Annotated in this window: 58 protein-coding genes; 38 read left to right on the forward strand and 20 right to left on the reverse strand. The window is 44.6% G+C overall.

The window, feature by feature from the left end; all coding sequences use genetic code 11:
• Positions 1 to 50: 50 nt before the first annotated feature.
• Together L2W36_RS17775 and L2W36_RS17780 are read right to left on the reverse strand one after the other, a co-directional pair.
• Complete coding sequence (locus L2W36_RS17775) at positions 51 to 503, reverse strand: YaiI/YqxD family protein (RefSeq protein WP_038229268.1); 453 nt, start codon at positions 501 to 503, stop codon at positions 51 to 53.
• Complete coding sequence (locus tag L2W36_RS17780; protein ID WP_006069864.1) at positions 496 to 783, reverse strand: hypothetical protein; 288 nt, start codon at positions 781 to 783, stop codon at positions 496 to 498. Before L2W36_RS17780 ends, L2W36_RS17775 begins: the two co-directional genes overlap by 8 nt.
• Before the next feature lie 850 nt (positions 784 to 1633).
• Here L2W36_RS17780 and L2W36_RS17785 point away from each other — a divergent pair.
• A complete protein-coding gene (locus L2W36_RS17785) occupies positions 1634 to 2146 on the forward strand; it encodes a GNAT family N-acetyltransferase (RefSeq protein ID WP_236110861.1) in 513 nt (170 codons plus the stop codon).
• On the opposite strand, the gene L2W36_RS17790 is transcribed toward L2W36_RS17785, so the two are convergent.
• A complete protein-coding gene (locus tag L2W36_RS17790) occupies positions 2037 to 2336 on the reverse strand; it encodes a DUF3301 domain-containing protein (RefSeq protein WP_081875866.1) in 300 nt (99 codons plus the stop codon). The two genes, L2W36_RS17785 and L2W36_RS17790, sit on opposite strands and share 110 nt — an antisense overlap.
• A 12-nt stretch (positions 2337 to 2348) precedes the next feature.
• The gene (locus L2W36_RS17795) at positions 2349 to 3398 is read right to left on the reverse strand and encodes a DUF3549 family protein (RefSeq protein WP_236110862.1); all 1050 of its coding nucleotides are present in this window, start codon (positions 3396 to 3398) and stop codon (positions 2349 to 2351) included.
• A 124-nt stretch (positions 3399 to 3522) separates the two neighbouring features.
• Here L2W36_RS17795 and L2W36_RS17800 point away from each other — a divergent pair, with 124 nt between their 5' ends.
• From L2W36_RS17800 to L2W36_RS17850, 11 genes are all read left to right on the forward strand, one after another.
• Positions 3523 to 3819 (forward strand): YqcC family protein, encoded by a 297-nt coding sequence (locus L2W36_RS17800; protein ID WP_236110863.1) that lies wholly within the window; start codon positions 3523 to 3525, stop codon positions 3817 to 3819.
• Positions 3816 to 4592, forward strand: a complete 777-nt coding sequence (gene truC / locus L2W36_RS17805; protein ID WP_236110864.1) for a tRNA pseudouridine(65) synthase TruC — start codon at positions 3816 to 3818, stop codon at positions 4590 to 4592. The genes L2W36_RS17800 and truC overlap by 4 nt, the downstream gene beginning before the upstream one ends.
• Positions 4593 to 4670: 78 nt before the next feature.
• Positions 4671 to 5120 (forward strand): transcriptional regulator NrdR, encoded by a 450-nt coding sequence (gene nrdR / locus L2W36_RS17810; RefSeq protein ID WP_006069872.1) that lies wholly within the window; start codon positions 4671 to 4673, stop codon positions 5118 to 5120.
• 37 nt (positions 5121 to 5157) lie between these two features.
• The gene (gene ribD, locus L2W36_RS17815) at positions 5158 to 6267 is read left to right on the forward strand and encodes a bifunctional diaminohydroxyphosphoribosylaminopyrimidine deaminase/5-amino-6-(5-phosphoribosylamino)uracil reductase RibD (RefSeq protein ID WP_124940137.1); all 1110 of its coding nucleotides are present in this window, start codon (positions 5158 to 5160) and stop codon (positions 6265 to 6267) included.
• Between the two features lie 4 nt (positions 6268 to 6271).
• On the forward strand, positions 6272 to 6925 hold the full coding sequence (locus L2W36_RS17820) for a riboflavin synthase (protein WP_006069874.1): 654 nt from the start codon (positions 6272 to 6274) through the stop codon (positions 6923 to 6925).
• Positions 6926 to 6973: 48 nt separating this feature from the next.
• A complete protein-coding gene (gene ribBA, locus L2W36_RS17825; RefSeq protein ID WP_031493350.1) occupies positions 6974 to 8083 on the forward strand; it encodes a bifunctional 3,4-dihydroxy-2-butanone-4-phosphate synthase/GTP cyclohydrolase II in 1110 nt (369 codons plus the stop codon).
• 176 nt (positions 8084 to 8259) lie between these two features.
• Complete coding sequence (ribH, locus tag L2W36_RS17830; protein ID WP_004415274.1) at positions 8260 to 8730, forward strand: 6,7-dimethyl-8-ribityllumazine synthase; 471 nt, start codon at positions 8260 to 8262, stop codon at positions 8728 to 8730.
• Positions 8730 to 9197, forward strand: a complete 468-nt coding sequence (nusB, locus tag L2W36_RS17835) for a transcription antitermination factor NusB (protein ID WP_006069876.1) — start codon at positions 8730 to 8732, stop codon at positions 9195 to 9197. The genes ribH and nusB overlap by 1 nt, the downstream gene beginning before the upstream one ends.
• Before the next feature lie 90 nt (positions 9198 to 9287).
• Positions 9288 to 10259, forward strand: coding sequence for a thiamine-phosphate kinase (gene thiL, locus L2W36_RS17840; RefSeq protein WP_006069877.1), 972 nt, complete (start codon positions 9288 to 9290; stop codon positions 10257 to 10259).
• The gene (gene pgpA, locus L2W36_RS17845; RefSeq protein ID WP_198558157.1) at positions 10256 to 10759 is read left to right on the forward strand and encodes a phosphatidylglycerophosphatase A; all 504 of its coding nucleotides are present in this window, start codon (positions 10256 to 10258) and stop codon (positions 10757 to 10759) included. The genes thiL and pgpA overlap by 4 nt, the downstream gene beginning before the upstream one ends.
• Before the next feature lie 129 nt (positions 10760 to 10888).
• On the forward strand, positions 10889 to 11773 hold the full coding sequence (locus L2W36_RS17850; protein ID WP_038221894.1) for an acyltransferase: 885 nt from the start codon (positions 10889 to 10891) through the stop codon (positions 11771 to 11773).
• Positions 11774 to 11855: 82 nt separating this feature from the next.
• Here the strand turns inward: L2W36_RS17850 and L2W36_RS17855 are convergent, their stop codons facing one another.
• Positions 11856 to 12098, reverse strand: coding sequence for a hypothetical protein (locus L2W36_RS17855; RefSeq protein ID WP_038167169.1), 243 nt, complete (start codon positions 12096 to 12098; stop codon positions 11856 to 11858).
• A 198-nt stretch (positions 12099 to 12296) separates the two neighbouring features.
• On the reverse strand, positions 12297 to 12593 hold the full coding sequence (locus tag L2W36_RS17860; RefSeq protein WP_031494511.1) for a hypothetical protein: 297 nt from the start codon (positions 12591 to 12593) through the stop codon (positions 12297 to 12299).
• 301 nt (positions 12594 to 12894) lie between these two features.
• Between L2W36_RS17860 and L2W36_RS17865 the strand changes: the two genes are divergently transcribed.
• From L2W36_RS17865 to L2W36_RS17940, 16 genes are all read left to right on the forward strand, one after another.
• Positions 12895 to 13701, forward strand: coding sequence for a crotonase/enoyl-CoA hydratase family protein (locus tag L2W36_RS17865; protein WP_006069881.1), 807 nt, complete (start codon positions 12895 to 12897; stop codon positions 13699 to 13701).
• Between the two features lie 297 nt (positions 13702 to 13998).
• Positions 13999 to 14832 (forward strand): 5-dehydro-4-deoxy-D-glucuronate isomerase, encoded by an 834-nt coding sequence (kduI, locus tag L2W36_RS17870; protein WP_198558155.1) that lies wholly within the window; start codon positions 13999 to 14001, stop codon positions 14830 to 14832.
• A 22-nt stretch (positions 14833 to 14854) separates the two neighbouring features.
• Positions 14855 to 15838, forward strand: coding sequence for a TRAP transporter substrate-binding protein (locus L2W36_RS17875; RefSeq protein ID WP_236110865.1), 984 nt, complete (start codon positions 14855 to 14857; stop codon positions 15836 to 15838).
• A gap of 53 nt (positions 15839 to 15891) precedes the next feature.
• Complete coding sequence (locus tag L2W36_RS17880) at positions 15892 to 16401, forward strand: TRAP transporter small permease (RefSeq protein ID WP_006069884.1); 510 nt, start codon at positions 15892 to 15894, stop codon at positions 16399 to 16401.
• 4 nt (positions 16402 to 16405) lie between these two features.
• Positions 16406 to 17713 (forward strand): TRAP transporter large permease, encoded by a 1308-nt coding sequence (locus L2W36_RS17885; RefSeq protein ID WP_031496093.1) that lies wholly within the window; start codon positions 16406 to 16408, stop codon positions 17711 to 17713.
• Positions 17714 to 17724: 11 nt separating this feature from the next.
• Entirely contained in the window at positions 17725 to 18498 is a 774-nt protein-coding gene (locus L2W36_RS17890) for an IclR family transcriptional regulator (RefSeq protein WP_198558154.1), read from the forward strand.
• Positions 18499 to 18736: 238 nt separating this feature from the next.
• A complete protein-coding gene (locus L2W36_RS17895) occupies positions 18737 to 20083 on the forward strand; it encodes a magnesium transporter (RefSeq protein ID WP_038229294.1) in 1347 nt (448 codons plus the stop codon).
• A gap of 377 nt (positions 20084 to 20460) precedes the next feature.
• Positions 20461 to 20961, forward strand: coding sequence for a DUF3332 domain-containing protein (locus tag L2W36_RS17900; protein WP_096443200.1), 501 nt, complete (start codon positions 20461 to 20463; stop codon positions 20959 to 20961).
• Positions 20962 to 21123: 162 nt separating this feature from the next.
• Positions 21124 to 22344 (forward strand): DEAD/DEAH box helicase, encoded by a 1221-nt coding sequence (locus tag L2W36_RS17905; RefSeq protein ID WP_038229298.1) that lies wholly within the window; start codon positions 21124 to 21126, stop codon positions 22342 to 22344.
• 38 nt (positions 22345 to 22382) lie between these two features.
• Positions 22383 to 23387, forward strand: coding sequence for a LacI family DNA-binding transcriptional regulator (locus L2W36_RS17910; RefSeq protein ID WP_038229300.1), 1005 nt, complete (start codon positions 22383 to 22385; stop codon positions 23385 to 23387).
• Positions 23388 to 23535: 148 nt separating this feature from the next.
• The gene (gene nhaC / locus L2W36_RS17915; protein ID WP_062458056.1) at positions 23536 to 24999 is read left to right on the forward strand and encodes a Na+/H+ antiporter NhaC; all 1464 of its coding nucleotides are present in this window, start codon (positions 23536 to 23538) and stop codon (positions 24997 to 24999) included.
• Between the two features lie 12 nt (positions 25000 to 25011).
• A complete protein-coding gene (locus L2W36_RS17920) occupies positions 25012 to 26184 on the forward strand; it encodes a MalY/PatB family protein (protein WP_062458052.1) in 1173 nt (390 codons plus the stop codon).
• A gap of 245 nt (positions 26185 to 26429) precedes the next feature.
• Positions 26430 to 27821, forward strand: a complete 1392-nt coding sequence (gene uhpT / locus L2W36_RS17925) for a hexose-6-phosphate:phosphate antiporter (RefSeq protein WP_124940128.1) — start codon at positions 26430 to 26432, stop codon at positions 27819 to 27821.
• Between the two features lie 159 nt (positions 27822 to 27980).
• On the forward strand, positions 27981 to 28592 hold the full coding sequence (gene uhpA, locus L2W36_RS17930) for a transcriptional regulator UhpA (protein ID WP_006069894.1): 612 nt from the start codon (positions 27981 to 27983) through the stop codon (positions 28590 to 28592).
• Complete coding sequence (uhpB, locus tag L2W36_RS17935) at positions 28592 to 30103, forward strand: signal transduction histidine-protein kinase/phosphatase UhpB (RefSeq protein WP_198558150.1); 1512 nt, start codon at positions 28592 to 28594, stop codon at positions 30101 to 30103. Before uhpA ends, uhpB begins: the two co-directional genes overlap by 1 nt.
• An 11-nt stretch (positions 30104 to 30114) precedes the next feature.
• Positions 30115 to 31425 (forward strand): MFS transporter, encoded by a 1311-nt coding sequence (locus L2W36_RS17940; RefSeq protein ID WP_006069896.1) that lies wholly within the window; start codon positions 30115 to 30117, stop codon positions 31423 to 31425.
• A 22-nt stretch (positions 31426 to 31447) separates the two neighbouring features.
• Here L2W36_RS17940 and L2W36_RS17945 read toward each other — a convergent pair whose 3' ends face one another.
• The 5 genes from L2W36_RS17945 to L2W36_RS17965 all read right to left on the reverse strand — a co-directional run bounded on the left by L2W36_RS17945 (position 31448) and on the right by L2W36_RS17965 (position 40048).
• Entirely contained in the window at positions 31448 to 32362 is a 915-nt protein-coding gene (locus tag L2W36_RS17945) for a LysR family transcriptional regulator (protein WP_164491426.1), read from the reverse strand.
• A 75-nt stretch (positions 32363 to 32437) separates the two neighbouring features.
• On the reverse strand, positions 32438 to 32968 hold the full coding sequence (locus tag L2W36_RS17950) for a DUF3332 family protein (protein ID WP_006069898.1): 531 nt from the start codon (positions 32966 to 32968) through the stop codon (positions 32438 to 32440).
• Between the two features lie 412 nt (positions 32969 to 33380).
• Positions 33381 to 34973 (reverse strand): BCCT family transporter, encoded by a 1593-nt coding sequence (locus L2W36_RS17955; RefSeq protein WP_236110867.1) that lies wholly within the window; start codon positions 34971 to 34973, stop codon positions 33381 to 33383.
• A gap of 192 nt (positions 34974 to 35165) precedes the next feature.
• Positions 35166 to 37439 carry a putative bifunctional diguanylate cyclase/phosphodiesterase gene (locus L2W36_RS17960; protein ID WP_236110869.1) on the reverse strand — a complete coding sequence of 758 codons (2274 nt, stop codon included), beginning with the start codon at positions 37437 to 37439 and terminating at the stop codon, positions 35166 to 35168.
• Between the two features lie 59 nt (positions 37440 to 37498).
• Positions 37499 to 40048, reverse strand: a complete 2550-nt coding sequence (locus tag L2W36_RS17965) for a DUF294 nucleotidyltransferase-like domain-containing protein (protein WP_236110870.1) — start codon at positions 40046 to 40048, stop codon at positions 37499 to 37501.
• Between the two features lie 375 nt (positions 40049 to 40423).
• Here L2W36_RS17965 and L2W36_RS17970 point away from each other — a divergent pair, with 375 nt between their 5' ends.
• A complete protein-coding gene (locus tag L2W36_RS17970) occupies positions 40424 to 41884 on the forward strand; it encodes a DUF3360 family protein (protein ID WP_062458027.1) in 1461 nt (486 codons plus the stop codon).
• Positions 41885 to 42214: 330 nt separating this feature from the next.
• Here the strand turns inward: L2W36_RS17970 and mltC are convergent, their stop codons facing one another.
• The 4 genes from mltC to L2W36_RS17990 form a co-directional block, all read right to left on the reverse strand.
• Entirely contained in the window at positions 42215 to 43300 is a 1086-nt protein-coding gene (gene mltC / locus L2W36_RS17975; protein WP_236110872.1) for a membrane-bound lytic murein transglycosylase MltC, read from the reverse strand.
• 194 nt (positions 43301 to 43494) lie between these two features.
• On the reverse strand, positions 43495 to 43860 hold the full coding sequence (locus L2W36_RS17980; protein WP_006069902.1) for a hypothetical protein: 366 nt from the start codon (positions 43858 to 43860) through the stop codon (positions 43495 to 43497).
• 190 nt (positions 43861 to 44050) lie between these two features.
• Positions 44051 to 44767, reverse strand: a complete 717-nt coding sequence (locus L2W36_RS17985) for a sugar isomerase domain-containing protein (RefSeq protein ID WP_236110874.1) — start codon at positions 44765 to 44767, stop codon at positions 44051 to 44053.
• Positions 44768 to 44941: 174 nt separating this feature from the next.
• On the reverse strand, positions 44942 to 45340 hold the full coding sequence (locus tag L2W36_RS17990) for a YgiW/YdeI family stress tolerance OB fold protein (RefSeq protein ID WP_006069912.1): 399 nt from the start codon (positions 45338 to 45340) through the stop codon (positions 44942 to 44944).
• Positions 45341 to 45619: 279 nt separating this feature from the next.
• On the opposite strand from L2W36_RS17990, the gene L2W36_RS17995 reads away from it, so the two are divergent.
• From L2W36_RS17995 to L2W36_RS18015, 5 genes are all read left to right on the forward strand, one after another.
• The gene (locus L2W36_RS17995; RefSeq protein WP_006069913.1) at positions 45620 to 45994 is read left to right on the forward strand and encodes a hypothetical protein; all 375 of its coding nucleotides are present in this window, start codon (positions 45620 to 45622) and stop codon (positions 45992 to 45994) included.
• Between the two features lie 56 nt (positions 45995 to 46050).
• On the forward strand, positions 46051 to 46728 hold the full coding sequence (locus tag L2W36_RS18000) for a DedA family protein (RefSeq protein ID WP_006069914.1): 678 nt from the start codon (positions 46051 to 46053) through the stop codon (positions 46726 to 46728).
• Positions 46729 to 46811: 83 nt separating this feature from the next.
• A complete protein-coding gene (gene rodA / locus L2W36_RS18005) occupies positions 46812 to 47897 on the forward strand; it encodes a rod shape-determining protein RodA (protein WP_006069915.1) in 1086 nt (361 codons plus the stop codon).
• Positions 47898 to 47994: 97 nt separating this feature from the next.
• Complete coding sequence (gene dmeF / locus L2W36_RS18010) at positions 47995 to 48924, forward strand: CDF family Co(II)/Ni(II) efflux transporter DmeF (RefSeq protein ID WP_236110877.1); 930 nt, start codon at positions 47995 to 47997, stop codon at positions 48922 to 48924.
• Entirely contained in the window at positions 48924 to 49340 is a 417-nt protein-coding gene (locus L2W36_RS18015) for a MarR family winged helix-turn-helix transcriptional regulator (protein WP_006069917.1), read from the forward strand. The genes dmeF and L2W36_RS18015 overlap by 1 nt, the downstream gene beginning before the upstream one ends.
• 1 nt (position 49341) lies before the next feature.
• Here the strand turns inward: L2W36_RS18015 and L2W36_RS18020 are convergent, their stop codons facing one another.
• A complete protein-coding gene (locus tag L2W36_RS18020) occupies positions 49342 to 49713 on the reverse strand; it encodes a hypothetical protein (protein ID WP_006069918.1) in 372 nt (123 codons plus the stop codon).
• 596 nt (positions 49714 to 50309) lie between these two features.
• Between L2W36_RS18020 and L2W36_RS18025 the strand changes: the two genes are divergently transcribed.
• Together L2W36_RS18025 and L2W36_RS18030 are read left to right on the forward strand one after the other, a co-directional pair.
• Complete coding sequence (locus L2W36_RS18025; protein ID WP_236110878.1) at positions 50310 to 52658, forward strand: S8 family serine peptidase; 2349 nt, start codon at positions 50310 to 50312, stop codon at positions 52656 to 52658.
• 9 nt (positions 52659 to 52667) lie between these two features.
• Positions 52668 to 53018 (forward strand): ATPase, encoded by a 351-nt coding sequence (locus tag L2W36_RS18030; protein ID WP_236110879.1) that lies wholly within the window; start codon positions 52668 to 52670, stop codon positions 53016 to 53018.
• Positions 53019 to 53146: 128 nt separating this feature from the next.
• Here the strand turns inward: L2W36_RS18030 and L2W36_RS18035 are convergent, their stop codons facing one another.
• The gene (locus L2W36_RS18035) at positions 53147 to 53689 is read right to left on the reverse strand and encodes a nuclear transport factor 2 family protein (RefSeq protein WP_006069921.1); all 543 of its coding nucleotides are present in this window, start codon (positions 53687 to 53689) and stop codon (positions 53147 to 53149) included.
• Positions 53690 to 53838: 149 nt separating this feature from the next.
• Between L2W36_RS18035 and L2W36_RS18040 the strand changes: the two genes are divergently transcribed.
• The gene (locus L2W36_RS18040) at positions 53839 to 54225 is read left to right on the forward strand and encodes a winged helix-turn-helix transcriptional regulator (protein WP_236110881.1); all 387 of its coding nucleotides are present in this window, start codon (positions 53839 to 53841) and stop codon (positions 54223 to 54225) included.
• 156 nt (positions 54226 to 54381) lie between these two features.
• On the opposite strand, the gene L2W36_RS18045 is transcribed toward L2W36_RS18040, so the two are convergent.
• Together L2W36_RS18045 and L2W36_RS18050 are read right to left on the reverse strand one after the other, a co-directional pair.
• Positions 54382 to 54777: a PaaI family thioesterase gene (locus L2W36_RS18045; RefSeq protein ID WP_006069923.1), complete on the reverse strand. Its 396-nt coding sequence runs from the start codon at positions 54775 to 54777 to the stop codon at positions 54382 to 54384.
• A 122-nt stretch (positions 54778 to 54899) separates the two neighbouring features.
• Positions 54900 to 55508 carry a LysE family translocator gene (locus L2W36_RS18050; protein WP_006069924.1) on the reverse strand — a complete coding sequence of 203 codons (609 nt, stop codon included), beginning with the start codon at positions 55506 to 55508 and terminating at the stop codon, positions 54900 to 54902.
• Between the two features lie 166 nt (positions 55509 to 55674).
• Here L2W36_RS18050 and L2W36_RS18055 point away from each other — a divergent pair, with 166 nt between their 5' ends.
• Positions 55675 to 57033, forward strand: coding sequence for an aminotransferase-like domain-containing protein (locus L2W36_RS18055; protein ID WP_236110883.1), 1359 nt, complete (start codon positions 55675 to 55677; stop codon positions 57031 to 57033).
• Between the two features lie 141 nt (positions 57034 to 57174).
• Here L2W36_RS18055 and L2W36_RS18060 read toward each other — a convergent pair whose 3' ends face one another.
• Complete coding sequence (locus L2W36_RS18060) at positions 57175 to 57666, reverse strand: VOC family protein (protein ID WP_006069926.1); 492 nt, start codon at positions 57664 to 57666, stop codon at positions 57175 to 57177.
• Positions 57667 to 57671: the final 5 nt, after the last annotated feature.

Below are 57671 nucleotides of genomic sequence, written 5' to 3' on the forward strand. Positions count from 1 at the left end.
CTTTTTTGTTTGTGTGCTTCTGTTCGCACCGACGACTTACTTGAAGTGCGCTATCGCTTCGCTTTTGCCAAAAAGCGATCTAAGTTATTGGCAAATTCGCGTCGTTCAGTTTGTCCTAACGGTGCGGGCCCGCCAGTTTGAACGCCACTCGAGCGCATGGTATCCATAAAGTCACGAATGTTGAGTCGTGCTTTAATTGTATCTTTAGTGTACATCTCGCCACGTGGACTCAGCGCTAGGGCATTCTTGGTGATGACTTCATCTGCAAGCGGGATATCTGATGTGATGACTAAATCGCCCTCGCTAACACGCCTTACAATTTCATTGTCAGCGATATCAAACCCTGAAGGCACAGTGAGTGAGTGAATGTTCTCTCGTTTTGGTACAGGCACCGCGTGATTTGCCACGAATGTGCAGGTTAATCCGGTTCGCTCTGCTGCTCGACAAATGGTTTCGCGAATTACCTTTGGACACGCATCGGCATCCACCCAAATCTTAACCATTGTTCTGCTCCAGCTTGGTCAGTCTTTCCGTCAGTAGCGCGACTTGTTGTTCTAATTCCTTCACTCTGAGTTCCAATGGCTGAATCTCAGGCTCAGCAGCCACTTCAACTTTAGGAACGTGTTGGCTACTCTTCCAGGACTTAATTACAGTGATTAGTGCAGGCATAGGCACTTTGGTCTTCAAACGCGCCTTTACCAAAGCGACTGTTGGTTCCTTGCCCTCAGCATGCAATGAGTTTAAAGCCGCTTCAATTTCTGCGGAGACATCTTTCGTTAGCATGTTTTTTTCCATTCAATAAGGGATAACTAAATAGTACCTGTGATTTTGGTCGGGGTACAGAAAAGCAAAAGTCGATTCTCGTCACACTTTGGCATTGATGGCTTCATTAGTAAGCGCGCTAAAACGGAAGAGGCTTGTGCGAGATCTCTCACAGCAGTTGTGAGAGAAAGAGATAAAAGCGCGAGAAATCTGGAAGAAAATAAAATTAAGTATTTGTATTTATTGATTTTTAACTGTTATTAAACATTTTGGTGCGGAAAAAATTGAATTTTCTGCATTGCTCAAAAACGGCAATCGCGTAAATTAGAACTTGTCGGAAGGATGCTGACACGGAACAGGAAAGACATTGGAAGGTCATCTTCAGGAAGAAGATTTGGTTACCAAGGGAACCGTAACCAGCAAGGAAGTTAGGATAGCGCGGGATGCGAACAATCATCAGGAAGATGATTTAAAAGGAAAAGGATACACTCAGGAAGAGTGAAGGAACCCCATCAGGAAGATGGTCAAGGACACCGCTCAAGGAACAAGTGAAGCGAGCTGACTGGGATGGTTAGCGTCATTGGATGAGATGGACACCGCTAGGACGGCGACGAATGGATATAGCTGAAGGATTCAGCCACTATTACGGATGATGCATGGAGCATTTTTAGTAGCCGGACTGCTGCGAGTAAGACTATAGCCCCAATACGCAAGTGTTGGGGCTTTTCTTATATCTGAGATCAATAAATCTCATGGAATCACTTGTTATAGTCTGCACGCGAAATCAAAGGAATGTAATAACGTTATGACGATCGCTACGCTACGGACAGTATTAATCCCCTATACCGACCATCTCGAGTCGGATTTTCTCATGCTTAACGTCTGTGCTAAGAATAGAAAGCACATGAATGGGCCTCACACGCTGGCAAAAGCACGCACTATTTTTCAATCGATCTTAAGCGACCCTGATATTTATGCCATGGCAGTCTTGGACATTCGAACCCGGGACTATCTAGGTCATATATTTGTCGACAGGCATGCGAGTAGTGAAGGGGAACTGGGCTATATCTTTGATAAACAGTATTGGAATAAAGGTATTGCCACGGAAGTGTTGCGCGCGTTTATTCCTGACGTGGTTGCCACCTTGGGATTGAGTAAATTGACGGCGAATGTCGATACTGATCATGAACCTTCCATCAGACTACTTAAGAAGCTCGACTTTGAGCAAATAGGCCATGCGAAAGATGAACATGGCCCGTATTTGATCTTTCAATCTACATTCGGTGCGGTGGCAGATGAAAATTCAGAACATGAAAGCCTTTCATCAACAGCTTTCCTTGATAGTAATCATCGCCTAGGGCTGAAAACTCAAATTCATAAATAGTATGCCAACCCCATCTACCGTTGGCATCTCTTAGCTTGTGTGCGCCGAACGACACGCTAAGCATCTGCAGATCCAATTCCTTGCAACGCCTACTTACCGCAGCTTTAGCAATTTCACCTTGTCGTCTTTGTTGCCAAAACAAAAAGCAAAATAAGCTCAATGCTAAGATCATCAGTAAATTGTCGATCACCGTTAGGTCTCCTTAGTGCATCCGGCCCTGAGTGGCGCTTTGCTGAAGCGCAACTAAAGCCTGTGCTAGTTCAGGGGACGGACTAGAGTGCAACAGTGGCAGCAGAACCAAACGTAAACTTGGCATCATAACCAGATCGGCGAACAGCTGGTTGAACAGAGTCTGGTTTCCTGTTTGTGCCAGCCTAATCAGAAATTGCTCTGCCAGCGCTGGTGTCGTTAACGGTAACCAAGAGCGACCCGCGATTGCGATGAGAATTTCTTGATGACTGAGTGTCGCACTGGCCAAAATGGTAGTAATCAGCGACTCAAGTTGTTCCGGTTTTCCTCCAGATAAGGCACGGACATATGCGGATAGTAGGAACAGATCGGCGTACTCTGTCTCCGCCTCCTTTTGGGCCAATTCAAATAAGGTATCAGAAAGTTTTGCTGGAAGGGCAATATGCTCCAAGGCTCCAAGCAGAGCATATCTCGGCTCGTTAGCAATATGTCGTAAACTGGTTCTTACTAGTCGATTGTTATCGTCAGTACTGAGACGAGCCGCAATGTCAGTAATACCTTGTAGACCGACTGTTTGCCAATTATCCCATCCCAGTTTACCGGCAAAATATTCTTGCGCATGCGTGTAGTATTGACTGGTTGGTAGTGCTAACTCAGCACGAAGTACGCTATGAAACACGGCAAGCTTGTCGTCTTTTGGTTTGAACGTAAATGGGTTATTCGCGAGCTTTTGTTGTTGCTCTTCACTCATTTCCTTACTCAGCCGAGTCCCCATCGCTTCCATCACAAACTTAAGAAACTGACCCACATCAGCCTGACTAAGTAGACCGCGCTCATCGAGGTTAAACTTCAGAAACCATATCCAAGGTTGTTTCTCCGCGTTCCAGTAGGCAATCGCAAACTGTGCCTGTCTTTGAATCGGATAAGGGTACGGTTGGCTTGCTTGCTCAACGTTGGCAAATTGATCATTGTCGATGCGCTGAACTCGTCGAGAAATATCATAAATGTGATATTCGCAGCCACTGTTTACCAGAAGGTCCGACAAAGTATGAATGGTATCCATGGAGTAATTCCTAGTACGGTTTGGGTATAGAACAATAGATGGTATTCTATCGCGAATTTTCAAGTCATTGGTTGCCAATTTCATCGAATGATGAGACCGCAATCTAACGAACGGCCTTTTTACCATGAAGCTATTGCTCGTAGAGCTAAAAGAGTTGCTTAAAAAACATGCACTGTGGCAAATCCAAGAGCCAACAGCCAGTGCGATGAGCAGCCAACAACCTTTCTCTGTCGATACTTTGGAACCCCATGAGTGGCTACAGTGGGTTTTTATTCAGCGTATTGAATCTATGATAGAGATGGGACAGCCATTACCGAAGGGCTTTGAGATCGCTCCTTACTTTGAAGAGGTATGGAAGCTGCGCCCTGAGTATCAAGAAATAATCCTTGTATTGAAAAAACTGGATGATAACGCCAAATGACCGAAACCATGACTCTACCTGCCGTGGAACCACTAGAGATCGTTTATCAAGACCAATATTTAGTCGCGGTAAATAAACCTGCGGGTATGCTTGTGCATCGTTCGTGGCTTGATAAAAACGAAACACGTTTTGTCATGCAAACATTACGAGACCAAATTGGCCAACATGTATTCCCATTGCATCGCTTAGATCGACCAACGTCTGGCGTGTTGTTATTTGCTCTGTCTAGTGAAATCGCTTCACAGGTTATGCCGATGTTTGCTGAGCACAACATTGAGAAAACCTATCATGCCATCGTTCGAGGCTGGATCACTGAGGGTGATGTTCTCGATTACCCTCTTAAAGTGGAGCTTGACAAAATCGCCGATAAATTTGCTTCTCAAGACAAGGAAGCGCAGCCTGCAGTAACCGCTTATCAGCCATTGGCATCGGTTGAAGTGCCTTATTCAACAGGGCGATTCCCAACCAGTCGCTATTGCCTGGTCGAGATGAAACCTAAGACTGGTCGTAAACATCAACTCCGCCGACACATGCACCATCTGAGTCACCCGATTATTGGTGATACTAGTCATGGTGATGGCAAGCACAATCGTTTGTTTCGCGAACACTACGATTCGCACCGCCTATTGCTACACGCTTCTGAACTGAAGTTTGTTCATCCTATTACAGAGCAGGAAATAACCATTTCTGCAAACTTTGATGCGGTCTGGCAAAGTCTTATTGATGCTTTTGATTGGCAAGAGTGTGAAGCCATTCAGCAATACCATAGATAACGGGCTTAACTGGTCAAATAGTGGATTTCTTAATAGGTGAATTTTCGCTAAACTGGGAAATCAACCACAGGAGGTGTTATGCATTGTCCCTTTTGCACTGAAAATGATACAAAAGTTATCGACTCTAGGTTGGTAGCGGATGGCCACCAAGTGCGTCGTCGTCGTCAATGTTTGGCATGTAGTGAACGTTTCACCACCTTTGAAACGGCCGAACTGGTGATGCCTAAAGTCATCAAGTCTAACGGCAATCGTGAACCGTTTAATAAAGATAAAATGGTTGGCGGTATTCAGCGTGCTTTAGAAAAGCGTCCGGTAAGTGCAGACGCTATTGAACTTGCTATCAGTCATATTGAGTCACAACTTCGTGCGACTGGAGAGCGTGAAGTACCAAGTGAGATGATTGGTAACCTTGTTATGACTCAGTTAAAAGAGTTGGATAAGGTCGCTTATATTCGCTTTGCCTCCGTTTATCGAAGCTTTGAAGATATTCGAGAGTTTGGAGAAGAAATCGCTCGTCTCGAAGACTGATCGACCCAGATGCATTTAGCCATAGATATGGAAAGTTATGAGCCAATTTAGCGCTATTGATTATCAAATGATGAGCCGTGCCATAGAGCTCGCGAAAAGAGGGCGCTTTACCACTGCGCCTAACCCAAATGTAGGTTGCGTCATTACCTTAAACAACGAGGTAGTGGGAGAAGGCTATCATAAGAAAGCCGGTGAGCCACATGCGGAAGTTCATGCCTTAAGAATGGCAGCAGAGCGAGCTAAGGGCGCGACCGCTTATGTCACATTGGAGCCATGTTCACACTATGGACGAACACCTCCATGTGCTGAAGGGCTGATAAAAGCAGGAGTGTCTAAAGTTATTTGTGCCATGTCTGATCCCAATCCGCAAGTGGCTGGCCGAGGCTTTAGTATGCTTCGTGAAGCTGGTATTGAGGTGTCCGTTGGTCTTTTGGAACAAGATGCGCGAGCGCTTAACCCTGGTTTCCTGAAGAAAATGGAAACAGGGATGCCTTTTGTTCAACTGAAAATGGCAGCCAGCCTTGATGGGCAAACGGCATTAGCTAATGGCAAAAGCCAGTGGATTACTGGCCCCGAAGCACGTCGAGACGTTCAAGCATATCGTGCCCAGTCAGGAGCTATTCTATCGACCAGTCAAACAGTCGTAGAAGATAACGCCTCTTTGAATGTGCGTTGGGATGAGCTTCCAAGTCATGTCACTGATGTAATTAAGCCTGATGAATTACGCCAACCTACTCGCGTGATTTTGGATAGACAAAATGCACTATCGAGAGAGCTGAAATTGTTCCAATCTGAGGGTGATATGATTCGAGTGGCTCAGGCTGGTGGCGATCTTAACGTGACAATGAACTCAGCTAATCAACTGGATTTAGCTGAAACACTGCAAGGCTTGGCTAAAGACCAACAAATTAATCATGTATGGATAGAAGCTGGGGCAACGCTAGCGGGCTCGATGATTCAACAACAGCTCGTTGATGAGCTTATTGTGTATTTAGCACCTAAGCTTATGGGGGCCGATGGGCGAGGGCTTATTGGGGCACTTGGATTGACTGAGATGCAAGACGTCATCGAGCTCGATATAAAAGATATTCGTATGGTGGGAAGCGACATTCGCATTGTCGCCACACCACAACTAAAGCAGAAGTAGAACAATGTTTACAGGAATTATTGAAGCGGTTGGCACACTGAAGGGTATCACTCCAAAAGGAGAAGATATCAGTATTCATGTTGAAGTGGGCAAACTGGACATGAGTGACGTAAAACTAGGAGACAGCATCGCGACAAATGGCGTCTGTCTTACGGTCACCAGCTTCACAGACAACAGTTACCATGCGGACTTATCCGTTGAGACGCTAAAGAAAACAGGCTTTGCTCACTACAGCGTTGGCGACAAAGTAAACCTAGAAAAAGCGATGCTACCAACGACACGATTTGGCGGGCACATCGTGTCTGGGCATGTGGATGGTGTTGGAGAAATTGTGGACCGACAACAAGTTGGTCGCGCCATAGAGTTTTGGGTGCAGATGCCGTCTGAGCTAGGCAAGTATGTAGCGGAAAAAGGTTCTATTACCGTAGATGGGATCAGTCTGACGGTAAACGACGTTCGCAAAGATGCCTTTAAACTAACGATTGTGCCCCATACATCTGAAGAAACGACCATCGACAACTTTCATGTTGGCCGAAAAATTAATTTAGAAGTGGATGTCCTAGCTCGTTATATGGAACGATTGCTGCAATCGAAAGCCAGTGACGAATCTGAGTCTCGAATTACCATGGACTTCCTACAACGAAACGGCTTCGCTTAAAATCTGACGCAAAGCTTGATGCCCAACGAACCAATACAGGAATGTGAAATGCCAATTAGTACGCCGCAAGAAATCATTGAAGACATTCGCCTTGGGAAAATGGTTATCCTAATGGACGATGAAGACCGTGAGAATGAAGGTGACCTTATTATGGCCGCTGAACATATCACACCAGAAGCCATTAACTTTATGGCGACTCATGGACGTGGATTGATCTGCTTAACCATGACAAAGAGCCGTTGTGAAGCACTAGGCTTACCACCTATGGTTCAAGACAACAACGCGCAGTACACTACTAACTTTACTGTGTCTATTGAAGCCGCGGAAGGCGTAACCACTGGTATCTCTGCGGCAGATCGCGCACGTACAGTTCAGGCCGCAGTTGCAAAAGACGCAAAGGCTGCAGACTTAGTGCAACCAGGACACATTTTCCCATTGGCAGCTCAAGACGGTGGTGTGTTAACTCGCGCTGGTCATACTGAAGCTGGCTGCGATCTGGCAAAGCTCGCGGGTTTTGAACCTGCTTCTGTGATTGTCGAGATTCTTAATGACGATGGCACTATGTCGCGCCGTCCTGACTTAGAAATATTCGCCGAAAAACACAACATTAAGTTGGGAACGATTGCTGACCTCATCGAGTATCGTAACAATAACGAGACCACTATTGAACGCGTTGCTGCGTGTCATTTGCCGACTGAATTTGGTGACTTTGAGCTAGTGACCTACCGCGACACTATCGACAATCAAATCCACTACGCGATGTGTGCTGGTGATTTGACGGCTAGCACTCCATTAGTTCGCGTGCATTTGCAAGACACCTTCACTGATATCTTACGCTCAAATCGAAACTCCGATCGCAGCTGGACTTTGGACAAAGCAATGAAGCGCATTGGAAAAGAAGGTGGTGTACTGGTGATTCTTGGTAATGAAGAAAGCACTGAGGCTATTGTTCACAAGATCAAGGTCTTCGAGCAACAAGACAATGGCTCAGCACCGACCATGGCTAAAAAACAAGGCACATCACGCCGAGTAGGCGTAGGGTCGCAGATTCTTGCGGATCTTGGTGTACATGAAATGAAGCTTCTGTCTTCGGCGGATAAAAAGTATCACGCACTGGGTGGCTTTGGTCTGAGTGTCACCGAATACATTACTGAGTAATTTATCCAAGCCTTTGCTTATGAAACGCAAAGGCTTTTTCTTTTTCGTCGCGCCGCAACAGATTTCAAGTATTGTGAAAGCAGTGTTTGACTAAAGTTAGCGGTGGATATTAATAATTGAGTTGTGCTAGAATCCGGCGATTCTCGCGCGATGAACATAGTTTATAAGGAAAGCATATGAAAGTTATCGAGGGTGGCTTCCCAGCACCGAACGCAAAGATTGCTATTGTAATTTCTCGTTTCAATAGTTTTATCAATGAAAGCCTATTATCTGGTGCTATCGATACTTTAAAACGTCACGGCCAAGTAAGTGAAGACAACATCACTGTTGTTCGCTGCCCTGGTGCGGTAGAGCTACCATTGGTTGCTCAGCGAGTTGCTAAAACAGGTAAGTTTGATGCAATCGTGTCTTTGGGTACAGTAATTCGTGGCGGTACACCACATTTCGACTATGTTTGTAGTGAGTGTAATAAAGGTCTTGCGCAAGTGTCTCTGGAATATAGCCTACCAGTAGCATTTGGTGTATTGACTGTTGATACTATCGATCAAGCAATTGAGCGTGCCGGAACCAAGGCTGGTAATAAAGGTGCAGAGGCTGCACTAAGCGCGCTTGAAATGATCAACGTTCTTTCTGAAATCGATTCCTAATGGGGGCCAGTGTGAAACCAGCCGCACGTCGTAATGCACGTCAATTTGCTCTGCAAGCAATTTATTCTTGGCAAATTACTAAAGAAAATGTTGCCACTGTTGAAGAACAGTTCTTATCAGGTGGTAAGTATGATGAAGAAGAACATCATGCTGCTGAGCCTGCGTTGACTGCGCCAGAGACTGACGTTGTATATTTCCGTGATTTGCTCACGGGTGTCGCGTTGAATCACACGGAACTAGACAGCAAGTTACGTCCGTTCGTTTCTCGTCCAATGCAAGATCTAGACATGATGGAGCTTGCGCTTCTTCGTCTAGCTATGTACGAAATGACGAGCCGCGAAGACGTACCTTACAAAGTGGTTATCAACGAAGCTATTGAGCTTGCGAAAGTATTCGCAGCAGAAGACAGCCACAAGTTCGTTAATGGTGTTCTAGATAAAGCAGCACCTCACGTTCGCAAAAAGTAACGATTAACGTTTGTCTATTCGTAAAAAGGTCAGCAAATTGCTGGCCTTTTTTATATACTCTTCTCACCTTTCCAGCACAAAGCCTACAAGATGTCCGGTGAATTTAGTTTAATCGACAAGTACTTCGCGCATAAACAGCAGCAACGCAAAGACGTGGTCTTAGCACAAGGTGATGATTGTGCCATTGTTGCCCCTCCAGCTGACAGCCACATCGCCATTAGCACTGATACCTTAGTATCCGGTACCCACTTTCTCGCTGACGCCGATCCGGCTTGGATTGCACATAAGGCACTTGCCTCGAATATCAGTGATTTAGCTGCAATGGGTGCATCACCTGCTTGGGTCTCCATGGGGATCTCTTTACCAGAAGTGAACGAACGCTGGCTTGAACGTTTTTGCAATGCGTTTTTCTCGTTAGCAGACTATTACGGTATCCAGCTCATTGGCGGCGACACCACAAAAGGACCGCTGGCGATTACTCTTACTGTGCAAGGCACACTGCCACAAGGCAAAGCCTTGACTCGAAGTGGGGCAAATTCTGGAGACTGGATTTATGTGACAGGTCACCTCGGTGATGCCAAAGCTGGTCTTGATGTGATTCTGGAAAAAAACATCAGCGCGAATACCGAACTCAACCGCGTGCTAGAAAAGCGCCACTTTGAGGCTACGCCGAGAGTGCTTGCAGGCATTACCCTTCGCGATATCGCTTCTGCTGCGATTGATATCTCTGATGGCCTTATTTCTGACTTAGGGCATATTTTAAAGCGCTCAGACGTTGGCGCTCGTATTGATGTCGACTTGCTGCCTGTTTCGTCTGAACTCAAGCAATTCGTGGAGTCTGATGACATCGCAAAGCAGTATGCATTAACTAGCGGAGAAGAGTATGAACTCTGCTTTACGGTGCCGGAAGCCAACAGAGGGCAACTTGAGATCGCGCTATCAAATACGCCATTTACCTGTATTGGACAAATAACGGGCACAGGCTATCTTGATCTACATTCTAACGACCAACCACTTGACTGGCAGTTGGGTGGATTCGACCACTTTAAGGTGAGCCAATGAGTAACCCCCTTGACTTAATATCTTTGAAAAACCCTTGGCATTTGCTTGCGACTGGCTTTGGCAGTGGTCTATCGCCTGTTGTACCCGGTACTATGGGTACACTGGCAGCGATTCCGTTATATCTACTGTTAGCACAATTGCCTTTGAGCATGTATCTTATCGCGGTTTTACTGTCTTGTATTATCGGTATCAAAATCTGCCAAGTGACCTCAGATGATATGGGTGTGCACGATCATGGCTCTATCGTATGGGATGAGTTCGCCGGATTTTGGATCACCATGGCGATAGTCCCAGCACTCAAACTACCGATTGACGATTGGAAGTGGTTACTGACAGGCTTTGTGCTATTCCGTTTCTTCGATATGGTAAAACCTTGGCCAATCGGTTGGCTCGATAAGCGCGTTCATGGTGGGTTAGGTATCATGATTGACGACATTGTTGCGGGTGTGATGGCGGGTATTTCACTTTACCTGGTCGGACGACTAGCAGGTTGGATTTAATAACGCTTTGTAATTAAACAATAAAATAAACGTGCCTTTAGAAAGGCACGTTTGAATGACAAAGCTTTACTATACGTTTAGCCAAAAGTTGCTATGATTGCGGCCTCTTTAAGTTTTGTAACAATTGGTATGTTCAGCAATCTACGTCTCTTCATCAATTCTTTTCTAGTAATGGCAAATACGGCTGTGACTGCATTCGTAGTTTGCACATTCTCGATCATCAAATTACTACTGCCACTGAAATTCGTTCAGACATTGATGACCAGCCTATCTAATAAACAGATGTGGCTTTGGGCGACGATTAACTTATGGCTGCTAAACTTGAATAACAACATTGAATGGGACGTTGAAGGCGGTGACGATCTGACGCCAGACCAATGGTATATGTTGTTGTCTAACCATTTAAGCTGGGCTGACATTGTTATCATCACATCCGTGATGAAAAACAGAATGCCAATGTGCAAATTCTTACTAAAACAAAGCTTACTGTATGTGCCTTTCGTTGGTCTTGCTTGTTGGGGCTTGGATATGCCATTTATGAAGCGACACTCGCAGGCCTATCTAGTTAAGCACCCCGAGCGACGCAATGATGACTTTAATGCGATTCGCAAGGCTTGTAAAAAGTTTGAGCACGTGCCAACAACGATGATCAGTTTTGTTGAAGGGACGCGATATAGCGAAGAAAAGTTGGCGACGGTTAAAACACCTTATCGACACCTATTGAAGCCAAAAACAGGTGGTGTAGCGTTTACACTTAACGCCATGAACCATTTGTTGGATGGGGTCGTTGATATCACACTGGCGTATCCAGAAAATCGAGAAGACCCATTTAATGATTTGTTGAAGGGTAAGTTGACGAAAGTTGTGGTCAAAATCGATGTATATCAGATGGACGAAAACCTCAACGGCGATTACTTCAACGACAAAGTCTTCAAACGTCGCTTCCACAACTGGCTCAACGATGTATGGAAGCGCAAAGATGAAAAATTGGAAGCTATCTATTCGCAGAGCTAATAATAAGTGACAAGAATACAAAAAAGGGTCTACCAGTTGGTAGACCCTTTTTAATATCAAAACATTAGGTTATCAATACAGACTACCCAACCGGTAATCTTGGAATGACTCGACAGCACCTTTCTGCTTCATTGATTAACACAGAAACAGCATGTGTATGGTAATTCTCTCCGCTCTTCCAAACGGTTTCTCCGAATATCTGACACAACTCAAAATCAGAAATAGTTCCCTTCATTTCTTGGTAGGCGACGGCAGAGATGATTTTCTGTTCCAATGATTCTGGACAGGATTCAACACGCCAACGACTCACTTGAATATTCGGCAAAGCACACTCCTTGTGGTCATATTTTCGTCATCCAAGCCACAGTAACACTATGAATTTACAGGATCAAGTTGATCTTGCTCACAGTTTTTTTGGGCTATTAATGTGCTAGTCGTAACCTATTGTAAATGCGCGAACTTATTTTTATTTGGTTAATACTTAATCATTAAAATAGTTTTTGCGAGTGATATAACGTTTGAGTTAAATGGTTTTCTGTACGGTTTCTATGTCGGACTCTGATTTGAAAGATCTTACTAGAGCGATCAGCTCTGGTAACAGCCACAGTGAAGAGACATACAGAGCATACTCGGCAAGAAGCCCAACAAGCGCCATGCCAACAGCAGTTTCTGTTCCTAAATAATTAGGTAGTACGTAGCTAAGAAGTAGGTAGGTAAAGATGGTATAGCTGACCGTAAGCCATAAAGGGTCACGACTGTTTTCAGAGAGCTTATTAGCTTTGGATTGGTGTTTAGAGCGTGATTGATTTTCCTTAATCATGGACAGTACTTCCTAATTATCCGTTACGTCTAAGATATTCAAACACTCTAGTCGCTGTTCACAAGAATACTCGACGGCTAATTAGAGCAATCTCATAATTCTATAAATTAATATTGTTAAGAATGAACCTCGCTCACAATTACTCGCTTAACACCATGGATCCAAGTATCTAGCTTTTTTCGCGATGACCTCTCATTTTAGAGTATTGATTCTAATTGTGATGGTTTGCCGACTACACTTTGAGATAACTATTAGAGTTCGCATATCGGATGCGATAGACGATTAGACAGAGGATACAAGGATGGATTATCAACGCATTAAAGTAACTAGGGACGAGCACGTCGTGACTGTACGCTTAAACAGGGCGGATAAGCTTAATGGCGTCGACATGATTATGTTTAATGAGTTGATTCATGTGAGCAAAGCGCTTCGTAACGACCGAACGCTGAGGGCAGTTATCCTGACGGGAAGTGAAGGCAACTTTAGCTCAGGACTCGATTTCAAATCTATGATGAAAAACAAGAGCTTTGCTGCAAGACTCTTGTTTAAGTGGCTTCCTGGCCAATCAAATCGTGCACAGCAAGTAAGCAGTAATTGGCGAAAGCTATCCGTTCCTGTTATTGCTGTAATCGAAGGATATTGCTGGGGAGCGGGTATGCAAATCGCGCTAGGGGCCGATTTTAGATTCTGTGCGCCTAATGCCAACCTTTCAATCATGGAGTCGCGGATGGGATTAACCTCAGATATGGCGGGATCCATTGCTCTTAGAGAAATCATGCCGAAGGACCAAGCGATGCGAATCTCGATATGCGCTACAGAACTTGACGCTAAGGCTGCATTATCTATGGGATTAGTGACCGAAGTCAGCGATGATCCTATGAAAGAGGCATTGACACTTTGTACTCAAATCGCCCAAAAATCCCCAGATGTGACCGCCGCTATGAAGCATATGTACACTCGCTATTGGACCGCACCTGCATGGAAACTTTTGGCGTATGAAACTTATAGCCAGATACGCATTATGCTGGGGAGAAATTTTGTTCGCGTACAACAGGCTTTGAAAAAGAAAACATCACCACAATTCGAGCCAAGACAGCGTCACTGGTAAGTTCAACTATTTACGCTCACCACTTTTTATGATCAATGTAACGTGGCTGTGTTCTAGCCAGCCACGCCCATTGAGTTCATCTCTGCTTAATATTCAAAGTTAATTTACTCATATCAAATACCTCTCCTTGTGTTTTTAAAACGCAGTTTCAAAATAAGATCTAGTTCAAGATTTAACCGTTAATTTTCCAATTTTAAGGATCAGTGATCACGTCTACAGCTGTTCATATGTGAATGGTATTGATCACATAAGAACGACTGTTACTATTAAAAGCATAAATTACGGTTAAGGAAAGTTATGTTAACGAAGTATTCAGCGAACCCTAGAGACGTGAAAAAGTACTCCACTGCACAACTGCGTGATGAGTTCTTGATCGACGAGCTATTCATACCATCTCGGGTATCGGTAGCGTATAGCCATATTGACCGAGCGGTTGCTTTAGGAATTTGTCCTCAAGATAAACCATTGATTTTAGAGGAGTGGATAGATAGTAAGTCGTTCGGGACCGAGTTTTTTCTTGAGCGAAGAGAGCTTGGGTTAGCTTGCTTAGAAGGAGCTGTAAAAGTAACCGTAGATGCAAAAACGTTCCATTTAAATGCTATGGATGTGCTTTATGTCGGCCTAGGCTCAAAGACAATTGAGATAGAGAAAGTAGAAGGTAACGCGACAGTCTACGGATTAAGTGCACCAGCGCACAAATCGCTACCCACAAGGGTAATTCCTCAGAGTGAGGCTCGCGTGGTAGAACTTGGTTCAATAGAGACGGCAAACCAACGCGTCATTAACCAATACCTGCATCCGGATGTGATAGAAACCTGTCAGCTATGTTTAGGAATCACTCATTTAGCACCGGGTAGCGTTTGGAACACGATGCCTGCACATACTCACGAGCGTCGAATGGAAGCGTATGTGTATTTCAATATCAAGCCAGAACAAGCCGTGTTTCATATGATGGGCGAACCTACCGAAACTCGTCACATTCTAGTTAGAGATAAACAACTCGTACTGTCACCAAGTTGGTCGATTCATTCGGGGTGTGGTACGCAAAACTATAGCTTTGTTTGGGGAATGTTAGGTGAAAATCAAACATTCGACGATATGGACTTTATTCCAATGGATACATTGGCTTAGTTGATACTAATAGGAAATTAACATGAACAAAACTCTGAAAAATGTACTTCTTACTACCGTAGCGGGCGCAGCAGTCACAGTATCATCAATGACATTTGCAGCAACGGAAATCAAAGCGGCATTTAACCAATCTGACAAGCACCCTCAATATTTGGCTTTGGAAGAGTTTGGTAAACAGTTAGAAGCGGAAACGGATGGTCGTTACAAAGTTACTATTTATCCCAATGCACTGCTCGGCGATCAACGTGCGTCGTTGGAGCTGGTTCAAGCTGGCGCAGTGCAAATGGCAGTAGTAGCAACCCCGTTGGTAGAAAACTATGACAATACCTTCACTGCAATCGGCATGCCTTTCGCTTATACCGGTATTGAGCATCAAGAAAAAGTGTTTACTTCCGGAGCTCTAGACAAGCTATTTGCCTCTACCAAAAAGTTTGGTTTTGAAGTATTGACGGCCTATACCGCTGGTTCTCGTAACGTTTATACCAAGGGGCATAACGTTAAGTCAGTCGAGGATATGAAAGGTCAGAAAATCCGCGTGATGCAGTCGAATACTATGGTAGAGATGCTAGGGTGCATGGGCGGTACTGGTGTGCCGATGAGTCAAGGTGAAGTGTATACTGCGGTTCAACAAGGTGTCCTTGACGGTGGTGAGAATAATGAAATTACTTATGCCGATATGAAGCACTATGAAGTGGCTCCTTACTTTAGCAAAACTTCTCACTTGATGGTGCCTGACCTAGTCGTTATCAGCGACGACTTCATCAATTCAATGTCGAAGGAAGACCAAGCGACGATTCGTCGTTTAGCTAAAGAGTCGACTGTTGACGAGTTTGCTAAATGGAATGCTCAAATTGGTAAGGCTCGTGCGTTAGCGGAGGAGAATGGTGCGACCTTTATTGATGTCGACGTGAGACAATTCCAGGAAAGCTGCAAACCTCTACAGCAAAAATTGATTAAAACTGACGCACAGAAAGAATTAACTAAGGCGATCAGTGAACTGAGCTAATTAAGAAGGAGTTAGGCGCCAAGCCTAACTCCTTTTTTGCAAGGAAAAGTCTAGTGGAAAAGTTGTTAGTCTGGACAGATAAGTTCAAGAAAATCATCGACTGGGTAGTGGAACGAGCTTGTATCGCTATTATGGCATTCTTGACAGTTCTTGTTACTTATCAGGTCGTTACTCGTTATGTCTTCAATAGTCCAAGTGCGGTGAGTGAAGTGCTGTCACGATACATGTTTGTCTGGTTGGTGTTGATTGGTGGGGCTTATGTGTTTGGCTTGAGAGAACATATGGCTATTACCTATGTACGAGATAAGTTCTCGCCGAAAATAGGCATACTGGTTGATATTTTCACTGAATGGACAATCGCTATATTTGCTTTCGTGGTTATGTGGCAAGGCGGATTCAAAGCGTCCGTTCGTCAAATGTGGCAGTTAGATTCGGCCTTAGAAGTGCCAATGGGTGTTATTTACTCGGCATTACCTATTGCCGGAGTGCTTATTCTTGTTTATTTCGTTATCAACCAACTGAAACTAATACATCAGTTTCAGCAACTTAGTGTAAAAGGATAGACATATGGATGCTGCTACCCTCGCTGCCCTTATTATGTTCGGCGGCGCTATCATTCTACTCGTTTTAGGTGCGCCGATAGGTATTAGTATTGGATTGCCTTCATTTGTTGCCATGGTCAGTATTCTGCCTTTAGCAGGCGCTACGACGACAGCCGCCCAACGAATGTTCACGGGTTTGGATAGTTTTGCATTGCTAGCGATACCGTTTTTCATTTTAGCGGGCAATATTATGAATAACGGTGGCATAGCCATACGACTCATTAATTGCTCGCGCATAGTAACGGGTTATTTTCCTGGAGCATTAGCCCAAACTAATGTGGTCTCCAATATGTTGTTTGGTTCAATCAGTGGCTCTGGCGTTGCTTCGGCAGCGGCGATTGGTGGAATTATGAACCCTATTCAAGAGAAGGAAGGGTACGACTCGCCATTTAGAACAGCGGTAAATATTGCATCTGCTCCAACTGGAATGTTGATTCCACCAAGTAACACGTTAATTGTTTATGCGACAGTCGCTGGTTCGGTATCTATTTCAGCACTCTTTATGGGCGGTTATTTGCCCGGCTTACTCTGGGGTGGTGGCGTTATGCTAGTGGCAGGGTTTATGGCCTATCGCCGTGGATATATGTCGAAACATGTGATGAGCCTTTCTGAGCGCGCCAAACTATTTATTGATGCAATACCTAGTTTGTCATTAGTGGTGGTAGTGATAGGAGGTATTCTCGCAGGCATCTTTACACCGACAGAAGCTTCAGCTATTGCGGTCGTTTACTCTTTGGCGCTTGGGTTTATATACAAAGCTCTGAAAGTTGAACAGCTCCCAAGTATTTTGTTGTCGACTGCCAAGTTAACTGCGATTGTCATCTTTATGATAGCCGCTTCGTCAATCATGTCGTGGGTAATGGCGTTTACGCAAATTCCTGGAGCTATAGCCGATGCTTTGTTGTCGTTAACCGATAACCCGATTGTGATTCTTCTAATCATCAATGTGATTTTATTGTTTGTAGGGACCTTTATGGATCCCACGCCAGCGGTATTAATTTTCACACCCATCTTTCTACCGATTTGTATGAATTTGGGTATGGATCCAGTCCAGTTTGGTATTTTGTTGGTGTTTAACTTGTCACTTGGCACCATAACACCACCAGTTGGACCAATACTATTTACTGGTTGTAAGGTTAGCGATATCAAAATTGACCATGTGATCAAAACGCTGCTACCATTCTTTGCGGTGATATTTTTAGTACTAATGGCAGTGACTTATATCCCGGCAATCTCGATGACGATCCCACAAATGATGGGCTTAGTGAAATAAGGAGCAGGTACTTGGAAAAAGTTGTTCGGCAGGAGTATAACGCCCCAGCCTTAGAGAAAGGGTTGGATATACTGGAGTTGCTAGCAAGTTCAGCTGAACCCATGTCAAAGAAACAGATCGCAGAGATGGTCGGTCGTAGTGTGGGAGAGATTTTCCGAGTACTCTCCGTGTTGGCTCGTCGTGGTTATGTGACCTTTAATGAAGATAGCGGTAAATATATGTTTTCTATGCAGATGTTTACCGTTGCGAATCAGTATCCACCTCAGTCTCAACTGTTAAATATCGCCAAGCCATTAATGAAAATGGTGAGTGAAAAAGTCAATCAATCATGCCATGTTTCATGGTATGACAATCAGCATCTGGTGGTGATCGGAAGGGAAGAGAGTCCATATAAGATGGGCTTTAGCCTTAAGATTGGCGCTAAGTTAGACGTATGTTCATCCGGCTCTGGAATCGTACTGTTGAGCTTTAGTGATGAGCTCAAAAGAGAGAAAATACTCAAGCAGAGTGGTGCAACTGATTACGAAATAGAACAAGCGAACGCTTTACTCAATCTGACCAAGAATCAAGGTTACTTTATTGGTCCCAGTCCACAAATTTCGGGTATTACTAATATCAGTGTGCCGATCTTTACGGGCAGTGAGATGTTGGCTGTGTTAACTGTTCCATATGTCACTTTAGACTCTGATGCAGTTCATCATGCTGTAGATAGTATTGAAACGACAAAGAACGAGTTAGTCGCTATTTGCCAATCAATCAGTCATCAGTTAACGCCTCAAGTGTAATACTTTCAAAGGCGTGTGGTTATTTCATAGATAGCGACATGCCTTTACTCTTCTTAGGTCTAATTGTTCAATAATGCCTCTGAATTCATCAAGACCACGCTAGATTATTCATCTGTGACAAGCTAAGATTTCTTCTTTCTATTCAGCACATTTATCACAGAGTTTTTTAACTCTAACGCGCTAATTTATCGAACAAATTTACGAGACTAACAACGTATAGCACCATGTGGAGCCACGAGTGAGCGAATTCCAAGATCTATCCATACAAATCGAACAAATCTCTCAAGCTGAGGAGCATGAGCAACCAAGTGTGCTTAATGAACTTATAGAGCAGGGGATGGAGTCGTCGTCGGTGGGGTTGATATTGGAAGCCTTTCCTATAGAGCAAAGGGTTCGTTTGTGGCGTGAGTTGCCGCTGGAAATGCATATCGAAGTGCTCACAGAGACTCGTGCGGAAGTACGTGTTTCTATTCTGGATGCGTTATCGGAAACTGAGCTTAAGCTTACGCTGGCGAAGTTGGATAACCTTTCGCTTATCGAGTGGGCGGACTCACTGCCTGATGACATCATTGCCGAAGCTATCTCTTTACTTGAAAAGGATGAGCTAGAGCTTTATGACCAAGCCAATGAATATGAAGAAGATCAGATTGGCCGCTGGGCAGATAGGAAAGTCATTACGATTCCTTTTAGTATCTCAGTAGACAGAGCCAAGCTGTTGATTGATAAATACAATTATGAGCAGCCAGAGCATATCTATCTAATTGATAAGCAAAAACGTTTTCGTGGGATGGTGGATTATAGCGATGTCTTAAAAAGTGATCCTAAAACGCGAATCAAACAATTGGTTTTGGAGCACGTCACCACGCTTAGTGCAAAGCTAACATTGGCCGAATCGGTGGAAGCAATGGAGCGTTCCTCCTTCAGTGCATTGCCTATTCTGGATGAACGTAAATTGTTGGTAGGGGAGATTGACTGGAAGTTTGCTCTTAGCACGCAACGAGAAATCTACGAGACGCGTTTAATGGCTGGTACGGGTATGGATGAAGGCGATGACCTGTTCGCACCAGTATTGAAAAGTTCGCAAAAGCGTGGGGTTTGGTTGGGGATTAACTTGCTTACCGCTATTTTAGCTTCAGTGACAATTGGCTTGTTTGAAAACGTCATTTCGCAGGTTGTTGCCCTTGCGATCCTTATGCCTATTGTCGGTTCTATGGGTGGGATCGCAGGAAGCCAGACACTAACTTTGATCGTGCGTTCTATGGCTCTCAACCAGATTACCTCCGGTAACCGATTTGCCCTTATCAAGAATGAGTTGGGCATTGGTGCAATTAACGGGCTACTGTGGGCGATCATCATAGGTGCGATGGCTGGATTGTGGTTCCAGTCTTCGATCCTTGGTGCGACCATAGCGTTGGCTATCGTCGTCAATATCATCACAGCAGCGCTGTTTGGTGTCTTGATTCCTCTAGTTCTGGATAAGCTCAAGCTTGATCCTGCTTTAGCGGGTTCAGTCATATTAACGACGGTTACCGATGTGGTCGGCTTCTTTGCGTTCCTTGGTACCGCAAGCCTAGTCATGTTGTAAGTCTTCATTAAGAGGGTTGTAAGAATTGGACTGCAACCCTCTTTTTCTATGATGTTAAAACGAAAAACCTTCCCTTTTTCCCAGAATTTAATTGAGCTTTTATGTTTTGTAATTAGTTGAATGTAAATGTAAATTCATCCTGTTTGACATTGTTTTGGCTATTTGGGTTCTTCTCTTTCTAATTTCTTTGTTTTTATCAATAAATCTCTAGTTTTTAAGTGCTTGCGATGCTCTAAAGTCTGGCTATAATCGCGCGCCATTTTATTAATGGTGTGAATGGGATGAGCCGCTCGCCTGGCGCCTCTCCTGTAATAATCCACTTTAATCAACTTGCTCATCATTTATCTATCGGATGATGCGAGAGGATCGCGAAACAAATGAAACTAATTAAAACCACGATTGCTGCTGCACTAATGTCTACTATGCTAACTGGCTGTATTGGCCAAATGGCAACAACGAGTATGGTGATGTATGAAGTTAACCTAAAAGGTGTGGACAACCGTTATGCTCGTGCTGGCCTATACACTTTGATGTCACCAGTTTATGCCATTACAGCGGCAGCGGATCTATTCGTGATTAACTCTATTGAGTTCTGGACTGGTACCAACCCACTAACTAAGAAAAAGGCGGTAGCGGACACTCCCGCTGAAGCGTACATCAAAGTAAACCACAAGGTAGGAAAGAAGCTCTCTACTGCACCTGTTAAGTTATCTAAGCTAGATGACAATACAACACAGATGGACTTCATTGATGATTCTGGCAAGGCACGCACACTTGTAGGAGTGAGCGGTAAAGATTCTGTTGATTTCTACCTAGATGGTGAGTTCATTACTACGGCATCCCACGCAGAACTAGAACAGTACGCAACGGCGTCTTAACTGTTATCAGAGCCTGCTCATTGATTCGAGCAGGCTCGTTTTTGCCAGCCGCTTACCAACTTAACACTTCAACTATCAACACTTTTATTGATGCAGAAACTGGAGTTCCACACGCTTTCCTCCTATCATCCGCACATATTTCAGCGCTCGTGTAAACCTATCATGTCTTTTTCTGAGTTAACGTTAAGCTCGGCATTAATTGATGCCATTCCTAGTGAATTCTCTCATGCTACTCATATTCAAACCCTCGCTATTCCTGCAATTACCGCACAGCACGATGTCTTGGCTCTTGCACAAACTGGCAGCGGTAAGACCTTAGCCTTTGGTCTTGGGCTGATAGAGCAGTTGCTTAACAACGAGATAAAGCAAGCCTTGATACTAGTGCCTACGCGTGAATTGGCGAAACAGGTAACAGAGACCATCGATCCTATCGTCGCTCTATTAGGTTATTCAGTCGCTGTGGTTTGCGGCGGCGAGGATGTAGAGCCGCAGGTGGGTCAGCTTAATGCTGCTCCAGAGATTGTAGTGGCAACACCTGGACGTTTGCTCGATATCATGAATAAACAGCTGGTGGACACTCAACGTATTGAAACTGTTGTGCTTGATGAAGTTGACCGTTTACTCGACATGGGTTTTTGGCCAGACATTCAGAGTATACTCAATGGATTGAGCAACAGAAAACAAACCTTAATGTTCTCAGCAACGCTACCAGAACAGTTGGAAGCAAAAGTCACGACTTTGCTTAACAATCCAATCAGAGTTGTAGCCAATAAAACCAATAGTGTGGTGGAGCAGATTGCAGAGACATTGTATTTGGTAAATAAAGGCAGTAAAGCCAATGTGCTGATTAAGCAAATTACTGAGCATCAATGGCCTCAGGTGTTGGTGTTTATTGGTGCACGAGACAATGCCGATGCGCTTTGTAAGAAGTTGAATAAAGCAGGTATTACTAGTGGCGCCTTACATGGCAATAAAGAGCAAACGGAGCGTGAACGTACCCTACAGGCTTTCAAACAAGGTGAGATTCAAGTACTGATTGCTACCGATATTTTAGCTCGAGGCATCCATGTAGATGATCTTCCCGTCGTGATTAATTATGAGTTGCCAAGTGACCCATCTGTATACGTGCATCGAGTTGGGCGCACCGCCAGAGCAGGAAAAACGGGACAGGCATTGTCGCTAGTTTGCCATGGTGAAACCGAATATCTTGAGGCGATTCGTCAACTCACATCACGAAGTTTAGTGTTGGAAGAGCTGGCTGACTTTCCGGTGACGGATAAACCCTCGACAGGAGAAAGCAAGCGCCCTAAACGAGACAAGCAAGCCAATCGACGCACCAATAAAAAGACCCGTGCGAGTCAATTCAAGAGCAAGAAACGTTAGCATCGAGTTCGCAATAGAGAGCGTTAAGGAAAGCAGTCATGGCAACCATGAAAGACGTAGCAGAGTTAGCAGGGGTTTCGACAGCGACAGTATCGAGGGTAATTAACCGCTCTCACTACGTAGAACCAGTAACGTTGGAGCGGGTGGAGAAAGCGATTAAAACGCTTAACTATCGTCGTGACCCTCGAGCCGCTGCGTTAGCGAAACGAAGCAATAACACACTAGGTCTACTCACAGGTAACTTGGCTGATCCCTTCTTTGCACTAATCGCCAAAAATGTCGAAGAGGTGGTACGTCTTAATGGCCATCAACTGGTAGTGGTGAGTGGCGGTCACAATACGGAACGTGAAAAAGAAGGCTTGGACTTTCTTATTAGCCAAGGCTGCGAAGCTATGGTTGTGCATGCCAAAATGCTTGATGATGCCACTTTGCTCCGCTACGCTGCCCAAGCTCCCGCTATGGTTCTACTCAATCGCACTATTCCACAGATCTCGAATCGCTCGGTATGGGTGGATAATCGAGCTGGAGCAAAGGTCTCGGTGGAGCATTTGATTGCTTTAGGTCATCGCAAGATAGCCTACGTCACCAGCGATCTGCCGATAGAAGATAGAACCGATCGCCTTCAAGGCTATAAAGACGCCATGTCATCCGCCAACATTGAAGTACCGCCTAGCTGGATTATTAACGAGAATTTCAGTGAGTCTGGTGGTGAAGCGGCAGGAAAGGCGTTGATGGCGCGGTGCCCAGAAGTTACTGCTGTGGTGACGTTTAATGATGTCATGGCGGCGGGGTTGATGGCAAGTCTCTACGAACAAGGCGTGGTAGTACCTGACGATATGTCTATTGTGGGTTTTGATGATGTGTTGTTGGCACGCTATCTCTATCCTCGTTTAACCACAATGCACAACCCTATCGACGAGATGTCGGTGCATGCCGCGAAGCTAGCACTGAACCTCAAAAAATCAGCCTATACTCCTCCCCATAACCATCGTTTTGAAGCCAATTTAGTCGAAAGACAGACCGTCAAGTCGTTAAAAAGGTAATTATCAATGAAAAAACGTGAGAATGTTCACATCAGATAATCTCATGTAAGCGCTTACATGAAACAGTCATCTAGCTCTCAATTTTGGAATGAGGCTAAGGATATTATCTCTGCGAACAAACCCTACACAGTTTTTGAGGATATACATTATGACAAATTCAAAGCCTCTGCCCTCATTTGGTTTAGCGCTCGCCCCTATCGCGGTGATGTTTTTGCTTTTGGCAATCGGCTACGGAGCGCTAGGACTACGAATTGAAGTCTTGCTGCTGATTTCTGCGGCATTTACTGGTTTCATCGCTTGGAAGATGGGCTACAACTGGGATGACATTATTGGCGCTATTGTTGAGAAGCTTGCCAAGGCGATGCCAGTCATCCTAATTCTTGTTTCTGTTGGCGGCCTTATCGCCAGTTGGATGGTGAGCGGCACGATCCCTTATATGGTGTATTGGGGACTTAAAGTGATCAGTCCCGAATACATCCTTATCGCTGCCTTTTTCGTGACTAGCGTAGTATCGGTATGTACAGGTACATCCTGGGGTTCAGCAGGTACTGTTGGTGTTGCACTAATGGGTGTTGCGGCTGGCCTAGATGTGTCGCTTGCAGCCGCTGCGGGTGCAGTAGTTTCTGGCGCTTATTTCGGCGATAAAATCTCTCCACTGTCTGATTCAACCAACTTTGCTCCAGTGGTATCAGGCACAACCTTGTACGAACACATCCAACATATGCTCTACACTACCTTGCCAGGCTTTGTGATTGCCGCAACCGTGTTTTTCTTTGCTGGTCAAAGTGCCGATGTGGCAGGAGTGAGCGAACCAGAGAAAGTTGTTGAGATCTTAGCGGGCCTTGAAAGCCTTTATAACCTCAACATTGTTCTTATTATTCCACCAGTGATGATTCTTTGGGGTGCTCTTACTAAAAAGCCAGTATTACCGCTCATGCTTGCAGCGTCGGCGATTGCTATAGCTCTTGGCATGCTGCTTCAAGGCTTCTCGCTACAACAAGGTTTCCAAGCGTATGTTGATGGCTTTAATCTATCAATGTTTGAAGCGAATGGCCACGAAGTATCAGGCATCATTCCGGATGTAGCGAAGCTGCTTAACCGTGGTGGTCTGTTCTCAATGATGAGCACTATCTTGTTGGTATTCTGTGCCTTCTCTTTCGCAGGTATTTTAAGCTTAACTGGCGCATTGAACGTGGTGCTTGGTCGCTTCCTGCATCTGATTCACTCAACGGGTCAATTGATTACTTCAACGGTTATCGCGACGATTACGGTTGTGTTCACGACATCAGACGGCAAATTAGCGCTATTGATTCCGGGAGAACTGTTCCAAAACGCCTACCGAAAAATGGGTCTAGATACCAAGAACCTCTCTCGTACTATCGAAGATGCAGGCACAATTATTGAACCGCTAGTGCCTTGGACCGCTGCAGGTATTTACATGGCGGGCACGCTAGGCGTGGCAACGCTTGATTATCTACCTTGGGCGATTCAGTGCTATACCGGCGTTATCTTCGCGCTTATTTACGGTTTTACTGGTTTTGGTATTGCGAAAGCGAAGCCAGAATCAACAGATAATACAGAATTACAAACTGTTGCTACCCCAACAAAATAAGGTAACTGCTGAATGAATTGCTTCGACCAAACGTTAGAACGTCGTAACACTGGCTCGCTTAAATGGGATTTTATGGGTCAGAAGCTAGGATTGCATCAATCGGATTTACTCCCTATGTGGGTCTCAGACTATGATTTCAAAGCGCCACAAGTGGTATTAGATGCGCTAACGCAGCGCACTGAGCATGGTGTCTTTGGCTATGCAGAGCGAGATGCTGACTATTATCAAGCCATCATTGACTGGTTTGTTACTCAGCATGACACCCATATCGATAAGGAGTGGGTCACAACGGTCCATGGTGTGTTGCCTGGGTTATCGATCGCACTGCAAATGCTTACCAATATTGGTGACCAGATTGTCATGCAGTCTCCGGGCTACGGGTCCTTTCGCAAAATCATTGAGTTCAACGACCGAGTAGTGAAGGAAAATCCATTAACGCTTGAGAATGGCGAGTACAGTATTGACTTTGAACACCTCGAGCAGTGCTTTGCTCAAGGTGCAAAGGCGATGATCTTTTGTAATCCTCACAACCCAACGGGACGTGTGTGGTCACAGCAAGATGTGCTAAAGCTTGCAGAGCTTTGCGAGCGCTATCAAGTGTGGTTGTTAAGTGATGAAATTTGGTGCGATCTTACGCTTTCCGGCCAACAACACTATTCGGCGCTGAAACTGCCGCAAAGCCTAAATCAACGTTTGATAGTGGCAACGGCAGCGAGCAAGACCTTTGGCCTTTCGTCACTGCGTATCTCTAATTTCATTATTCCTAATGAGGAACTGAGAGCGTGCTTTGTTAGGCGATTAGATGCTCATGGCATGGATGTGTTTAATAGCTTGTCTATGGTCGCCGCGACCGTTGCCTATCAGCATTGTGCTGAATGGTTGGAGCAATTAAAGCAGTATCTAGAACGAAATATCGAGCGACTTCAACGCTTTGTAGAGTTGGAGCTTTCAGGTACAGGGGTGAAGTTTTTACCTCCTCAAGCGGGCTATTTAGCGTGGTTGGATTGCCGAGCACTTGGCCTTACTGACAGCGATCTGGAGCAGCGCTTTATCGACTCTGGCGTGGTGCCAAGTATGGGTACGGCCTTTGGTAAAGAAGGTTCGGGCTTTGTTCGCCTTAACCTTGGTTGTCCAGAGACTACGTTGCAACGTGCACTTACTTGCATTAAACACGCCTTAGTATAACCCTACATCTGTGATGTGATTCACGTATTCTTTGATAACTAGCGAGTACTAGGAATTTTTCCTAGTACTCCTAAGACCGCCTCTCAAGCCATTATCTCGGCCAATTCTTACACTCTTGCTCATAGATTTTCAGCGTTATTAGCGCTGATCCTCAAACGAATTTACTTTTTGCACCATACCAAGACCGGCGATGGGTCGCTCTTTGGGTAGTGCTGCCCCTTATGTTGAGAGTCTAAGGATTCATCATGTTGAAATTTCTAGAGCAAGTGCGTAAGCCGACGTTGGATCTTCCCGTCGAACAAAGACGCAAAATGTGGTTTAAACCATTCTTACAGTCCTATTTAGTGGTTTTTATCGGTTACATGACCATGTACCTGATTCGTAAGAACTTCAATATCGCGCAAAACGATATGATTTCGAACTATGGGCTTTCCATGACTGAACTTGGTTTGATTGGTCTTGGTTTCTCCATCACTTACGGTATTGGTAAAACCGTGGTGTCCTACTATGCCGATGGCAAGAACACCAAACAGTTCCTTCCGTTTATGCTGATCCTTTCAGGTCTTGCGATGCTTGGCTTCAGTTTCAGTATGGGTGGCGGCAGCGTTAGTCTATTCCTGATGATTGCATTTTATGCACTAAGTGGTTTCTTCCAAAGTACCGGTGGACCTTCAAGTTATTCAACCATTACTAAGTGGACGCCACGTAACAAGCGTGGTTCATACCTTGGCCTTTGGAACATGTCGCACAACGTAGGTGGTGCAGGTGCGGCGGGTGTTGCGCTATTCGGTGCTAACTACCTGTTTGATGGTCACGTGATTGGTATGTTTGTGTTCCCATCTATGATTGCTTTGGTGGTTGGTTTCTTTGGTCTTCGTTACGGTAGTGACTCTCCCGAAGCTTACGGTCTAGGTAAAGTAGAAGAATTGTTCGATGAAGCGGTGAGTGAAGAAGACGAAGCGGCTGAAGAAAACCAAATGACCAAGCGTGAAATCTTTGTTGAGTATGTACTTAAAAACAAAGTGATTTGGTTACTGTGTTTTGCCAATATCTTCTTGTATATCGTGCGTATCGGTATCGACCAATGGTCAACGGTTTATGCCTATCAAGAACTTGGTCTATCCAAAGAAGCGGCAATCTCAGGTTTCACTTTATTTGAAGTCGGTGCATTAGTGGGTACCTTACTTTGGGGTTATCTGTCTGATTTGGCGAATGGTCGCCGTGCTCTGGTAGCTTGTGTGTCATTGGCGCTAATCATCGTAAGCTTGGAGTTCTACCAGCATGCGACAAGCGAGTTCATGTATCTTGCTTCTCTATTTGTTCTAGGTTTCTTGGTCTTTGGTCCTCAACTACTTATCGGTGTAGCGGCAGTAGGTTTCGTACCTAAGAAAGCCATCAGTGTTGCCGACGGTGTGAAAGGGACGTTTGCTTACCTCATTGGTGACAGCTTTGCGAAGTTAGGTTTAGGTATGATTGCCGATGGAACGCCTATCTTTGGTCTGACAGGATGGAAAGGTACCTTTGCGGCGCTGGATACATCTGCGGCGATTTGTATCGGTCTATTGGTCTTCGTAGCTATCGCAGAAGAGAAGAAAATTCGTAAAGCTAAGAAGCAGTTACAACAAGCTACCGCTTAATATACCCCTGAAAAGCGCTGTCTACGATTTCGCATTTGGTTTGCCTGAGCCATTGGAATCATAGATAGCGCTTTTTTTAGAACCAAACGCTATTTGCTTAATCGATGCGTCGGCGTTAAGTTACCCCATTTTTCGCCTTTCTCTAGCTGGTACTTCATCATGATCAATGTTGTTTTAGTGGATGACCACATCATCGTACGTTCTGGGTTTGCTCAATTACTCAATCTAGAGGAAGACATTAATGTAGTCGGTGAGTTTAGCTCGGTTGAAGAAGCTAAAAGAGGGCTGCCGGGCAGTGGTGTGCAGGTATGTATTCTGGATATCTCGATGCCGGACGAAAGTGGTCTCGCGTTACTAGAGTCGATGCCCAAGGGCATTGCCTGTGTGATGCTCAGTGTGCATGACTCTCCTGCTATGGTGGAAAAGGCATTGGAATTAGGTGCACTTGGTTATTTGACCAAACGTTGCAGTCCTGATGAACTGATTCAAGCGGTGCGAACCAGTGCCAACGGTGGTTGCTATCTTACCCCGGATATTGCCATGAAACTGGCTTCTCCAAGACCGTTCCAACAAGCCTTATCTCGACTCACTAAACGTGAATATGAAGTGTCAGAGCTCTTGGCAACGGGACTCGATGTGAAGGCGGTAGCGGCCGAACTTGGATTAAGTCATAAAACCGTTCATGTTCATCGTGCTAATGCACTGGATAAACTTGCTGTCAAAAACAATGTGGAACTTGCCAAGTTGTTTAGGGCAGAAGCGACGTTGTAATGCGAACTTACCTCGTTGCCAGCGCCAGTGCATGGCTGATAACCCTGTGCAGTTGGTTTTGCTTATGGGTGATTTCCTATTACTTCGTTAACGACGCTGAGTTGGCAATTCTGTTTTTCCCGTTCGCTCTTAGGCTTGGGATTACCCTGCATGCCGCTAAAAAATACTGGGGTGCCGTTTATGCTGCTGAGTGGTGCTTAACCATCTCTCTGGCTATTTTGCTTGCGCAGCCTCAGTGGTCGGCCATTTTGGTTGCTAGTGCGCTAAGTATTCCTGTTGCCTTGGTTGCTGAGCGTTATTATCAAGGTGCTCAGTGGCGACGATTACTTATTCAAGCTGCAGCGATTGTTGCCTGCGCTCTGATTAACATGCTTGCTGTCGGCAGTCATAGTGACTCTCTGAGTTTCGTCGGTTTGGTGAGTATAACGGCGGGGCTTATGCTGGTGCCGAGCTGTTACCTCATTTGGAATTACCTATTTCAAAGTACGTGGCGACCTTTGACATCTAACCTCATTCATCAACCAATCGAATTTCACTATAAGCCCATTTTGCTGTTCATTGCACTGTTTGCGGTGAGCATTTCTCTGCAAGTCGGGCTGCCTGACGAGCTCAGGCGCTTTGCTCCGTTTTGTTTGGCAATACCCATCATCTTGCTTGCGTTTCGTTATGGATGGCAGGGTGCTCTGCTAGGTACGCTTCTTAATAGCTGTGCATTAATAGCGGCGCGTAGTGGGGTGTCACAACTGGAAGTCACGGACCTACTGCTATCAATAAGTGCTCAATCATTAACGGGAATATTGCTGGGTATGGCGGTGCAGAGACAACGCGATTTAAACCATCAGCTTCGCTCTGAACTTACTCGCAATAAGCACTTAGCGAAACAGTTGGTGCAAGCGGAAGAGTCGGTGCGTAAGGACATTGCTCGCGAACTGCATGATGAAATTGGTCAGAATATCACTGCTATTCGAACGCAAGCGAGCATTATTAAGCGCGTCAACAATCCTGATTTGAGCATTGGTTGCGCTGATACCATTGAATCCTTGTCTCTGAATGTCTATGACACCACAAAAGGACTGCTTACTCGATTAAGACCAAAAACCTTGGATGATTTAGATGTGATCTCCGCCATTCAGCAAATGGTGCGTGAGATGGAGTTTGAACAGCTTGGTATTGAAGTCGAATTTACTGTCGACAATGTTAGCCAGCGAGTGCTCTCAGATATGATGGAGGTGACGTTGTTCCGTTTATGCCAGGAAGCGCTGAATAACATTCTCAAATACGCTCAAGCCAAACAGGTGCGAATAGAGCTCGTCATTGATGCGACAATCACGCTAAAGATTGCTGATGATGGCATTGGCTTTCCGCTTCAAGATAGCCAAAAAGGGTTTGGCCTTAAAGGCATGAAAGAGCGTGTTCAAGCGTTAGGTGGCCAGTTTGAGATTCGTAGCGTTGTTGACGGAGATGAAGCACAACGTGGCACCGAAATTGATGCACGACTTCCATTGGTGTAGCGGGGTAGTTCATGACAGTCAAAGTAGCAGAACAACAGATGAAACATCAAGATAGCGCGAGTGTCGATACTCGCTATCGGTACTGGCGTTTTCACATCATGCTGGGAATGTATCTCGGCTATGCCGGTTTTTATCTTACCCGAAAAACCTTCAATTACACCGCGCCTGCACTTATTGCCGACCTTGGTTTAGACAAGGGAGACATCGGCATGATGGGCACCATGTTCTATTTGATGTATGGGCTATCAAAATTTGTCTCAGGTATTATTTCAGACCGTTCCAACCCTCGTTATTTTATGGGTATCGGGCTTATTGCCAGTGGAGTGGTAAACATTGTCTTTGGTCTGTCGAGTTCGCTGTTTGTTCTTGCGAGTTTATGGATTCTTAATGCTTGGTTCCAAGGTTGGGGCTGGCCGTCCTGCTCCAAGCTTTTGACCACCTGGTACTCCAGAACCGAAAGAGGATTTTTCTGGTCGCTTTGGAATACAGCACATAATGTCGGTGGTGCGATGATTCCTTTGCTGGTGGGCTTTCTAACCTTTCATTATAGTTGGCGCGAAGGGTTTATTATTCCGGGCGTAATAAGCGTGCTGATAGGTTTATTTCTCTGTTGGCGACTGCGTGATAAACCCACGTCAATGGGATTGCCTACCGTAGGCCAATGGCGCAATGATAAGTTAGAATTGGCTCAAGAAAACGACGGAGTAGGGCTGAAGCCGAAGCAGATTCTCTGGTCGTATGTTCTCAACAATAAATACATCTGGTTGCTCGCTTTTAGCTACGTATTGGTTTACATCGTGCGCACGGCGATCAATGACTGGGGTAACTTGTATCTGACTGAGCAGCATCATTACAGTTTAATCAACGCCAATGCATCAGTATCTTTGTTTGAAGTCGGCGGCTTTGTGGGGTCTTTAGTCGCTGGCTGGGGCTCAGACAAGCTATTTGGCGGTAATCGTGGGCCAATGAACCTGATTTTCGCAATGGGGATTTTCCTATCTGTTGCCGCGCTCTGGTTAATGCCATTAACCAACTTTGTGTTTCAGTCTGCTGGTTTTTTTGCCATTGGTTTCTTTGTTTTTGGACCGCAGATGCTGATTGGTATGGCGGCGGCTGAGTGTTCACATAAAGACTCAGCAGGTGCGGCTACAGGATTTGTTGGACTGTTCGCCTATATGGGCGCAGCTCTTGCTGGCTACCCACTTGCGATGGTATTGGAGCAGTTCCATTGGACTGGGTTCTTTGTGGTGATATCGGTCTGTTCGGCTGTCATCGGCCTATTGTTGTTACCCTTTTTACAAGCACAATTCAGTCAGCGTTAATTCATGGTTTGATGGCTCGGACTCATTGCCGTTGTATCCAATCAACCAGTGTGGAGTGAAGCCATTTTATCGCGTGTGTATCTCGGCTTTGGGCTGGGTAGATAAGCCAGAATTTGACGGGTTCAACCGGACCCGGAAATGGCAAGATCTTGATAGGTAACCGATTGGCATGCTGTTCAGCGAATCGTCTGGTACAGAGGCACAGTGCTTCACTTTCTGAAGTAAGCGACAGCATGGAGGTTAAAGAGGTTTGCGTGCTTAAGATACGTCTTTTGGGTGGCGGTGAATTATATAGCATTTCAAACAGCGAAGACTCTCCAAATTGGTAATTCAATATGATGTGCGACTCTTCGGCAAACTGCTCTGGTGAGATGGTGGAGCCTACTCGTGGATGGTTTTTCGAAGCGATCACCACAATTTCATCTTCAAATAACAGATCGTTGCAAATGTTCGGTTCAGCGAGCTGGAAAATATCTATGATGGCATCGGCGTGTTTGAATTTTAAAGTCTCGTAGCTATCGCTGTTACTATAAAGGATATCCAACCATTCGAGACGAAAACGAGTTTCAGTGTGATTGGCAAGCTCGGTGCTTTTTATGTGTTCAAATATGATGGGTTCAGGTGCTTGTACCACCACTTTTCGTGGTGTTGATTGGTGAACACCATAAAGGCAGTCATTGGTAATTACATCGAATTCATGGAGCAGAGGGGCAATGCGTTCTATTAAATGATGCGCTTGTAGGGTTGGAGTTATACCGCGGCCTCGACGCATAAATAGCGAGGTGTTGAGCTCAATAGAAAGCTTTTTAATTGATTGGCTTACTGATGCTGGAGTGACGTTGAGCTCTTCTGCTGCACGACTAATCGAGTCATGTTTGTATACGGTAGCAAAAGTTCGAAAAAGGTTTAAATCAATCTTGTCACTGTATTGAGTCATAGAGTTTGCCATGAGTTAAAGTAGGTAACCTTCCGTGGTTACTTAGTTAACTATAGGAAAGATAGAGATTATTTCCTACGATTCTGAGAACTCATGCTCTAGCGCATCAAGTGTTGTTTGAGACACTAATTGGTCATCAATGTAGTAACTGATCTTGTCGCCTTCTTTTACACCTATCACTTTCGATTGCTGACCATCCGCCAAGGTCACTTCCATTTCAATCGTGTTTTCATCGAGGTAACGAATGGTGCCTGAGTTAGGCGTGCTCATTGTCAGTGGATCAATCGGTGCATCGTGCAGGCTAGAATCAACCTTGTCATTCACTTCTAAATAGGTCTCTGTTTTTGTATCAAACACATGAGGCTTACCGTTAATTGGGTTGGTACCAGACCAGAATTCGATTGAGTTCACAACGAACAAGTCAGCCACTAGCGTAAAACCATAGACAGGAGATAGCAGGAAGTTAACGCCTGCACGTGCGTAACGGTTGTCCACGACTTTAACGTTGAAACCCATCAGCTTTTCGGTCACAGCGTTACTGCCGACACAGCCACTGAGTGTCAGCGCAGAAGCGAGAAAAAATGCAATTTTAGTTTTGGTGTTCATAACAAGCCTTAAGCAGTAATAATAAGTTGGTTGTTACCAAAGATGTTCAGGTTCTAGGGGGTTAGGCAGGAACCTAAACAAACCTTTGGTAACGGAGGGGGCGCAGCCTAAAGCGGTGGAGGGAACAGATAAATGTGTTTGGTTTAAAAGACGTTTAAGTGCTGGTTAATAATGACATAAGACGAATTTTTCTTTAATTAACAGATAGTAATGGAAAGCTGCTGAGCGCGATGTCATAAGGTGAAACAAGTTGACATAACTCTGATGTATCTGATGATGAAATGTATCAAAAGTGGAGGCGGTAATTTGTAATGAATAGGGAATGTAGAACACAGGTAAGTGGAATGAAAACGGCAAGCGTGAAGTGCTTGCCGTAAAATAGTTTTAACTCGCTGGTGACTTTGTTATAGCGTCAAAGTCGTTGCTGCTTTGCCATCTGATTGGCAATTTTTGGTGCATACCAAAGACTCGGCGCAATAATGAAGGAGGCAGGCACTGCGGTGATAACAATAAATGACTGTAATGCAGAGATCCCACCACTGCCCAACGAAATCAGAACAATGGCAACAGCGCCCATAATGATTCCCCAGAAAGCTCGAATCGTCGCGTTCGGTTCTTTGTCTCCACTGATCACCATGGTGATGGTGTAAGTCATGGAGTCACCTGTGGTGACAATAAAAGTCGTGGTGAGAATCAAAAATAAAATGGAGATCAGCGTCGGGAATGGCAACTGTTGTGTAATCGCTAAAAGTGCCCCTGGCATATTGAATCCTTCAAAGCCTGCCTGAATCACACCAGGATTTTCCAATTCAAAGGCAAGTCCAGAACCACCGACGATGGTGAACCAAAAGCAAGTTACTAGTGGGGCGGCGATACTAATGGCAAGTACTAGCTGGCGGATAGTGCGGCCACGGGAAATGCGGGCAATAAAAATCGCCATCATCGGAGCATAACCAATAAACCAACCCCAGAAGAACACGGTCCACCAACCTAACCACTCAGGGTTTCCTCGATATAGCGCCATTGGAACAAATTGGTCAATCATTTGACCTAAACCTTGAACATAGCTATCGATAATAAAGCCAGTGGGACCAGCAAATAGAATAAACACGATAAGAGCCACGGTAAGAATAATGTTATAGCGACTCACCAACTGGATACCGCGATTGACTCCGCTTAATGCCGAGAGGGTATAAAATACCATCGCAACGATCACTACTATAGCTTGGGTTATGAAGGTGTCCGTAGTACCAAAGAGCTCTTGCATGGCATAGCTGATTTGCAGCCCCAGAAAACCAATAGGGCCAATTGTGCCAGCGGCAACAGCGATAATACTCAGTGCATCTACCGTGTTGCCGATTCCGCCTTTAATAGCTTTTTCCCCAAGTAGCGGATATAGCAAGGTTCTCGGTTTTAGAGGTAAGCCTTTGTCGTAATGCAGATGCATCAACACGATGGAAGACAAACAACCTAGAACAGCCCAAGCTAAGAAACCCCAATGAACAAAAGACTGAGAAAGTGCGTTGATGGCATTGGTTTTGGCATCTTGAGAGCCAAATAAAGGTGGAGGTGAAACAAAGTGTGCGATTGGCTCAGCAGCAGCCCAGAACACGCCGCCACCTGCGAGCAGTGTACACAATACTATCGATAGCCATTTGAAATTCGTTACATCAGGAGTATTGAGACCTCCTAAGCGAACGTCACCAGTACGACCAAAACAGAGTGCGAGGCCAATAACGAAGTTGGTTAACAACAAAATTTGCCAAAATGCACCAAAATAACGAGTTGCTAGCTGGAAACCAGAATCGACCAGAGAAGAAAGAGTAACAGGATGGGTAAGGGCAAGTAGAACAAATAGGGTAAGAAAAGAGCCGCTAATCCAAAACACTGGATTGTTCATTTCCAGTTTGGCTGCGAGCTGTCTCAGTCGTTCAGGCGGATGTATGGCATCGTACGCTGAGTTTGAAGCTGCTGAAGTAGATTCAACAGTATTAGAATTTAGCATTAAATAATCACTATTCACTATATGCTGCGGTTAAGCGAGCAATGTGGATTTGGACGCGATTTTTGCTGAGCAAAATGTGAGCTGCGTCATAAAAAGTCGGCCATCCTAGCATATTGATCAGCGGAGTTCAGAAGTTTTTTCATTGTAAGGGCTCGCGGTAACCCGTTAACAGGTCTCCCTATCGTCTAGTGTTTACTTACGTTGTGCTTTGTTGAAGGCAGTGTATATAGGAATGGGCGTGGTTAGCTGTTTAGGAGAAGGGGTCGGAATGCAAGGTTTGTCGCACAAATCATGTTGCTCGCAGTTTGAGGGGGGTAATTCAGTATTAAATGCAGGAAAAGGAAGAGAAAAATAATACCCTTGTCCGTAATCGCATCCTAACGAATTCAGCTTGTCTTGTTGTTCTTTTGTCTCAATACCTTCGGCGATGACATTAAGGTTTAGCTTATGTGCGAGTTCGATAATACTGGCAACCACGCAATAATCTTTACTATCGATGAGTAGTTTGTCGATAAAGCTCTTATCGAGCTTTAAAGTATGAATAGGAAGTTCATGTAGCAATGAAAATGAGCTATAGCCGGTTCCAAAATCATCCAAAGCCACTTCAATACCTTTTGCTCCTAATGCAGAGAGGGTCTTCATTGCTATGTCATGATTTGTCAGTACGCTGGTCTCAGTGAGTTCTAGTTTGATCGCTTTTGTCGGAAGTTCATAGAGCGCTAGTAAATCATCAATTTGCTGTAATAAATCAGAGTCTGTCACAAACCCCGGGCTCATGTTGATAGCGACACACACTTCCTGAGCATGCAGATCACGGTGTTCTGCAATATCAGCGCATGCTTTGTTTAGCACCCATTGTTCGAGCTGAACAAGCAAATTAACCTGTTCAGCGAGTTCTAAAAATTCACTGGGTGGAAGCAAGCCTTTTTGTGGGTGCTGCCATCGAACTAGAGCTTCATAGTGCACAATATGTTGGCTGCGTAAGCAGTATATGGGCTGGTAATAGAGGCGTAATTGTTCGTGCAAAAGTGCCTCAGTAAAATCGCGCTTGAAGTCGGGGATTTGGCGAAATTTTAGCGCCATGTTGGGGTCATAAAAGCAGCACTGATACCCAGATTTTTCCTGTTTGGCATGGTACATAGCGATATCCGCAGCCTTAAGTAACTCAGTAGCGCGACGACCATGTTCAGGGGTAAGCGCGATGCCAACCGATGCTGAGATAGTCACTTGGATACCAGAGATGTTCATAGGCTCTTTCAGCGAGGTAATGACGCCTTCAATATAGTCTTGTAGGTGTTGACGACTTTTTATATCAAACAGTAGCTGACCAAATTCGTCTCCACCCACTCGAGCGGTAATATCAGAGTGGGCGGTATTGGCTTTGAGTCTTTGAGAAACCAGCTTAAGGACCTTATCGCCAAATAGATGTCCATATCTGTCGTTAACGATCTTAAAGTCATTGAGATCGATAAATAGTACCGCTTTAGTTAAGGTCGATTGCGTGTGAGCTTGTGCCGCGACTAACTTCTTCATAAAGAAGCGACGATTGCCAATGCCAGTCACGCTGTCGGTAAATGACAGATTTTCCAACTGTTTGGTTTTTTTCTTTACCGCTTGTTGTAATTGAACTGGAAGTTGTAAATATTTCCAGGTTATCCACCCGGAGCATATCCCGATAGAAATGATCACAAGATAGCTCACCATCGGGAAAAACTTTTCCCATCTTGATGTTGGTAATGTAATGGCTAATTGCCATTGTTGGTTTGGGAGGGTAATGGTGGAGGTTGTTGTCACATCTTGTGGGTCAGAAGATGGGAGTTTAATCCCAGCAATACTTTTCACTTGACTTGTTGTGGTATCAATAGCGGACAAATCGAACGAATAGTATGAATTAGCAGCTGAAGGCAGGCCCGCATTGAGCAAAATAGTATCAAAGTAGATTAAGGCTGATGCAAAGCCCCAGAATGCTTTTTGTTGGGGTGAAAAGATAGGTAACCTGCCAATTACGGCTACCCCACCTTGTTTGAGTTGAAATGGACCAGATAAGGTTAATTTTCGGGTTGAGATTGCACGTAGTGCGTCCACTTTTCTTGCAGGATCCCGTAGTAAGTTATGACCAATGGCGGCTTCATGCCCCTTAAGCGGGTAGATATGTTGGACAATGCCGTCCGGGGCAAGCTGAATATTATCAACGAGTGGATGTTGAGCTATCAACCCTTGGGCGTAGAACTCGAAATCCTCGACGTTACCTTGGTCTTGAGATATCAATAAGGCAAGCACCCTAGTTACAGATAAAGCTTGCGCTAACTCAAGCTCTATAGCTCGAGCTTTATCAAAGGCGATTTCTTGAGCATGAACCATCTTCTCTTGCTGAGCATGATTTACAAACGTATAAACCCAGTAGCTCCCAGCGGAGATGACACTCAGCGTAAGTAGTATAGGAATAATAAGCTGATTTCTATTCATAGGGGTTAGTCTAGTAGGTTATTCAGATGAAGCGAAAAAACTAGACTAACCAAGGGGAGTTATAGGAAATCTTGTTGTACTTTTTGATGGAAGATAGCGATGCGGTTAAGAACGCTTTGTAAGTGCTGTTGTTCTATAGGTGTGAGGTCTTGTAATACTATCTGGTCGTTGATCTTACGCAGATCTGAATATTCAATAATCTGATTCATGAAGCGCAATTGCCAGATATGGTCGAAAACATAGAGCATTTCTCGAAGAGCGAGGGCATCAATTTCATGCTTTGTCGCCAATTGCTTTAGTCGATAGACAGTATTGCTCTCACGAATATCATGTTTTAGGGCATATAGCCGACAGAAAATTTCCATAGGTCGTAAGCACTCTTTTAGATTAAGTGTCAGTTGTCCTTGCTGTCTTTCAGTCTTTATCTGCTTGGTTAGGGTAACAGGTACTTTGTGTGCTAAACAGTTTTTGGCATAAACCGACATAAATCCAGGATATTGTTTGAGCAAGACCTGAATATGATCTTGGATAGCATTGACCAAACGTTCGTCACCATAGGTGGAGCGAATATCAAAAAAGACGTTCAGCTCCAGTATCGACTTAGGGGTGGCATATTGAATCCACTGGCTGAAATTGTCATTCCATTCTTTTTGGCTAAGGCACCACTGATGATTTGAGGCCATGATGAGCCCTTCACAATAGCGATATCCAGCTTGATCTAGCTTGGCACAGACACTTTCCGCCAAATGCAAAAAGTAACGTCTCACGCTTTTTAGGTCAGCGGTATCTGGCGTTTCAAAGACGATTGCATTGTCTTGGTCAGAAAAAAGCGTCATATCATGGCGTGCATTACTGCCGAAAGAAATAAAAGAAAACGGCACAGGTGGTTCGCCGAGCTCATCAATGGTTAACTCGATAAATCGACGGATAGCGGCGTCGTAAGCAGTGCCAATAGTGCGACGCAAAATTTCGGGACGAGAACCCGTTTGAATCATCTCTCGAATCAGCTCAGCCAGTTGATTGAGTGCTTCAACCGTTTGGCCTTGAGATTGACTTTGCTCGATGTCTCTGACGATTTGACTGCTTAGCTCTTGATAGTGACTAACCTGTTCAATAAGTCCAAAGCTTCCACTATAGATTTTACGTGTGATTGGACGGAACGACAGAACATGACCTTGCTTTTCAGATAGAAAAATTCTTGATGAGCTGAAGATAATGTCGACGATGTTACCACTCTTAGTGAGGAGCTGTGCTTCGAACTCATTAGGTTCTACGGCGTTGTTAAACAGTGCTAGTAAGTGTTGGAGTACGTGCACATTTTGCGGACTTTCAGGAAAGAGCTGGCTCCAAATAGAGTGATCTTGTAATTCCGTTTCGCTGTATCCTGTTATTCTTTGCAGGCAATCATTGGAATAGACTATCTTGCCTTCAGTTTCCAAGATATAACCCTCGTTTGATGACTCAACCAATGCTCTATAGCGGTCTTTCGCCTCATGTAGTGCTAACTCAGCTCTTTTTTTGCGATTTTCTATCGCTTTGCTCTGCGATAAGATAAATCCGAGGCAAACCAAAAGCCCGAAGAAAATGACCGAAAAAATCTTCATTAATGTGTGCTTTAGATCATCAATCCCTTGTTGAACATCGTCAAAATAGACTCCTGTTCCGATAATCCATTGCCAGTCGTCGACCCCTTGCACGTAGGTCAGCTTAGGCGCTGTGGTATTAGTGCGGTCGTTCCATTGCCAGAGATATTCGAGAAAACCATGCTGTTTAGCGGCGACCAACTTAGTAAATTCGACAAAAATCGCGACACCATCTTTGTCTTGATAATCAGTGAGGTCTTGACCCGTTAAATCTCGTCGATACGGGTGCATAATCATGTTAGGATGGAAGTCTATAATAAAAAAATAATCTTTATTATCAGTACCATATCGCATAGCTGCAATTTCTGTAGCTGCTCGAGATTGAGCCTCTTCCAAAGTTAAGACATCACGCCTTTCGAGGTCAATATAGCTATCAACAATGCTAACGGCTGACGATGTCAACTCTTCTAACATTTGCCGTTTTTGATTCATCATCGACTCTTCGACAAATGGCAAAACCATGAAAAAAGTAGCGCATACAAACAGAACTAGTGCCACTATAGATGGGGCAACAATCCGCAAGCTAAAGCGTGAAAAGAGTCGATTACTCTCTTGCCTACTTGCGTGTAAACCATCAAAGTACTCAGCGAGTTCATTGGCGCTAAGCACAGCGCGTAACTCTTCTGATTCACGTGCTTCGTGGTATTTGGCTTTAAATGTGTCGTTTTTGAAGTCGGCTCTTGAAGGGAGGTATCCGTCATAATCGTCACGGATATGAGCCTCGAATACGTCTCGGATAGTTTGCCTGCTGTATTTCCCTTCAAACTCTGAATATGCCTCTGCTAAGGCTTCCTTGCAGTGACGAAACTGTCGGTGATCGTAGGGGTCATTATTAGCGACGCGGCCCTTGCTTAATGCGTGCTCAAATCGGTCGTGGTCAAAAAAGCCATCAATCCATTTATGAATATCTTCTGCTCTTATTCCATACAGCTTTTCGGTTCGATTAGCATGCTCCGATATCTTCATAGACTCCCTATTAAATCTGTTTCATTTCAACAAGATACACAAAGTATTTCATTGTGCACTTCGTCACAACTACTGCAAAAACACTACCTTACCGCTTTAAGAGTGGCTTCACGCTAATTCAAATCAAAAAACAGGTCGTAAATTTTGCTTACATTTTGTCCATTGTTGTTACAGGGATTCAGTTAAAACGCATGAGCTTTTTAACTATCACCAATGAGGAACCCAAACAGTAGATTCACTCTTCTGGCGCAAAAAGAAGAAGCTAGGTAGCGGCTGGGATGTCGTCTCGTATCAATTGAAGGTTGATATACCAAGCGTAAGTTGAATGTACTTTTTTCAGGTGGGCGACCTCATGCTCAATAAGGAAAGAGATGTATGTCTGGAAGTAGTAAGACGTTTTATAGGGACATGCGCCGAAAAGCGCAGGAGTTTGAAAGCAGGGAAGAGTTTTTAGACCACGATCTAAGAATCATGAGCTTTCGTCGTTGGGGGATCCACTTACCCTTTCGTGATTACAGTGTTGAGATAGAAGATTGGGTACCTGCTATTGCAGCAACCATAGGTAAAGTGGTCATGGTGACCGCAATGGTTGCCGCATTTGCAGCTCAGTTTGGGCTGTCCCCTGAGTTTGTTGCGGAAAATGTTCGTTATGAACTGCTCATTGCGGGTGCGTTGTTTGTTATTTTGTTCTCGGCCATTCTGAACCCCAATGCCAACTTAGCTGGTACACATGGGCCGATGATACCTTTGATTCCCCTCATTGCAGCGGCTGGTGGGCATCCGTTGGCATTGGGTCTTATGGTGTGTCTATTCGGGTTGATTCTCGCCTTTACCAAAGGAGGGTCGAAATTGATGGCGCTCACCGGAGTCGGTGTTCGGGGAGGGTTGCTGATTTATTTAGGTGCGGTTGGTTTAATTAGTCAGATTAATAAAACTGAGGCTTGGGCTGCGAGTAGTGGACATGGCTATATCTCTTTTGCAGTAATTGGGATTACCGTGTTGGTCTACGCTTACCTTGCCAAGGTCAATAAACGTTGGTTAGCGATTCCTCTCTGCTCGGCATTAGCAGGGATTGTAGCATTCATTATGGGGGCAGAGTTTGCGTTTACGACAGAGCCTGGCTTGCCGCACTTGAGTCCTTTCTACTGGTGGGGTGAAGATACGGGATGGCAACTAGGCTGGCCTACACTTGAGCACTATATTGCTGTGACTCCTTTTGCTTTGTTAGCAGTGGCAATGTGGTCGCCAGATTATCTTGGCCACCGAGTGTTCCAAGAGCTGAACTATCCAAAAGATGCCAAAGGTGTATTGATGAATGTTGACGATACCATGATGGGTGCGTCAATTCGTCAAGGAGTGGGGGCATTATTAGGAGGAGGAAATCTTGCCTCATCTTGGGGGACTTACATGATACCTGCTGCTATCGCCAAACGCCCGATTCCAGGAGGGGCACTGTTAACCGGCATCTTGTGTATCTTAGCGTCTGTATTAGGTTATCCAATGGATCTGGCGATGTGGGAACCGGTACTTCGTGTTGCTTTGATTGTTGGTGTTTTCCTACCTTTGCTTGAAGCAGGGATGCAGATGATTCATAAGCACAAAGATTCACTCAGTGCTGGCATCTGTATTTTCTCTTGTGCGTTTGTTAATCCTGTATTTGGATGGGCCACTACCATGCTGTTAGATAACATGGGCTTTATCGGTGATAGAGAGAGAGCAAAAGAACTATCCGCTAAAGATAAGTATCTGATTCCGGGATTGGCATTTGTAGTTTGTGTAGGCTCGCTGGCGGTCGTTGGTCAACTACCAGGTATTCCTGCACTCATTGGCGGTTAATCGGATTATCGTTAGCGAGCTAGCGAAACAGGCGTTTTTGGTGACTCATTAACCCTTACGATTCTAGCTCTCAAAAACTAAAAGGCCTATTAGATGCTGAGTCTGATAGGCCTTATTAACCAACAAATAGGATGTCGAAAATTGGAGGTTCATTGGTTTGCGATGATCATATCAGTCTGGTCGCGGACTGCTAGAAAATTCGGACACAAATATTGTAAGTATCAGTGTCCTTTTTCTTTAATTTTTCATTTTTAACTATATGAATAATATAGGTTTGTTAATCTTTTGATCGTTTGTTGAGCAGGCTGGGTAATGTTGTAAGAAAGTGCGTTATTTGGTTAACACATTCTCATTAAAGTCCTTCTGAAAATACAAAACTTTTTGTAAATAGCGCCGCGCTTCATCTTTCGGATGTTGTGTGGTGAGAGCGGTATAAACTTGCTGTGGTTCCATCTGGTTTAATTTGTTCATCGCTCGTTTCCTATCTTTATCAAATGTCGCCAGTACCCCACCAGTTCCGCCGTTATAGGCCGAAATCATGCTGAAATGCAGAGAAGTAGGGTGCTTTACATCGCGTAAATAACGATTCTTTAGGATGTAAAAATAGGCAGCGCCCGTATCAATATTATTAGCAGGATCAAAAAGGTACTCTTTGGTCGGTATGCCGGGTTTGTTCTTGACCAAATTGAACACATCCGCCCCTGCAGTTTTAGGAATAACCTGCATGAGACCGTAAGCACCTGCGTGACTCACCGCATATGGGTTAAAGCTACTTTCGGTTTTTATGATCGAGTAAATGAGATCTTCAGATAAGCCGTAACGTTTTGCTGCGCTTTGGATCAGATCCGCGTATTGATACTCGCGCTGCTGCAAGTGATCGTCCGTCATCGAGATCTCGACATAGTAAGCGTTACCATTTTTAATTGGCTTGGTGTGCAGTTGAGTAGCGATCAAATGTTTGGCGTAACGATTGGCTCGCCACTGCCATTCAATCGGCTTGCCATCATGGTCGAGTACTTGACCAAGTAGAAAAGGCTTTCCCTTTAGAACCACTTCTTTGTCGGAAAACAGCTCAGCATGTTCTGGATCGGCCGGCATCAGCAGCGTTTGTACAATGGCTTTTTGCAGATGTTGTTTTGGGTGACTTTGAGACAGTGTAGAGACGTAAATTTTCCCGCGGTCAAAATCGATATGCGCTCGTGTTCGGTAGCCGTCTAGGTATTTCACGTAGCGATGCTTACCAGCCTGAACAAACTCGTCCTCTCCCCACTTTTCTTTGGCTTGATTTGCCACATAGTTCAAAAGTTGATTGATGACTTGCTTTTGGGTGTTCGATGATGTGGAAGATCCAGGAGGATTCGTGTGGTTAGCACAGCCAAATAACAGCAGTACTGAGATAAGAAGCGCTTTCTTCACCAAGTGTTACTCATAACATGGAACATACGAGGCTAAGTATCTGATAACTCGCGTGCTTTAAAAATCTACTTTCTCATTGAGTGAGTATTTGCTACTACAGAGTTGAAGTGGAAAGCCTCAAAGCGACGTGCTTGGTGGCGAGTGAGCAAAACAGCCTACGATAACCAGAGGCTGCTTTTACCTAGTTGAGATGACTAGTATGGTTTGGGTGTCGGTGCTTGATTACTTGAAATACGCTTTGCGGTGACGATAAGCCCTTGGGTATAGCTAAAGCCATAACCATAACCGTAGCCGCCATATCCGCTATCACCACGCCCTCCTGGCTCCAGTAGCGCTTTAAAATCATAGTCACCACTGGTAATGGGTGTAATCGAAATCACTTCGTAGCCATCGTGGTTAAGAGTTTCTACGGCTTTTTGAAGATCTTCTGTGAGGCGAACACTGTCAATGACAGACTTAGAGTAACCCGTTTTGGTCCAAACAGGCGTGTCACTATAGTCGACAGCTTCATGCTTGCCGACTTCACAAAAGTGAGCGGGCACATGAACAACTCGATTCATACTGATACCTTTTTATATTGTTATTCTGATATACCTAAGGCGAGTTAGTCTTGGTGCTAACTTTTTATATAGGTGCGGTCATTTTACATAACTATATCGTCAAGTCTTGCAATTTATTGTTTTTCATCAGTAGCTTGAATGTATTAGTGAGTTGGTTTCTTCTCGACAAAATAGGCAATGTGACGCCGTATTACATGGACTTGAGGCGACCGTTAAAGTGCGCATAGACATCATCATTATTAAATCCATCTACATTCTGACTTGAGAATATCAGCGGCTCTACCCCTTTTTCGAGTGCAAGCTTTTGCGCCTCGGTGGTAATTGTATTGACCAGCGCCATACCTGAGATGCTTGAAAAGGCACCGGTAACGCGTTGGTTGATTTCGCATAGACCATCGCCACTTGGAACTTGGTTATCTAACACGATATCAGCGATGTCCATCAGCTTTAATCCAGAACTATGGCGGCTCGGGTATTGAGACGATTGGGTGACGGAAGTAATAGCGATCACAGGGTGATCTTTTTGCTTAGCTAACTGAGCAAATTCGACCGGTAGCGCATTTCTTCCCGAGTTTGATACCACCATAATGACGTCACCACTCGAAATGTTCTGCTCTTCCCATAAGATCTTCGCAAGACCTTCTAGCTTCTCGAGCTTTGAACCTCGCAAGGCACCATCTGAAGTCAGTACGGTTGAATCTAAGATAGCATTCACATTACCAAGCCCTCCTGCTCGGATAAAGCCTTCCAACCCCACCATATGCGAATGTCCGGTGCCAAAGATGTGAATCATGTTATCGCCGACAATAGCATCAGCAAAAAGCTGAGAAGATTGAATAATCTGAGATTGATTGGTTTTAAAAAGTGTATCTAGTGCAGAAATGAGTTTTTGGCTGTATTCAAACATGGTTCGGTTCTCTTTTATCGTTGAGATAAATGGATTAGAACAGAGATATACTGAGATAAGAAGGGGGGATGATAAGGAGTGCGCTGTCGAGCAAGTGTTTTATTTAAAAGGAAAATAAATAGCGCCAATGTAAATCGGCGCTGAGTACGTAAAGATTCATTGTATTAGACGGGACTACTTGATAATTCGAATTGATTCCGCCTCTACAGCAACATCACTGTCACCTTTTTCAATCTCGCCATAGATTTTTACTTTGTCTTTTGGCGTGATGGTTTGTCCTGCCCATTGGTCGGCGTCGATTTCTACCGGCATTTCACCAGTATCATCTTTAAACATATACACTTCATGACCCATTGATTTTACCAAATAGCCCACGATGGTGACCTTGTTACCGTCGGTTAACCAGCCCGCATCCATGATTTCCTGAACAGTGTTTAAAGAGTCTTCTGCTGACGGTCCTTGAAACCCACCCGTTGTCGTTTCCATTGCTTCTTGATTAATGGTGCTTTGAGCAGCAAAAGCAGAGGTTGAAAGAATGAGTGAGGTAATGATAGCAAGAGGGATTTTTTTCATATTGATTCCTTAGAAACCAGATCGAGACAGTGTGACTGTCCAGCCATTGAGTACATGCAAAACCATTACTCGTAGTTATAGAGCAATATGCAGGAAATGCCATATTTCAATGAGTGGATAAATATCAGCTACGAAGATTTCACGCAATTGGATCTGATGAAAAATAAGCTATCGAAAATAGAGAGTTAACTGGGTGTATTGTCGTCTAGTGATAACAAAGATTGCTTTTTAGCATGGATAGCAGTACATATAAGCAGATTCCACTACTGGGCTTTTTCTTTGAAGCGACTCATTGAGCTTTTTCCACTGATTGCGACCTTGCTATCGATACTGCTGTTGGGCGGGATCGTTAATGCTATGGAAGTGGATTTGCCTCAATATCAAGCGACGGTCATCACTCCTGAACGTACTCCTGACCTTGCCAATGATAACCAGTTGCTGCGCAGCTCAACGTTTCGAGTACCTATTCCCAAAGCTCAGCCAGCCTCAAAAGAAGTCTTGCCCTGGCTGCTTGTCGTTGCGGCTTTCGCGTGTCTGATAACTACTTGCTGGGGAGCCCGTTACACGCCACGAAGTTACTTGTTTTCAGACAGTCGACGCTTAGCCGGATGGCAGGACAGTAACCTTCAATATCGGTTTATCCATTCTCGTTAAGTACGCCTCATTCCTGCTGTTATTTCCTTAGTTAACTGTTGGTTTTTGGAGTCGTTATGTTTGAAGCTACTCAGGATGTCTTGATTGCTATTTGGAATCAGGACTTTAATGCGCTGCTTGCACCAGAGAGCGCCATTTTAATTTATGTGTTGGTGACATTTTTTATCGGGTTAGAAAGTAGCTTTCTTCCAGCTGCCCCCTTACCTTGCGACAGTGTCGTCGTTTTAGTTGGGACGTTGTCGGCAGTCGGTGTTCTTAGTCCATTTATCGCGTTTCCACTACTCATCGTTGCTGCGGCTGGTGGTAGTTGGCTCGCCTATCTACAAGGTAAGTGGCTTAACAAGCTTCCTATTGTTCGTGGTTGGTTAGCGAAAGTTCCTGAGAGCAATATGCGTTTGGTGGACAATTTACTTTGTCGTCATGGGCTCGTCGCTTTGTTCTGTGCTCGCTTTGTTCCGGGTGTGCGTTCTTTAGTCCCAATGGTCATGGGGATTCGTGTTCATGATGCCCCTCGCTTTCACTATTTCTCATGGCTTAGTGCCACGCTGTGGATTGGCTTGTTGGCGGGTGTAGGATTTCTCTTACCTTCGTTGCCTGAGCCTATTAGCAGAGTGACCACTATGGTCTTAATGGCTGCTCCCTTTGTGACGCTGTTTGCAGCGATTTTTACTTTTATGACATGGCGACTACGTAAAGCTATTCGCGGATTTAGGCAAACCGCTAAAAAGCACTAATTGAGAGCAGTTTCTTCGTTGTTCCTTTCACCATTTTATCAATCCAAGTGGCGATATTGTGCGTCACTTTACCGAGCTATATTTTGAAAAAGTACCTTATTCCACAAATAGACCTGTCTATTGTGTTAGCGATTCTGTCTTTGATGTTACTGAGTACCTTAACGATATGGAGCGCCAGTGGTTATAACGAGGCCGTTATCACCAACCACCTAATTCGATGCGTTATTTCACTGTCTTGTCTTGCGATCATGTCGTCGATTCCTGCCAAACAGTACCGCCGTTTTTCACCATATCTGTATTTTTTGACGGTAACACTTCTGGTAGCGGTTGTGTTTGCTGGGGATAGTACTAACGGCTCCCAACGTTGGTTGAGCATTGCTGGGTTCCGTTTTCAACCTTCTGAACTAGTGAAATTAGCCATTCCTATGATGGTGGCTTGGTTTATCCAGCAAGATGGCGAGAGACCGACAGGGATGAAGATTGTGTATGCCATGATACTGACCGCCATCCCCGCAGGGCTTATCTTTGTTCAGCCAGACTTGGACGGTGCAATATTTGGCGTGATTTACATGTTATTTGTACTCTATTTCGCGGGAATGAGCTGGAAGATCATCGGTGGTTTTATTGGTTTGGTCGCGACAATGATCCCTTTGCTTTGGTGGTTTGTTATCGAGAGCTATCAAAAGAAGCGCATCCTGCAGTTTCTTAACCCCGAAAGTGATCCATTGGGCTCTGGGTATCAGATTATTCAGTCACATATTGCGATTGGCTCAGGTGGTATTACGGGTAAGGGTTGGACTAATGCAACGCAAAGCTCGCTGGGTTTTATTCCTGAAAGTCATACCGACTTCATCTTTTCCGCCTACGCAGAAGAGTGGGGGTTCATTGGTAGTGTACTGCTGCTATCGCTCTATTTATTCATCACGCTGCGTACGCTCTGGCTTTCCTGTCATTGCCACCATGCATATAGCCGCCTAGTGACGGGTTCGTTGGCATTAAGTTTCTTTCTATATGCTTTTATTAACACGGGCATGGTGAGTGGGATATTACCGGTGATGGGTAGCCCCTTGCCTTTCTTTAGCTATGGTGGGACCGCCATGATCACTCAAGGTATCTGCTTTGGAATCATTATGTCGCTATGTCGTGCATCCTCACGATTTGAGTCCTGACGATAACAAGGAAGCGGTTATTGCTGCAATCGAACATTGACATTGTTTGATGATCAAACTAAATTTAAATCAAATAATTTGATAATCAAACAATATAATGAAAATAGCTAATGACACACTGACTCATCATCACCATTTTTCTAGTCACAATCATCAAGGTGAAAAGCGAACGCTTTACGTGCTGCTTCTTACGCTGACCACGATGGTAGTCGAAATTGTCGCGGGCACGGTCTATGGCTCTATGGCGCTTTTGGCAGACGGTTGGCATATGGGCACACATGCGGCAGCGTTCTGCATTACCTTGTTTGCCTACCGATATGCGAAAAAACATCAGAGTAATGATAGGTTTTCGTTTGGTACGGGAAAGGTCAGTGTGCTTGGTGGCTACACAAGTGCCATTGCACTTGGGATTGTTGCGTTATTAATGTTGGTTGAGTCGGTCCATCGCTTGCTTAATCCGCAGTCGATTCAGTTTAATGAAGCGATTATCGTCGCTTGTATTGGCTTGGCAGTGAACGTCATCAGTATGCTGCTGCTAGGTGACCATCACCACCATGGACATGATGATGCTCATCATCACGAGCACTCACACCATCATGGACATACACATCACCATGATCATAATTTGCGAGCAGCCTACTTACACGTGCTAGCAGATGCGCTGACTTCCGTGATGGCAATTGTGGCCTTGGTACTAGGGAAGTTCTATGGTTGGAATTGGCTCGATGCGTTGATGGGCATGGTCGGTGCGTTAGTGATCAGTAAGTGGACATTGAACTTACTCAAGCAAACAAGCCCGATTCTGCTTGATGAAAATATCGATGATAAATATCGAAAGGCAATCCAAGATGAGCTTACGCCAGTAGCCCTTGTTACGGATTTACATATTTGGAAGGTGAGTGGACATCATCACGCAGCGGCAATTACGCTTATAGACCAAGCGGGTATTTCATTGGATGAGTATAAGCAAAAGCTAAGCAAGTTTGATAAGATTGACCATCTCACTTTAGAAGTACATTCAACATAATGCGAAACTTAGAATCGTTAAATCAGTTACTTACCGAGTTTTACGACAAGATGTCTTCATGGGAACAGTCAGTGGTCAAAGAGACTGGCTATTCCCTTGCACAAGTCCACACCATTGAAGTGCTCGGTATTCATGGTGCTATGAGAATGAAAGAGCTTGCCGACAAGCTCGGCATTACTACGGGCACATTAACGGTTCAAGTAGATAAACTTGTTGCTGCCAACCTGATGGAACGCTTACCACACCCTAATGATCGTCGCGCCATCGTGGTGGCGCTAACACAGCAAGGGCAAGAGATTCATCGTCATCATAACCAGTTGCATTTGGATTTGGTTAAAGATTTAACGAGGCATATCGAGCCGGAACAAGAAGCCTTGTTGATTTCATGTCTCACAAAGATGAATAGCGAGTTCTAGGCTAGTCGGAAGCCAGGCTGTCGACGAAGAATTGATAGTCTAAATAGGCGCGACGTACTCGCTCTGGTATTGGCTTTTCATAAATCCGAGCATCGTCAATTTTCGCCATTGACCAACCTTGAAAAATGACGAGCTCATAACCACTCAATTCTTTCCCATTTGTCTGTGACAATAGCTGATAGCGGATATTCTGGACGTGATACCACGGTGAACTCTTGCCTCGAAAGTGATTAAGAATAGGGTACTGAATTAAAAATATTTCACAGCACATCAGCTGCGCCAGCATACAATCGACGCTTGATCTCTGTTCTTCAGGGTAGAACAACAACACCTTTTTGAGCTCTCGATTACATTCCTGAATGATACTTGGCAATTCCTCCTCCCTAATCTCATTGATAATGATAAGTTGCCACTCGTCGTGTCGAGTTAAGTCACAAGGGATTATTTCAGCTTAGCAGTGCACTCAAACAAAACAAAAGTATTGGTCACCATTAGTCTCTTATTGGTTTGCAATAAACTTATTTGTTACCTAAATAGCCGTAGTCAAATTTAATTAATTAAAATGTTATTAATGAGTTTGATAGATAACGAGTGCATATTCCAATCGTAATTTAATTAAATAAGCTAATTGTTATTTTTTCGCTTTGTTATTTAAGAGTAATTTCTCGCTTTTTACGATTAACTCTTAATTAATACTTCAATTTCTATCTTGAGAGTTGCCATAAAGTAGCTTTAAATCAATGGTTTAAATTTCAACTTTGTCAATTTAATTTTCTAGAGTATATGCTCTTATTGAGTGTTCACTCTTCGGGTTTATTTAGTGATTTGAAGTGCAAAAAACAATCAATAGTAAACCTTATTATTTGCAAGTTAGTGACAACACCTTATAGCTAAATAGTTCATAAATGGTCACTGAGGTGATAGTTCGTGAATGAAAATAATTAAAATGGCTAGATAAGGAAAGATTACATGCACAACACAAAAGGGGTTTATACCCTGTCATCACTAACCTTGGTTCTACTTGGTACCTCTATAGCGAATGCTTCTCAGATAGCGCCATTCAACGAAGATGACTTTCCAGCTAAGTACATTATTAAGTTCAAAGAAGAGGTTTCTAGAGAGGCCTTCTCTGCGGACGGTACAGAGCCAAGCTTGAATCAGTTGCCAGAGAATGTTCTCCAAGCTGCCCAAGCGAGTGCGGTGGAGAAGATCAGCGCTGAGCCGATTTACAGCATAGAGGTCAACGATGCTGAGCTTTCAAAGTTAAGAAGTCATGAACAAGTAGAGTATGTGGAAGTTGACCCTCCCCGTTTTCTACTGAGCGAAACAACACCGTGGGGATACAACGCTGTTAATGCGCAGTTGCTGAGTGATAGTAATGCTGGCAATCGAACAGTTTGCATTATTGATTCGGGCTACGATGTTAGCCATAACGATCTGAGTGGAAATCGTGTTCGTGGTACCAATGACAGTGGAACGGGTTCTTGGAGTGAACCGGGATATAACAACGCTCACGGTACGCATGTTGCGGGAACTATTGCTGCCATTGCAAATGGTGAAGGTGTGAAAGGAGTCATGCCAAATCAGCAGGTGAATCTACATATTGTTAAGGTTTTCAACGAGTCGGGGTGGGGTTATTCGTCAAGCTTGGTGAAAGCAATACAAACCTGTGCAGAGAATGGTGCCGATGTTGTGAACATGAGTTTAGGTGGTAGCCAAGCCAGCCGCACTGAGCAAAATGCTTTGCAGTCATTGTCCGACCAAGGCGTATTGCTCATCGCCGCTGCAGGTAACGATGGGAATACCGCGCATAGCTATCCAGCGTCATATGAGGCGGTAATGTCTGTGGCAGCGGTTGATAACAACGACGATCATGCAGCGTTTTCTCAGGCTACTGACCAAGTAGAGATTGCTGCTCCGGGTGTCGCAGTACTGTCTACGGTAACCGTTGGAGAAGGGGTGTTGAGTGACATTGTATTCAATGGCGTCAGTCAGTTTAAGCGTGGTGTGGTATCGCACAACCGCAAGTCAAAAACCTCTGGCCGTTATTTATCGGACCCGATCTCAGGATCCTTTAGCGGAGAATTAGCACAATGTGATGTGTCGTCTGGCGATTATCGCTGCGGCGATCTTACCGACAAAGTGTGTTTGACTGAGCGTATCGAGAATCAACGCTCTGGCGTTCGCCCTGAGATAAATGCTGTCAAAGCCTGTTATAACGCAGGTGCTAGGGCTGCTATTGTCTACAGCAACAGTGAATTACCAGGTTTACAGAACCCGTTTGTATTGGATGACAACGACCAATATCGCTTGATTTCAGTAACGGTCAATAGGGAACTCGGGCTAGAGCTTGCCGCTCAACAAGGCCAAATTGTTACCGTTTACACATCAAAAGGGCAAGACTACGAGTATTACAATGGAACTTCCATGGCTACGCCACATGTTGCCGGTGTAGCAGGACTCGTGTGGAGCTATCATCCAAATTGCACCGCGTCACAAGTTCGCCGAGCATTAACCGCAAGTGCAAAAGATATCGATGTTGCTGGCAGAGATAACAGAACCGGTTATGGCTTAGTCGATGCTGATGCGGCAAAGCGCTATCTCGATCAAGGTTGTAATGGTCCGGATGGTGGGCAGGGAGAAACGGTATTAGTTAATGGTATTGCTAAAGGGCCGCTCCAAGGTAGTGCTCAATCAAGTCGTCTGTTCACATTTGATGTACCCGATGATGCAACCGAGCTCAGCTTCTCATTAGTGGGCGGCAGCGGTGATGCTGATCTATATGTGAGTTTTGAGCAAGAGCCGACGAATCGTCGTTATGATTGTCGCTCATGGGAATCTGGAAATAATGAACGCTGCACAATAAGTGACGTCTCAGCAGGCACGTATCATGTGCTGGTGAAGGGCTACTCGGCGTATTCTGGTGTGATGCTCACCGCCGCTCATAATGGTGCAGAGAGCGGCACTCAACCACCATCCACTTACACTAACAACAGCGCGGTCGAGATCCCTGATAACAATACTAGCGGAGCAACCAGCCAAATAGAGGTCTTACGCTCTGGTGACTCCGGAAGCCTTGAGGTCACCGTGGACGTTAGCCATAGTTATATCGGAGATCTTAAACTGACATTGATCTCACCGACCAACAGTGAAAAAGTACTGCATGAAAATAGTGGGGGTTCTGCCAGCGACATCAAGACCAGCTATTCTTTAGACTTTTCTGGTGTTGAGTCTAAAGGGAACTGGACGCTTAAAGCGGTAGATAGCGCTCGCCAAGATACCGGAACAATCAATAGTTGGACACTGTCATTTCTGTAAGGAGTGGATATGAAGAACTACATACCTTCTCGCTTTCAATGGCTAACTTGGTTAATCGGATTTGCCCTTGTATTTAGCATGACAGCAACCTTTGCGGACAACCCGGCCTTTCCACCGATAGATGAGAGACCAGTGGACATGGCAGAGCAGCCAACCCGATTTTACGTTAAGTACACTCAGGGAGCGGAGCAACAGGTGAGGGAGTTATTAATGTCTCATCAATTAGAAGTAGTCGAGGTATTGGACAATCAGAGGGTGTTTGTTGTCTCTGGTGAGCAGGAAAAGGCTGATTCCTTAGCTGATAATGCATTGGTTGAGTACGTGGAGCCTGAGCCAACGAGGAAACTGTACTCTCAGTAATCCGATGCTTCATTTCAAGATACTGAGTAGGCGTTAACGAGAATGCCTCGGTCTGATAATCAGGCCAAGGCATCTATTCAACGCCATCTAAAGAGGTGGCGTTGATAACAAGACTAGCGAAAAGAGGCCTAAAACACGCCATTTTCATTTTCGATATCGCCACCACTGATAAGTGAATATACTCGCATTGAGAAGTCGAGCGCTTGAATCGAATCCCAATGCTCTACAATCCGACCATCTTCAATACGCCAAGTATCGATAATATTCATCCCTTTTTGATCGTTTCCTCTGTCTTCGCTGTTGAGTGTGGCGTGAGAGTGAAAAATCACATAGTCACCGTCAGCATAGATATGTTTTACATCATAGCTGTACTCTGGGTAGTCCTCGACAAACTCCTTGAGAAATCCAACTAGCCCGGTGACTTTATCGGGGAGGTTTCGGTTGTGCTGAACGTAAGAACTATCATTGTAGTGCTCCATCACATAGTCAAAGTCATGGTTGTTCATTAGGTGCTGAACAAAATCAGTAATTAGTGCGGCATTTTTCGCTTCTTGTTCTGTCCAGTTCGCTTTTGTTAAGTTTTTAAAATCAATAGTTAAAGTGTCTGCTGATTGTGCGCAGACGTGGCTAGTCACGATAATAAGGATGAATGTAGTTAGTGCTTTAAACATAGTTAACTCCCTTTCACAGCTTTCCATTAGTTACTTTTAGTAACTATAGTAATTTATAGTAACTAGCAGTACAATAAGGCACCAAAAGATGCGTTAGTTACCTTTTGGTAACTGTTGGCGGGTTTGGTAGAGAGAAAAGGTAAGAAGTTATGGTCAAAGCAACAAAGACGGAAAGGCGTGTGTTTTATAACACTCAGGACTGTCCCGTTAGAAACGTGGTAGCTCAAATCGGTGACAAATGGTCGTTGCTTATTTTATTTGCACTAGTGGATGGGCCTGACCGATTTAACGATTTAAAGTCTAGAATTGAAGGAATCTCTCAACGTATGTTGACGCAAACTCTTCGTGACTTGGAAAGAGAAGGTTATGTAAATAGGACCGTTTACCCAGAAGTACCTGTTCGCGTGGAATATGCGTTGACTGACTTAGGTAAACAACTAGTTAAGCCATTATATGAACTTGTTCAATGGGCCGAGAATCATAAACCTAATATTGAGCAAGCTCGCGCTGAGTATGATTGTAAAACAAAAGGCTAGAAAATGATGTGCATGTCATAGCGTCTAAAGAGTCTTAAAAGTTCAACCATATGCGTTTTATTCTACATATCTAACTCTCTATTCTCATTGGAACACATGCTCCTGAAGCCCTTCTCTTGCGCGAGGGAGACTGACGACCATCCGCAATGGAGGTATTTACATAAACTTCGCTTCAGCTCTTGAATAACACTCACCATCCACATAAATACCACTATTTAATATATACAAACCTCGTTTGCTTTTTAAGCAATGAGCTTGTACTTCAATTAACGTGTTAAGAGGTATTGGCTTGATAAAGCGAACATCAAGCTGGGCTGTCATGGCACAAACGTCGCGAGAGAAAAGGCAGTGGGTCATGGCGGCATCATGTAGAGCGCTGATTGCCCCACCTTGCATGACATCTTGGTAGCCTTGCACATTCTCCATGGGTACGATTTTAGCTCTTACTCCACCATCTAACGTAGGAATGAACTCAAGAGTTGTATGTGGGTTGAAAAAAGGCTGGCAGCAAATGGCGCATTGCTGGTGGTTGATAGGATGATGAATAGACATAACTTACCTTCAGGTTAATGGACTCCTTAAGCTTTGCCAGAGATACTATAAATATAACTGGCATATGCCAATAATTAGTTGTGAGAAATTAGTGTTCATATAACAAGGGTGACAGGTGTTTTTCAGATAGAGTGCTCCAACACTGGCAACAATGATATAAACGTTATAGCGGCTAGGCTGATATTAAACATGCGCTGTTTTAAGGTGGTATTGAGATAAACTCGGATTTTTTGACCAACCCAAACCCAAGTGATATTGGCAAACAGTCCAAATGTCGTAAATACTAGGGTAATCAGTGCCACAGAGAGCCAATAGCTGGAGGGTAGGCTATAGCTTGTTACCAAAGCGAGTGATGCCATCCAGGCTTTCATATTACCCAGTTGAAATAACGTAGCCTGAGTCATATTGATTGGTTTGCTCTTGGTGGATTTTCCGGAGAAAGGGTTGGTACATAAAAGCTTTATCATCAACCAAAACATATAAGCCAGACCAAGGTATTTTATTGCTAGATACCAACTAGGGTGAGTTGTAAGAGCGACACCTACGCCACATGCACAGAGCAGGATCAGCCCAGCGACACCAATACGAATGCCAATTAGATGTCGCCATGATTTCCGGATACCAAATTGTGCCCCTGAATTGGCGAGCAATAAATTGTTCGGCCCCGGGGTGATGGCGGTTACAAACGCGAATAAACTCATGGCCGGCATTAAGTCCCATAATGTCGTCATTTCCTTTCTTCTCCTCTCAAACAAGTACAGACAGCCCAAGAGTAAAGGTGCTCAGAGAGATTGACCTATAGTTAATGCGTCATGGTGACAATTCTTTGGTTTCATTTTCCTCAGGCCTTATTTATCCTGATTACAAGAAACAATTGTACCCCTTTGGAGAGAGACAATGTTAGTCCCAGATATATCGGGTCGTTCCGGACCTAAGTTTATGGCACTGGCTGATGCGATTGCTGAGGTGATAGAAAGTGGTGAGCTGGAGCCAGATACTAAATTGTTACCCCAGCGTATTTTGTCTTATCGATTGGGTGTGACAGTTGGAACGGTGACTAGAGCCTATCATGAGCTTGAGCGAAGGGGACTAACGGAGCCCAAAGTAGGAAGCGGGACCTATGTTCGGAACAGAGAAACTGAACTGAATCACTTTTATCATCCGGTATTGGAAGAAAAAGGTATTGATTTGGCACGTTGCCGACCTTTTCTGTTGTCACAGCCGAAATTTCTTGCTGACGCATTGAAGGAGTTATCTCACGAAGAAATCGCGCAAGCAGCGGTACTGGATTATTACTCCGCTGATGGTATTCATGGTCATAGTGAGACCCTTCGACAATGGCTGATGACCAAATTCAATATCGATATTGATGCCCGACGAGTGGTGTGGACACATGGAGGGCAGCACGGAATATCGTTGATTATACAAGCACTAAGCCGTCCCCAAGATACTATTCTTGCTGAAGGCTTGTGTTATCCGGAATTCATGCACGCATGTCAACAAGCCGAACGAAAGTTAGTGCCAGTAAAAGTTGATGAGCATGGATTAGATCCAGAAGATTTGGCTTTGCACTGTAAGAGACATCGTCCCAAACTACTTTATCTAACTCCGGGAGTTCAAAACCCGACCGGAGCCCAGCTATCGGACAGCCGAAGACTGAAAATCATTGAAATATGCCGTCGCTACAACGTGCTAATTATTGAGGACGATGTGCTCTACTGCCCGCCGTCTCATCGAAAGACTCCGTTAGTTGCTATCGCTCCGGATATTACCTTATACGTGGGTAGCTTTTCTAAGTACTTTGCGGGTGGGTTGCGACTGGGTTTTGTCATTCTACCATTGTCCTTCAAGGACTTAATGCAACGTGCGCTACGAGCCAGTTGTATGTATGTTAGCCCGCTAATCATCGATCTGGTGTGTCGCTGGCTAACCAGCGGTGCGATGCAAGCTGTAGATGAAGAGATCGCGATGGAACTCAATGCACGTCATCGGGTCTGGAAGACGGTATTTCCCAAAATCCAGATTGGTGTGCCTGGCTACAATGTTTGGCTACCTTTGCCTGTACCGCTAACCGGGTATCATTTTAACCAATCATTGCTGAAATATGGGGTTAGAGTGAGAGAAGCAGAAATGTTTGCTGTGGGTCGTTATGAAGTTCCGGCAGCGGTGAGGATATCCCTGGCGGGTCCATCAAGTCGTCCACAATTGCAATCAGCTTTAGAGATTGTAAGAGAGCAAATTGCACGGCTCACTTAAACTTTATCGTTTGTGTTGTTTGCGTCAGCAAGAGGCTCACTAATTCACTTTCTTCGAGATTCATTGAGGCAATAAAACAAAAATGCCCACGAGACAAATATCTAGTGGGCATTAAAATTATTTAATTAGCAACTGAGAGAGTTACTCGTAGTCAGAAGCGTAAGTGTCTTCGTAAGAGTGAGAGTAGAACTCAAATAAGTTACCAAACGGGTCTTCTAGGTAAACCATTTGCGCTTGCTTAGAATCATCTTCTGGGTGGTAACGGTGGATATCCATGCGCACTTTACCGCCAAACTCTTCTACACGTTTGATTGCTGATTCAAACTGCTCTTTTGGCAATTGTAGACAGAAGTGGAAGATACCTAGGCGAGAAAAGTCAACGTTATGACGTTCTTCACGGTCAACCATTTCGAACAGCTCTACACCGATACCGTCATTAGTTACTAGGTGAGCAATGTTGAAGCCTTTGAAGCCTTCACCAAATACTGCAATACACATACGACCGATTGCACTTTCGCGCTCTTCGATTACTTTAGTGTTGTTCATTACAACGCGAAGGCCTAGCGCTTTAGTGTAGAACTCTACCGCTTTGTCCATATCGCCAACCATGATACCAACGTGATTCATTTTCATAACTT

The sequence above is a fragment of the Vibrio sp. McD22-P3 genome, from assembly GCF_021568915.1.
GTDB classification, from domain to species: domain Bacteria; phylum Pseudomonadota; class Gammaproteobacteria; order Enterobacterales; family Vibrionaceae; genus Vibrio; species Vibrio mediterranei.

Bases quoted from the DNA above. Each gene is read 5' to 3' on its own strand.
- L2W36_RS17945 (WP_164491426.1), bottom strand. From the start codon at position 32,362: ATGACTCAATACAGTGACAAGATTGATTTAAACCTTTTTCGAACTTTT.
- L2W36_RS17940 (WP_006069896.1), top strand. From the start codon at position 30,115: ATGACAGTCAAAGTAGCAGAACAACAGATGAAACATCAAGATAGCGCG.
- L2W36_RS18000 (WP_006069914.1), top strand. From the start codon at position 46,051: ATGTTTGAAGCTACTCAGGATGTCTTGATTGCTATTTGGAATCAGGAC.
- L2W36_RS17910 (WP_038229300.1), top strand. From the start codon at position 22,383: ATGGCAACCATGAAAGACGTAGCAGAGTTAGCAGGGGTTTCGACAGCG.
- thiL (WP_006069877.1), top strand. From the start codon at position 9,288: ATGTCCGGTGAATTTAGTTTAATCGACAAGTACTTCGCGCATAAACAG.
- kduI (WP_198558155.1), top strand. From the start codon at position 13,999: ATGTTAACGAAGTATTCAGCGAACCCTAGAGACGTGAAAAAGTACTCC.
- L2W36_RS18015 (WP_006069917.1), top strand. From the start codon at position 48,924: ATGCGAAACTTAGAATCGTTAAATCAGTTACTTACCGAGTTTTACGAC.
- L2W36_RS18025 (WP_236110878.1), top strand. From the start codon at position 50,310: ATGCACAACACAAAAGGGGTTTATACCCTGTCATCACTAACCTTGGTT.
- L2W36_RS17865 (WP_006069881.1), top strand. From the start codon at position 12,895: ATGGATTATCAACGCATTAAAGTAACTAGGGACGAGCACGTCGTGACT.
- ribBA (WP_031493350.1), top strand. From the start codon at position 6,974: ATGCCAATTAGTACGCCGCAAGAAATCATTGAAGACATTCGCCTTGGG.
- L2W36_RS17875 (WP_236110865.1), top strand. From the start codon at position 14,855: ATGAACAAAACTCTGAAAAATGTACTTCTTACTACCGTAGCGGGCGCA.
- nhaC (WP_062458056.1), top strand. From the start codon at position 23,536: ATGACAAATTCAAAGCCTCTGCCCTCATTTGGTTTAGCGCTCGCCCCT.
- pgpA (WP_198558157.1), top strand. From the start codon at position 10,256: ATGAGTAACCCCCTTGACTTAATATCTTTGAAAAACCCTTGGCATTTG.
- L2W36_RS18045 (WP_006069923.1), bottom strand. From the start codon at position 54,777: ATGTCTATTCATCATCCTATCAACCACCAGCAATGCGCCATTTGCTGC.
- dmeF (WP_236110877.1), top strand. From the start codon at position 47,995: ATGAAAATAGCTAATGACACACTGACTCATCATCACCATTTTTCTAGT.
- ribH (WP_004415274.1), top strand. From the start codon at position 8,260: ATGAAAGTTATCGAGGGTGGCTTCCCAGCACCGAACGCAAAGATTGCT.
- uhpA (WP_006069894.1), top strand. From the start codon at position 27,981: ATGATCAATGTTGTTTTAGTGGATGACCACATCATCGTACGTTCTGGG.
- ribD (WP_124940137.1), top strand. From the start codon at position 5,158: ATGAGCCAATTTAGCGCTATTGATTATCAAATGATGAGCCGTGCCATA.
- L2W36_RS17800 (WP_236110863.1), top strand. From the start codon at position 3,523: ATGAAGCTATTGCTCGTAGAGCTAAAAGAGTTGCTTAAAAAACATGCA.
- L2W36_RS18030 (WP_236110879.1), top strand. From the start codon at position 52,668: ATGAAGAACTACATACCTTCTCGCTTTCAATGGCTAACTTGGTTAATC.
- L2W36_RS17955 (WP_236110867.1), bottom strand. From the start codon at position 34,973: ATGCTAAATTCTAATACTGTTGAATCTACTTCAGCAGCTTCAAACTCA.
- L2W36_RS17990 (WP_006069912.1), bottom strand. From the start codon at position 45,340: ATGAAAAAAATCCCTCTTGCTATCATTACCTCACTCATTCTTTCAACC.
- L2W36_RS17985 (WP_236110874.1), bottom strand. From the start codon at position 44,767: ATGTTTGAATACAGCCAAAAACTCATTTCTGCACTAGATACACTTTTT.
- L2W36_RS17780 (WP_006069864.1), bottom strand. From the start codon at position 783: ATGCTAACGAAAGATGTCTCCGCAGAAATTGAAGCGGCTTTAAACTCA.
- L2W36_RS17785 (WP_236110861.1), top strand. From the start codon at position 1,634: ATGCTTAACGTCTGTGCTAAGAATAGAAAGCACATGAATGGGCCTCAC.
- L2W36_RS17885 (WP_031496093.1), top strand. From the start codon at position 16,406: ATGGATGCTGCTACCCTCGCTGCCCTTATTATGTTCGGCGGCGCTATC.
- L2W36_RS18035 (WP_006069921.1), bottom strand. From the start codon at position 53,689: ATGTTTAAAGCACTAACTACATTCATCCTTATTATCGTGACTAGCCAC.
- uhpB (WP_198558150.1), top strand. From the start codon at position 28,592: ATGCGAACTTACCTCGTTGCCAGCGCCAGTGCATGGCTGATAACCCTG.
- L2W36_RS18050 (WP_006069924.1), bottom strand. From the start codon at position 55,508: ATGACGACATTATGGGACTTAATGCCGGCCATGAGTTTATTCGCGTTT.
- L2W36_RS17980 (WP_006069902.1), bottom strand. From the start codon at position 43,860: ATGAATCGAGTTGTTCATGTGCCCGCTCACTTTTGTGAAGTCGGCAAG.
- L2W36_RS17905 (WP_038229298.1), top strand. From the start codon at position 21,124: ATGTCTTTTTCTGAGTTAACGTTAAGCTCGGCATTAATTGATGCCATT.
- L2W36_RS17850 (WP_038221894.1), top strand. From the start codon at position 10,889: ATGTTCAGCAATCTACGTCTCTTCATCAATTCTTTTCTAGTAATGGCA.
- uhpT (WP_124940128.1), top strand. From the start codon at position 26,430: ATGTTGAAATTTCTAGAGCAAGTGCGTAAGCCGACGTTGGATCTTCCC.
- L2W36_RS17860 (WP_031494511.1), bottom strand. From the start codon at position 12,593: ATGATTAAGGAAAATCAATCACGCTCTAAACACCAATCCAAAGCTAAT.
- L2W36_RS17795 (WP_236110862.1), bottom strand. From the start codon at position 3,398: ATGGATACCATTCATACTTTGTCGGACCTTCTGGTAAACAGTGGCTGC.
- truC (WP_236110864.1), top strand. From the start codon at position 3,816: ATGACCGAAACCATGACTCTACCTGCCGTGGAACCACTAGAGATCGTT.
- L2W36_RS18040 (WP_236110881.1), top strand. From the start codon at position 53,839: ATGGTCAAAGCAACAAAGACGGAAAGGCGTGTGTTTTATAACACTCAG.
- L2W36_RS17970 (WP_062458027.1), top strand. From the start codon at position 40,424: ATGTCTGGAAGTAGTAAGACGTTTTATAGGGACATGCGCCGAAAAGCG.
- L2W36_RS17920 (WP_062458052.1), top strand. From the start codon at position 25,012: ATGAATTGCTTCGACCAAACGTTAGAACGTCGTAACACTGGCTCGCTT.
- L2W36_RS17820 (WP_006069874.1), top strand. From the start codon at position 6,272: ATGTTTACAGGAATTATTGAAGCGGTTGGCACACTGAAGGGTATCACT.
- L2W36_RS17775 (WP_038229268.1), bottom strand. From the start codon at position 503: ATGGTTAAGATTTGGGTGGATGCCGATGCGTGTCCAAAGGTAATTCGC.
- L2W36_RS18055 (WP_236110883.1), top strand. From the start codon at position 55,675: ATGTTAGTCCCAGATATATCGGGTCGTTCCGGACCTAAGTTTATGGCA.
- L2W36_RS18060 (WP_006069926.1), bottom strand. From the start codon at position 57,666: ATGAAAATGAATCACGTTGGTATCATGGTTGGCGATATGGACAAAGCG.
- L2W36_RS17900 (WP_096443200.1), top strand. From the start codon at position 20,461: ATGAAACTAATTAAAACCACGATTGCTGCTGCACTAATGTCTACTATG.
- L2W36_RS17965 (WP_236110870.1), bottom strand. From the start codon at position 40,048: ATGAAGATATCGGAGCATGCTAATCGAACCGAAAAGCTGTATGGAATA.
- nusB (WP_006069876.1), top strand. From the start codon at position 8,730: ATGGGGGCCAGTGTGAAACCAGCCGCACGTCGTAATGCACGTCAATTT.
- nrdR (WP_006069872.1), top strand. From the start codon at position 4,671: ATGCATTGTCCCTTTTGCACTGAAAATGATACAAAAGTTATCGACTCT.
- L2W36_RS17960 (WP_236110869.1), bottom strand. From the start codon at position 37,439: ATGAATAGAAATCAGCTTATTATTCCTATACTACTTACGCTGAGTGTC.
- L2W36_RS17950 (WP_006069898.1), bottom strand. From the start codon at position 32,968: ATGAACACCAAAACTAAAATTGCATTTTTTCTCGCTTCTGCGCTGACA.